A 57,671-nucleotide genomic window follows, 5' to 3' on the forward strand; every position below is an offset into this window, starting at 1 on the left:
GTGCACCGTCGCGCGGACGTCGTCGGGGCGGCCATCGCCTCGGTGCGTGCGCAGCAGCACGCGAACTGGGAGCTCGTCGTCGTCGACGACGGCTCCGGCGACGACACCGTCGACGTCATCCGTCGCGCCGCCGCCGACGAACCGCGGGTCCGGCTGATCGAGCGCGAGAACGGCGGCGCGGGCGCGGCCCGGAACACCGGGCTCGCCGCGGTCCGCGGTGACTTCGTCGCGTTCCTCGACGCCGACAACACCTGGCGCCCCGAGCACCTGTCCGCCGCCCTCGCCTCCCTCCTGGAGACCGAAGGACCCGGCGTGCACACCGGCGTGCGGATGATCGGCGCGAACAACGCCGACGACTCCACCGCACCCGTCGAGACGTACCGCGGCGAGGACGGCACGTTCGACGACCTGCTCGCCGGCAACTTCATCGACCTCAACGCCCTCGTCGTCCGTCGTGACGTCGCCGCCGGCGTCGGGCCGTTCGACGAGACCCTGCGGCGCTGGATCGACTGGGAGTGGCTGCTCCGCATCGGCCGACGGTTCGGTGTCCCCGCGTACGTGCCCGTCATCGGCGTTGACTACGACAACGTGCGCGACCCCAGACGACTGTCCTCCGCGCAGCCCGCGTCGTGGCAGGAGGTCGTCCTCGCCCGCCACCGCATCGACTGGGACGCCCTCGAGGCAGCCGCACCCACGCGTGACAGCGCACTCGTGTCGGTCGTCGTGCCGGTGTTCCGCGACTGGACGATGACCCGGCGGGCCGTCGACGCCGTCCTCGGCGCAGCGGACCACGACGGCGACCGCGTCGAGGTCGTGCTCGTCGACAACGGCTCACCGCGCCCGGTGTCCGCGATCCTCGGGGCGTGGTTCCAGGGCGAACCCCGCGTCGTCCTGCAGCGCGAGGACCGGAACCGGAACTTCGGGCTCGGCAGCGACCTCGGGCTCGCCCGCTCGACCGGCGGGGTCGTCGTCATGCTCAACAACGACACCGAGGTGACCACCGGATGGCTCCGGCCCCTCGTCGACGCCCTCTCCGACCGGTCCGTGCTCGGCGCGCAGCCACTCCTGCTCTACCCGGACGGCGTCGTCCAGACCGCCGGCACCGTCTTCGGCGGGGACAAGGTGCTGCCCTGGCACTTCCTCGGCGACCACCCCCGGCACGACGTGTCACGCGCGTTCGGGTCCGGCTCCACCGCCGCCCTCCGGTTCTCCGCGATCACCGCCGCCGCAGCAGCCTTCCGCGCGGTCGACCTGATCCGGTGGCGCGGGTTCGACCCCGTCTACGCGAACGGACTCGAGGACGTGGACCTCTGCCTCCGCGCACTGGAGTCGTCGCCCGCGGGCTCGACGTTCGTCGTCGTGCCCTCGTCCGTCGTCGTGCACCACGAGAGCCGCTCCCCCGGCCGCGACGACGCCCGCATCGACAACCGCCGGATCTTCGACGAGCGCTGGCGCGGGCGCTACCCCGCAGCCGATGCCGTCGACCGGTACGACGCCGCGGGCCTGCGGTACCTCGGCGTCGAGCCGGGGCTGCCGAAGGGGCACGCCGTGATGGTGCGGTCCTCGCGGCCGATCGTCGTCCGCGACGAAGGGGCCGAAGGGTTCCGAGTCGCGGTGAAGCACGACGGCTCGCGGGTCACCGACGTCACGGCGCTCGTCGCCGCGCTGGAGGCGGCCGGGCACATCGTGCAGGTCGACGTGCCGACGTCCTGGTACCGGGGGTCGAGCGGGTTGGACGAGGTGACGGTGCTGGTGGCTGGTGGTGGTGCTGGTGCGTCCGTGGGTTCATCGCCGTTCGTGCCGCAGCCGGGTGCGCGGAACATCGTGTGGTTGGCGGAGGGGCAATCGGTGGCTTCCGATGACTTCGCGATAGTGGTCGGGGTCGACGGGGGCGCAGAGCAGGTCGTCCGGGCGCTGTGAGCGCTTCTCAGGGCTTTGCGGCCCGTCTGGCTTTTCCCGCCCCGGAGCCGAGCGTCCGTCGTCTCTGAGGCCGATTCTTCGGGCACGTTCACCAGGTTCCGAGACAAAGGCGGCTCGCTGTTCACCTTGACGGAGCACGATTCATCCATGTCGCTCCTCTCTGATGCAATGCGGTCGACCTTCACGACCAAGTGCGCAGTGTGCGGCGCAGTCATCCGGAAGCGCGATGCGCTCGACCACGAGGGACTGGCGTTCTGCTCAGTCCTCCACGAGGCCGAGTACATCGTCGCCACGCTCGACTGACGCCACACCGTAGGATCGGGCGGTGCCCGATCGCTCCCTCGCGGTGTTCCCCGCCTACCGGGACAACCCGTACCTCAACCTGATGCTGCTGGCGCCCCGGGCCCGCGGCTGGAACGTCCTCGAGAGCCTCCGCCTCGAGCATCTCGAACAGCACCTCGATCGTCTCGGCGCCGGCGATGTGTTCCACATGCACTGGACCGCCCCGATCGTGCAGCGAGCGGACGACGACCTCGCATCTGCCCAGGAACGGCTCGATCGATTCCGGACGGCCGTCGACGCAGCACGATCCCGCGGAGCCCGGCTCGTCTGGACGATCCACAACGTCCTCCCCCACGACGCGCGCCACCTCGAACTCGAGCTCGAGCTGAACCGGTACCTGGCGTCGACCGCTGACGCCGTGCACGTGATGAACGCCGACACGCGCGCCGCCGTCGCGCCCTACTACGAACTCGACCCCACCCGGGTCGTGCACATCCCGCACCCGAGCTACCAGGGCGTCTACCCGTCGACCGTCACCCGGTCCGCCGCGCGGGAGGCACTCGGCCTGGCCCCCACGGACCGGACCGTCCTCGCGTTCGGGCAGATGCGACCGTACAAGGGGCTCGACGTCCTCGTCGACGCCGTCCGCCGCGTGCCCGTCGCCGACCGCCCGGTCCTGCTGCTCGCCGGGAGGACGCCCGACGCCGACCGCGCCACGATCGACGCGCTCCTCGGCGACGACCTCCGAGCCGTCCGCGAGCACGACCACGTCGAGGACGTCGACGTGCAGCGGTGGTTCCGGGCTGCGGACGTCGCGGTCTTCCCCTACCGTCGCGTGCTCAACTCCGGGAGCCTGCACCTCGCCGCGTCGTTCGGGGTGCCGTCCGTGCTGCCGGACGAACCGCACCTGCGTGCGGAGTTCGGGGCCGAAGGGTGGATCCGGTGGTTCGACACCGATGATGCCGTCGGGTCCCTGGCGGCGCTGCTGTCGGGGCCGGTCGGGGATGCTTCCGGCGCCGAGGAGTTCAGCCGGCGCTTGGCGCCGTTCGCGCGGTCCCGGGAGTATGCGGAGGTCCTGGACGCGGTCTGAGCTGGCCCGCCTCGGGACCCCTCCCCCTAGAATCACCGGGCCTTTCGACCGACGCTTCGCAGCACTCCTCTGATCCCTCGACGCCGCAGTGCGCGCCGATTCACGAGGAAGCGCCACCCGTCTTTCCGGTCGGCGAGCGGCTGCATCGGCAGCTCGTGGCCCACCGGCGGGAGCGGCATCCGCGCAGTGACCACAGGAAAGCTCCCCTCGACTCCGTCGAACGACACCGAGACCCAGTGCCGTCCGGGGGCGATCGCGTCTTCAGTCAATTCCGCGCGCCACCGGCTCCCGTCGGCAGCCAGCGCGAAGCTCGAAGCACCGCCCGGTCCGGTGAGTTCGACGGCACCCGACACATTGAGTCCGCGGACGTCAGCCGGACCGCCGATGACCAGTCCTTGAGTTGACGCATCGACGCGATCGATCACCAAAGGCACCACATGGCGCAAGGCGGAGACGGTCGGCACGACGGACCGGTCCGGCGACCGGAGTGCGGCGATCATGGCGTCCGGCAACAAGGTGCCCGTGCTCGCCAGCTCGACGGCATCGATCGCCGGAAGTCGGTCCGCGAACCACTCGGCCGAGATTCCCTCAGCGCCGTTCACGAAGGCCGGCACCAATCCTTCGACCGCCAGCGCTCTCGCGCCGTTCTCGTCCGACCGGTGGACGAGTGCGACCGCGTCGACCCAGGCGGCCAGTCGATCTATCTCCGAGCCGCCCGAGGTTCGGAGCACGAACGAGCGAGCCGCCGACCACTCCCCGAGGAGGGCGAGCTGCCACAGCGTCCGTCGCACCGGCGCGACGTGGTCGAGACCATCGAGCGGGATCACTGCCAGCAACGCTGCCGTTGCTCGTCCGACCGCAGCGATGTTCTCGTCGGTCGGGTTCGTGGAGAGATAGCGGTGCAGGTGTGCCCAGCCATCGGCGTCGAGGACGATCTCGCCGTGCTGCGCTCGGAGCACCGGGTGGTCGTGCACGAGGGCGGCGCAGGCTCGTTCCTGCTCGAGGTACCGAACGGTCACCGACGCATCTGCGCGCACAGACAACGACGTCGTGTCACCACGGTCTCGGTAGAGGTAGACGCAGTTCGGCACGACGTCGATCGATCGTGCCTCCACGAACGCGCGGGTCATCGGTTCGATGTCCTCCACGCTCTGCACCTCTGGGAAGCGCCGCCCAGCAGCGTCCCAGAAGGATCGACGGAACATGCGGTTCCAGCAAGGCCGCCCAGCGAGCAGCGTCGGGGCCTCGTCGGGACGGAGCCCGCTTCGCGCGGAATCGAACGGGTACCAGCGGTGGGTCGGACTCCAAGTGCGGGTCGCAGAGAACTTGAGGTGATCGCCGATCACCATGTCCGAGCCACTCGACCGGATCGAGTCGAGCATGGCTCGGTACGCTCCGTCCGGCACGATGTCGTCCGAGTCCGCGAAGACGAGGTACTCGCCGGTGGCCGACTCCACACCGACGTTCCTCGCCGAGCCGGCCGATCGAGCAGCGGACTTGATCCTCCGCACTCGGTGATCGCCAGACATGATCTCGTCGACCACTCCCGCTGTCCCGTCGGTCGAACCGTTGTCGACCACGAGCACCTCGAGGTCCCGGATCTCCTGGTTGAGGATGCTCTCGAGCGCCTCGCCAATCCACGGGCCACTGTCCCGCGCCGGAACGACGACAGAGAGGAGCGGACGGAGCGGACCGGACGAGCGCCTGGAGTTCGAATTCATGACGTCAGTGACCGTAACAGCAGGGTGTCGCCGCTATGCGCCGGAAGGCCTGCACTCGGTCGGGGGTGTTGGCTTCTCGCGGACGCGCGCATATCCTCGCCTCGTCAAAGGGGGCATCATGCATTCGACTGCACAGCTGAAGCGACGACTCACGCTCGCGACCGTGATCGCGATGTGCGCGGCACTGATCACGGGCACTGCAGCACCCGGAGCGGCCGAGGCCGCGTCGGTCCCGAATCAGGTGACGGGCGTCAAGATGACCGGGCAGACGTGGAACACACGATCGGTGACCGTCCAGTGGACGAAGGCGAGCGGCGCGACCTCGTACGCCGCGAAGTGGTCGACCCAGTCGAACTTTTCGAGTCCGACCTGGGGGTCCACGTCGGGGACGACACTGACGATCGGTTCGTTGACTCCCACTAAGACCTACTACCTCGTCGTGGCGGGAAAGAACGCGGCCGGATCGGGGCGGTACTCGACGACCCTCCAGATCAAGCTGAAGCCACAGTCCGTCGGTCAGTTCGGCGCGGTCACCGCGACGCCGATCCCGACCGGCGTGCGAGTCACCTTCGCCTCTGTTCCGAATGCCAGCGACTACCGCGTCCGATGGTCTGCCGGCCCCAACGAGAACAGGGTGCCCGACCGTTGGTCGGAGCACTACAGCTCGTGGTTCTCGGCGTTCAGCACCAAGGGCACCTGGACCTACGACGTACCGATGAGTGCCGCCGACCTCACGTCAACAGCCTTCGGCAACCCCATCTACGTCCGGCTCCAGGCGCGGAACACCTTTTACGACACGACATACATCCGGAAGTCGCCCCAGGTCCACGCCTGGCCGACGCCGGTCTCCCCTGCCGCCGGCGGCACAGAGCTGCGCGTGGCGAACTACAACGTCATGTGCGCTGGGTGCGAACCGGCCACCGGGAAGCCTTGGTCCGCACGAGTCGGAACCCTTGCGACGGTCATCGGTTCGGCCGCGCCCGACATCCTGACGGTCGAGGAGGCGAGTGGTCCATCCGGTTCGACCGCGAATCGGGAGGCCTACCAGGACCTCGACGCTCACCTGGCTAACCTGCAGCTCACCTACAGCGGTGCGGCGCCGTCCGGCTCGACCGAGGCTGGAACGAGGATCCTCTACAACCCAGCGAAGCTGGACCTGGAGGCTCAGGGGTACCTCGCTGGAGTGAAGGACTACCGGACCTACCCGCAGTCGACCGCAAAAGAGACGTCGATTCCCTGGGCTGTGTTCACGGTCCGTGGGCAGTCCGCGACGCGCTTCATGGTCGTCGCTGCGCACTACGCGTTGCCGTCCGCCTCCTACGGTGCGCAGAAGAAATCCTTGCTCGGAGCGAACTCGTCCCAGGTCATCGCGTCGTTGGGCGCGCTGACCAACTCAGACCCGAAGCTCGCGGGGCTCCCCGTACTCTTCGGGGGAGACCTGAACGACCACCGTTACCCGGAGAACGAGACGAACGGCGCACAGCCCACGCTCGTTCGGGGCGGATTCTACGATGCATCCGCGTCGCTGCGGAGGGTCGGCACGGACAGACCCACTTACAACGGATTCACCCCGCCTTCCGCGCAGGTTGCCGACCCGAATCAAGACGGGCTACGTATTGACTACATCTTGACGCGGGGCATGGCTGGCAGTCTGCAGTTCGAGAACCGATGGAACCCCGGCACCTCGATTCTGCCGTCCGATCACAACTTGATCAGCGCGACCGTCAGGGTCCCGAGCTCGAGTCAGTGATCGATCACCCGACGTCGGCCAGCCCCTCATCACCGCCGTCGTGCTGACGGACAACGTCGCTCGGTACCTCTCCGACTTCCTTGAACAGGTCTCGACTCAGACGAACTCGCTCGAGAACGCCGAGTTCTTGTTCGTCGTCGACAGCTCGCCGGGTGACAGCGGACAGATCATCGAACCGTGGTTCGAGGGTTGAGAACTGAACGCGCCGGGGATCTGCGAGCACAACCAGGGACTCGCCGAGGTAGGAACACCGTTCTGCGCGTTCGCAGCGGACTTGGGTCTCCTTCCCCGATCCTGACGACGCGTTCGATCCTGGCTACCTCGGCTTCACGAACGCGTGGAACCCCGCAACAGCGGTGCTGTCATCGGACCACGGCCTCGCTTGGACCACCCTGCGATTGCCGTCGCGCCAACGGTGATCGCGTACATCGCCCACTTCTCCGTGAACATGGACGAGTCTTGAAGTCGAAGCACGTCTCTTGCACGTGCAAACCGTGCAGGAAGCGATCCTTCTGCGTCTTCACAGTGCGTAAGCTGGGTCGGCGCCAAACGGCGCCCGCCTACCCGAGGGGATCCTGTTGTCCGACGCTGTCGACCGTCCGTACCTAATCAGCGCCGTCATCGCTGTCTACAACGTAGAGCGGTACCTGCCAGCACTATTCGAATCGTTCGATCGGCAAACGTTCGACATGTCGCAGATCCAACTCGTGTTCGTCGACGACGGATCCACGGACGACAGCCTCGCGCTACTTCGTGAGTACCAGCAGCGCCGCGGGGAGCACGTGGTCGTGTTGTCACAGGAAAACCAGTGGGTTGCTGCAGCCCGGAACACTGGACTAGCAGTCGCGACTGGGGACTGGGTGACGTTCACGGACCCCGACGATGTGCTGGCGGGCACCTACTTCGAGGAGGTCGCGAAATTCATCCGTATTCACGGCCACCGATCTTCGCTCAACGTCCTCGCAGCGCATCAGGTGCGGTTGCTCCCCTCGGGTGAGCTCAAGGACAACCACCCCCACCGGTTGAAGTTTGAACGCGGGTCCCGGATCGCAGACCTCCGAGTCGAGCCGATCTTCCAGCTGAGCGTGAACTCCGCATTCTTCCGCAGAAGCCTCCTCATGGCGCACAGCATCCAGTTTGACGGCCGAGTGCGGCCGCACTTTGAGGACGGGCACCTCATTGCTCGATACCTGATTCTCAGTGACTCGCATGAACTCGGGCTGATGGCTTCTGCGAAGTACCACTACCGAACACGAGAAGATGACTCTTCCCTTCTGGGCTCCAGCTACTTGAGCCGAGGGAAGTACACGAGCATCCTCCGCTACGGCTACCTCGATGTGCTCCGCACCGCTCAGTCGCGGGGCGAGATTCCACGGTGGCTGGAAAACACTGTGCTCTACGAACTCTTCTGGTACTTCAAGGAGCAGCTGTCCATTCACTCACTGAGCGCGTCAGCGCCCGCAGATGCCCTACCCGAGTTCCACGAACTCATGCGCGAGATCCTGCAACTCGTGTCGCACGACGCAATCCGTGGGTTCGACTTCATGCAAGTCGACTGGTCCATCCGGCTCGTGTTCCAGCACGGTTACGAGGACAGCTACGTGCCGTCCTACGTGCGTTTTGCAGACGTGGACGAAACGAAGCAACTCGTGCGGTTCGACTACTGGTTCAACGGCGAACTTCCAGCCGAGCAGATCATCGTCAACGGGCTACCGGCGGTTCCTGAGCACGAGACGATTCACGATTTTGCGTTCTACGGCCGGGTACTGATGCGTCGCCGGATCGTCTGGGTAGCCCGCGGCCGTCGTATGCACTACCTGCTCAACGGACAGCCGAAGTCGATCAACCGTGGCGAGTCTGCGCCGGGCATCGAAGGTCTTGCGGAGAAGATCATCAGCTCCATGGTGTTGAACAAGCGTCGCGGGGTGCGCGCACGCTTCAACCCCAGCGACGAAGAATTTACTCGGTACGCTGCCCGGTCCATCCGCGCGTGGTGGCAGGCTCGGAGGTGGACTCGATCAAAGGCGCACGACTGGGCTCTCGCCACGTCACTGCGCCTTCCGTGGGTTCGCCGGAAGTTCGCGCACGCTTGGGCATTGATGGACAAGAACGACCAGGCGAACGACAACGCTGAGCACCTCTACCGACACCTCGCCCAAGCGCATCCAGAGACGAATCCGTGGTTCATCTTGACGAAGTCGAGCCCCTCGTGGATGCGGCTGAAGGCCGAAGGTTTCAAACTTGTCGAGTACGGATCGTTGCCATGGAAGCAGTTGCTGCTCAGCGCCGACCACTTCGCATCTTCCCACGCTGACTACTACGTGACGCACCCACTTGATCGACGCCGCTACGGCAACCCGCGGTACAAGTTCACATTCCTGCAGCACGGAGTAACCCAGGACGACCTTTCCAGGTGGCTGAACACGAAGCCGTTCGATCTGATGATCTCGGTGACTCGACCGGAGCATGAAGCCTTCGTTGGCCCGGGGCCGTACAAGTTCACGGACAAGGAAGTCATCAAGACCGGATTCCCCCGGCACGACGAGTTGCTCCGCAAGCGATCAGCAGCTGGCACTCCGGAACTGATCGTCGTGATCCCGACGTGGCGGCAGTACCTGGTGGGCGACCGCGTGGACAACGCGAACGAGCGCAACCGTGTTTCGAACTTCCACAGCAGCGAATACGCCCAGCGGTACTCACGGCTGATCAATGATGCACGCCTGCACGAGGCAGCCCATCGTCGAGACGCCCGCGTCGTCTTCATGCCGCACCCGCACATGCGCCCGTACCTCGCGGACTTCAATTTGCCTTCTAGAGTCGAGGTCCTCGATTTCGCCGTCGACGATATCCAGGCCGTACTAGCGCGTGCAGCGATGATCGTGACGGACTACTCGTCGATCGCCTTCGAGGCGGCGTTTATCGGGGTGCCGGTTGCCTATTACCAGTTCGATCGCGCCGAGTTCTGGGGCGGTAAGAACCCGCGCCGCCGCGGCTACTTCGACTACGAACGAGACGGTTTTGGTCCTGTGCTGACGGAACACGACGAAGTCATCGACGCGGTGCAGCACGCTGCTGCCGCCGGGTTCGAGGTGGGTAGGCTTTACCAAGCACGCGCGGCCAACGCCTTCGAGACGCGGGACCAGGAATCGAGCGAACGTGTCTATCAAGCGATGCGCGCTCTCACCTCCGGTCGGGAGTAGGGCGCACGCTTCCCAAATTTCCGCGGCCCGTGCGTTGTCATGGCCATCGTCACGGCCGTCTTCCCACGCATCGAGATGGAATCCTGCACCGGTTCTGGCCCGGGCGAACCAGTCTGTTCAGCGGCTCAGGTCGACCGTCGTGCGAAGTCGGTCAAAAACCGCGGTGCGGTACTCGTGGCTGTCGTGCCGTCCCGCGACGCCGTCAATGCGTGCACTTCCGACACCGGAGTAGCGTTACGCGGTCGGCTCCGGGCGGTCGTCAGCCCTTGTTGAGGACCTCTGACAGGGCGTTCGTGTGTTGCTTGAGGTCGAATTCCCATGAAGAGTGGAACGCCTCGGTCGAGAAGCCCTTCTTACCGTGCTGGAGGTCTGCTCGGGACCAGAAGTAGTGCAGTTCCTCGGCGAGTGCCGCGCTGTAGAGGAATTCGTTTCGAGCGGTGTAAGAGTCGTGCGACAGGACTATCACTCGCTTAAGCTTCTCAGCGAACAGCATGTTGAACATGGCGGACCCAGCGAGCCCGGCGACCACTTCGGCATTGCCGAAGAGTGTTGCCTGCTCCTCAAAAGGGAGCAGTTCGGGATAGACGACTGTGAACTCCGCTTCGCGGAATAGTGCCTCAAGGTCGTCCACGTTCCGGCAGGCACGTTTGTCGGAGCTCTTATCTGAGCGAGAGACGAAAAGTCGCTTTGGAGTCGCCTTACCGATGTCAACGAGGCCGTTCCGGAGCTGCCGCCATGTCGCGGCGATCGCTGGATGAAAGTGGTAGTTCGCAAGGTTCTGCCACAGGTAGGAGCTCCAAGCGTAGCCATCGACGGTCACGTCATCGGATACGAAGACGATGTCGTCGTCTGAAATGCCGTAAGCCTTGAAGACTGCCCGCTCGAGGGCCGGTTCCCGACCGTTGACGGGAGTCCGGTACAGCACCTTCAGCCCCGGGACCGACTTCTTCGCTGCTTCCCATCCCCAGAGCTTCGCCACGGTCTCGGTGATGAAGTGGCCGAAGTGCCCGGTTAGGGTGGAGCTGAGGTCGTAGTACTGCCCGGGAAGGTGCCGAGGGGTGGTGGACGGCGCCTTCACGATTCCGAACTCCTGATTAAGGCTGCGCAGGGCATCATTCTTCACGTCGCGAGCACGCGCGTGTCGGAAGGACGACGGTAACGCGGTGTTTCCCTTCAAGGCGAGTCCGTCGGCCAGCACTTGGACTGGTCCACGGACGTAACGCACCGAAGACTTATGGTAATCCCAGCGACTCGAGGGCAGCTTCCTGCCCCCATGTTCGACGATCGCCGTCTTTGCTGCGAATGTGCCGCCGGCCATCTCTGTGATCGTGCGGAAGCTCGAGATGCCCTCTCGCTGCGGCAGGTATCGGTCGGTGTTCTCCTCTTTCAGCTTGAAGATGTGCGAGACCATTTTGGGCACGGCGACGTACCCTCCGACGAGTGCCACGGACCCAGCAGACGCGCCAAGCTCCTTCAATTGCGCGGGGCCACGGTGCTGAACGGTCGATGTCGCGGCGGCGAGCCACGCTGCAGTTACCTCTTCACCCTTGGGCGCAACATACACACCGTAGAGCGCCACATGGAAGAACAACCATTCGAACCAGGCGGAACGCTCCCCCGACGGAGTGGCTCGGACGTCGATGACTGCTAGCGGTGCACCGATCTCGCTGAGCGCGATCGACGCGTCTTCAGGCGTTGCGGCTGCCGTAGTCCGGAGGCCAGCTCGCTCGGCGGGTTCGGGAAGCAGAACCGAAAGCCGAGGGAAGGCAGACGAGAAATGTGACACGGCCGGGTGGTCCACGGAGTCGGCGAGAAGCACGATCGGGCCCGATCGGGCACCGGTTCGTTCCTTCACGAACGCGGTGAGCTTGGAAAGGGAACGGTGCGAGTCGAGGCGGGCCACTCCGTCATCGTAATCGCGTGCATGCTCGATCGGCTGCACCGACGAGGGCTACGGCGTCGCGTGCGGGCGACGTCGACAGCGCACCGGGCAAGAGATCTGCACCTTGCATGCCATAGCTCATCGCCACATCTGTGCGTCGACGATCTCTCGGGAGACTGTCGCCGCGCGGCCAAGGACATGTCGAGACGCGCGAATCGCCAACAGGGAACTTCGAACGCGGCGAGCGGTCACGGGTCGAGGTGGTCGGGCCGGTCTGCCACCGCTCCCGGTTCAGGCCGTGCCAGCCCGCTCCGAAAACGCCTAAACTAGTCAAGTTAACCGAAGGAAAGCACAGATGTCGCGCGAATCCGAGCCCGTTCTCCCCCTGATCACCGCTGTGGTGCCGACCTACAACGTTGCACGGTACCTGCCAGACTTCCTCCGCTCCATCGATGCCCAGACCAACGACCTCTCGAGTGTCGAGTTCCTGTTCGTCATCGACGGTTCACCGGATGAAAGCTCAGACATCATCGCGGCCTGGATCGCGGATCGTCAGCTGGGAGCCCGTTTGATTCATCAGGAGAATCAAGGCTTGGCAGAGGCACGCAACACAGGCCTCCGGGAGGCCCGCGGAACGTGGGTGTCGTTCCCCGACCCCGACGACATGTTTGAACCGTCGTACTTCGACGAGGTCGTCAAGTTCATCGGACTCCACGACCGGCCGACCTTGACGCTTCTTGCGGCGCACCTGATGAAGACGGACGATGACGGCGTCATCACCGACAATCATCCTTCGAGGAAGCGCTTCGAGAAGGGATCGCGAGTCGTAAACATGCGGCTCGATCCGGTGACGCAGTTCGGCGTAAACCACGCTTTCCTTCGGACCGACCTACTCCGCGAGCAGGGTCTGACCTTCGACTCCCGGATCCGCCCGACCTTCGAGGACGCGCATACTGTTGGTCGTTACCTGCTTCGGACGAAGACACACCACATCGGGCTGATGGCGTCTGCGAAGTACCTCTACCGCGTTCGATCCGACAACTCCTCTCTCGTGCAGGGCGGGTACGACCAGCCCGAGAAGTACACGAACGTCCTGCGTTACGGAGAACTGGACCTCCTCCGGGAGGCGGCGGCGATCGGCCCGGTTCCACGTTGGGTCGAGAACACCGTCTTGTACGACTTGGTCTGGTACTTCCGGAACGAGCGCTCTGCCAGATCAGCCACTGCCGCGGCACCGAAGAACATCCTCGGCGAGTTTCACCAACTTGCGGCCCAGATCCTCGAGTACCTCAGTCCGGACGCCATACGTGAGTTCTCTGCCATCGCGGTGACGGACTCCGTTCGCCAAGCGCTCTTGTTCGGCTACTCGGATGAACCTTGGCGGCCGTCCCAGGTGGAACTTGCCACCGTGGACGAACGCCATCAACTGGTGCAGATCGTCTACTGGTTCACCGGCGTCCTCCCGGAGGAACGATGGACGGTCGACGAGTCGTCCGTCCGCCCGGTTCACGAGACGATCGAAGACGTCGAGTTCTACGGCCGCGTGCTCGCGCGGCGCCGAGTGGTCTGGCTGACGCGCGGCCAGCTTACGACGGCCGCATTGGACGGTCAGCCCGTCGCGTTCTCGCGCGGCGGCGACCCCGCGCTCTCTTACTCACTGGCCAAGAGGATGCTCGACCCGCACATCGTCGCCCAGCGCGACCAGGATACGGATCAATGGGCCCTGACGAGTGGACGTCTCGATTTGGTGAAGTCCGAGGCTCGAGCGCTCCGCGATCGCTTTTTCAGCGCTCGAGCACGGCGAGTCCGACCCGTGATCTGGAGGGCTCGCTCGAAGTCAGCGCGGGAGCGGTTCCGGGACGCCTGGGTGTTCATGGACCGTGACACCGACGCGAACGACAATGCAGAGCACCAGTACCGCTGGATGAAGGAGAACCACCCGGAGGTCAACTCTTGGTTCGTGCTGTCCAAGCAGTCAAAGGACTGGGCACGGCTCGAAGCTGAGGGCTTCCGGCTCGTCGACTTCAAGTCAAAGGACTGGTACTCAATGATGTTGCACGCGAAACACCTCGCGTCGTCGCATATCGACAACTACGTCGTTCACCCGCTCCCCCGTGCAGACTTCGGTCGCGAGCGGTTCTCGTTCACGTTCCTGCAGCACGGAGTGATTCACAACGACTTGTCAAGGTGGCTGAACGAGAAGGACGTCGACGTCTTCGTGACCTCGACGCCGGACGAGAGAGCGGCGATCGCCGGGCCCGGACCCTACAAGTTCAGTGATCGCGAGGTCGTCCTGACCGGTTTGCCGCGGCACGACGCACTTTTGGCCCGCCGGTCAGCGGTCCCGCAAACCGACCGCGATCTGATCGTCGTCATGCCGACGTGGCGTCAATCTCTCGTAGGCCGTGCTGTCAAAGGCTCCAACGAACGCATGAAGCACCCTGCCTTCGCGACGAGCGAGTACTCGCAGGCGTTCCGGGCGTTGCTGACAGATCCGGCCCTGCACGAGCTTGCGGCTTCTCACCGTAAGCGGGTCGCGTTCATGCCTCACCCCAACATGAAGCCGTACCTGGGAGACTTTGGCCTGCCGGCCTCGGTTGAAGTACTTTCGTTCGCGACGGACAACGTGCAGGACGTTCTCGCCCGCTCCTGCGCTTTCATCACCGACTACACGTCGGTGGCGTTCGATGCGGCCATTTTGAATGTGCCTGTCACCTACTTCCAGTTCGACCGCGAGCAGTTCTTCAACGGTCTTCACGTCGGCAGGCCCGGATACTTTGACCACCGTGAGGACGGCTTCGGGCCTGTCGTTCAGACCGCTTCAGCAGTGATCGACGCGCTCCGGGCCGACGCTGCGGCCGGTTGGCAGCCCGCTGAGGTGTACATCGAGCGCGAGCGCCGCGCATTCGTGGCAACTGACGGGCGTAATCGAGAGCGAGTGTTCACGGCGATGTGCTCCGTCGACGGCGGCCCGCGGGTCGACGAGCCGACCTCGCCGCGCACCCACGCTCGATCGATCGCCTAGCTGCACGGCCCAGGGACGTTGGTTGATGTGCGATGGCCATCTGGCGACGCCAATTAGTCGGCACGGTCGTCCACTCGGACCGTGGAGCGCAATTCACGTCCTGACTGCTCGGCAGTCGGCTCCGCGAGGCGGAGTTCCTGGGATCGATGGGGCAAGTCGCATCCGCGTACGACAACGCGCTGATGGAGTCGTTCCTTGGCTCAATGCAGATCGAGCTCCTCGACCGCTGCGACTTGCCACCACGCGACGAGCTGGCGTCCGCGATGTTCGAGTGGATCGGAGCGTTCTACAACCCACCCGACGCCACTCCGGGCTGGCGTACTACTCGCCCATTGCATTCGAAGACCTCTACAACGCCGCCGAAACCGCGGCATTATCCATACAGAGAACGTGCTGATGAAGCCGGGACAGGTCGGCCGCGCAGGAGACACTGCTGGTCTGCTGAGCCGCGCCGACGGTGCTGCCCGTCGACCGTCAGCTGCGATCTTGGAGGCAGATGCTGCGGCCTTCAGCGCTTGCCCTAAGCCCAAGCACGCGGTCAGAAGAGGCTGGTTGTCGACCTCAGACCGTCTCGTTATAGGCCCTGACGACGTCGTTCGTCTTGCCGATCATCTTCAGCTCGCCCTCGTTGAGCCAGGCCACGTCGTCGCACATGTCCTTGACGGTGCTCATCGAGTGGGAGACGAGGATGACCGTGCGGCCCTCTTCCTTCATCTCCTTGAACTTCGTCCGGCACCGGTTCTGGAAGGTGGCGTCACCGACGGCCAGGACCTCGTCGACGACGAGGATGTCCGGAGTGACTGCGACCGCGACGGAGAAGCCGAGGCGCACGTACATGCCCGACGAGTAGTTCTTCACGGGCTGGTCGATGAAGTGGCCGACGCCGGAGAACGACACGATCTCGTCGAACTTCCGGGTCACCTCCTTGCGGCTCATGCCGAGGATCGAGCCGTTCAGGAAGACGTTCTCGCGGCCGGAGAGCTCGGGGTGGAACCCGGAGCCGACCTCGAGCAGGGACGCCTGCTTGCCGCGGGCGGTGATCGAACCCTCTTCCGGCCAGAGGATCTTGGCGAGGCACTTCAGGAGCGTCGACTTGCCCGACCCGTTCTTGCCGATCAGGCCGAACGTGGTGCCGTGCGGCACCTCGAACGAGACGTCCTTGAGGGCCCAGAAGTCCTCGTGCACGGACTTCTTCCCGCGCATGACCATGCTCTTCAGCGAGTCGTTCCGCTCCTTGTACATGCGGAAACGCTTCGACACGTGGTCGACGGTGACGGCGGCATCGGTCACAGCAGTTCTGCCAGCTTCTTCTCGTTGCGGGAGAACACGAAGTAGCCGAGTGCGAGCGAGGCGAAGCCCGCTATGGCGCACGCGACCAGGTCGCTCCAGTTCGGGAGACGGTTGTCGTACATGAGGTTCCGGAAGACCTCGGAGAACCGCTCGATGGGATTGAGCTTGTAGACGTGGATGATCCACGGGTGTCCGGCCTTGTTCGCAGCGTTCTCCACGAGCGTCAGGGGGTAGACGATCGGGGACAGGTACATCCACATCTGCAGAGCGATGCCCACCAGGTGCTGCATGTCGCGGAAGTGCACGTTGATGATCGACAGCATCAGCCCGAGTCCGGCGGCGAACATCGCGAGGAAGACCATGGTCAATGCGATCAGCGGCAGGAAGACCCAGAAGTTGGAGCCCGCGATTGCGAGCACGATGAGCAGCACACCCATCTCGACGAGCCACGTGAAGCCGAACGACCCGACGGCGGCCAGCGGCAGCGTCATGCGTGGGAAGTAGACCTTCTTGATGAGCGATCCGTTGGCGACGATCGACGTCATACCGGAGTTGATGACGTTCCGGGCGAAGATCCACGGCAGCAGGCCGCACATCAGCCAGAGCGGGTAGATGTTCAGCCCGCTCGGATCGCCGACCTCGAGCCGTGCCCGGAAGATGAACGAGTACACGACCGTGTAGATCAGCATCGTCGCGAGCGGGTTGATCAGTGACCACAGCTGCCCGAAGACCGTGCGGCGGTACTTGCCCTTGACTTCGCGTGCTGTCAGGTTCGCCAGCAGCTCTCGCGAGGTCATGAGCTCGTTCAGGTACGTCATGCTTCGGGTGCTGGCTCCTCCGGGGCGCAACGAGGCGCTCCTCACAGGGATTCGGGGACGAGACATTCTCGCACACGCGCCGCACGATCCTTGTCCGGCGCGGTGACGACTGTCCACAGGGGGTGACGACATGACGAACACTCGCCGAAACCTTTGTAGGCTGACACGGTGATCGTCAGCTTCGCCAACCACTCCACCGCGCCGGTGAACCTCGGTGGGGCTGAGCGGTCTCTCCTCCGTTTCGTGGAGGACTGGCAGGCACAGGACCCCACGATGACCCCGACCTTCATCACGAAGGCTCCACGCGGCAAGTTCATCGAGGCCCTCGACGAGCGCGGCTGGTCGTACGACGCCCTGCGCTTCCGCGGGTGGGCGCTCCCGAGTCCGCAGCCCGCTCCGGCCGCCGAACGCGCCGCCTTCGCGACCGTCGACTACGCCGCCGTGAACGCGATCATCCGGAAGTACGAGCGCGAGCGACCGGACCTCGTCGTGACGAACACGCTCGTCGCACCCTGGGCGTCGTTCGCCGCAGCGGTGCTCGGCATCCCCCAGGCCTGGTTCGTCCGTGAGTACGGCGACCTCGACCACGGTCTGCAGTTCCAAACGGGTCGTGCCGGCGTCCTCGGTGACATCGGTCTCATGTCCGGTGCGGTGATCACGAACTCCGAGGCGATGCGGGCCCACCTGGCGCAGTACATCCCCGCCGAGAAGCTCTCGGTCGCGTACCCGACGGTCGACACCGAGCGCCTCCTCGCGACGAGGGATGAATCGCCGGCCGTCGCGCCCTTCCCGCAGGCCGAGCCGGGCCTCCGCATCACCGTCGTCGGCCGTGTCGAGGAGTCCAAGGGCCAGCACCGTGTGATCGACGCCCTGGGCGCACTCCACCAGCGCGGCACCACGGCGAGCGTCTGCTTCGTGGGCAGCTGGAAGCACCCGGGTGAGGACCAGCGTCTCGCCGCCCGCGCCCGCGCCCTCGGCGTCGCGGACCACGTGGTCTTCGCCGGCGAACAGCACGCGCCCGCCCCGTTCATCGAGGCCGCCGACGTCTGCATCACCCCCTCCACCATCGAGGCGTTCGGTCGCACCACCGCCGAGTACATGACGCTCGGCAAGGCCGTCGTCGCGACACGCCAGGGCGGCAGCGCGGAACTGATCGAGCCCGGCGTCACCGGCGCGCTGGTCGACGCCGACGACACGGCGGCTCTCGCAGACGCCCTCGCCGCGTACGCGGCAGACCCGGACACGGCCAGGAGGCACGGTGCGGCTGCCCCGGAACGTCTCGCCTCCGTCACGGGTGCGGGCCACGACAACCAGGCCGCGATCGCACGGCTCGTCGCGTTGGTCGGCACGGAGGGCTACCGACTCCCCCAGGCGGCGCGCTACTGGTTCGAACTGCCCGGTGCGTACGCGTCGCTCGGCGCGACGAGCGCCCGTGCCGCGGTGGGTCTGCTGGCGAACCGCGTGCGCTCGCGCTCCGGCGCCGTCGGCCGGCTCCTCGCCCGGCCGGGTGTCGTCGTCCGGAAGCTGGCCCGCCGGTGACCCGCGACCGCCGGCCGGTCACGATCGTCGTCCCGATCTACGACGACCTGCCCGGACTCGAACGCTGCATCGAGGCGCTGCTCGAGACGGTCGACTTCTCGGTCGACCGGGTCCTGCTCGCGAACGACGTCGGTCCGCGCGTCGACGCGATCGAGGCCCGCGTGCTCGAACTCGTCGGCGACCACGAGGGGTTCGAGTACACGCGCAACCCGCGGAACCTCGGCTTCGTCGGCAACTGCAACCGTGCCGTCCTCGAGCTCGACCAGACCGGCAACGACGTGCTGCTCCTCAACAGCGACACCGTCCCGATGCCGGGCTTCCTCGACGAGATGACGGCCGTCCTCGAGTCCGACGACGTGATCGGTGTCGTCTGCGCGCGGAGCGACAACGCCACGATCGCCTCGTTCCCGTACGCCCGACGGAACCCGCGCGCCACCCTCGCGCCGCGTCGCACCCGGGAGCTCCACGGCCGGACGAAGTACCTGCTCCCCCGGCACACCGTCTCCCCCGTGGCGATGGGCTTCTGCTTCCTCATCCGCCGCGAGATGGTCGATCGGTTCGGACTCTTCGACCAGGTCTTCTCCCCCGGCTACGGCGAGGAGAACGACTTCTGCCTCCGCATCAACGAGCACGGCTTCACATCCGTGCTGGCGAACCGCGCTCTGGTCCTGCACACCGGGTCGACGAGCTTCAGCGGTGACCGGGGTCCGTCGCTCCGCCTGGAGCACGAGCGCATCCTGCTCGAGCGGTACCCCTTCTACGCCGGCGCCGTCGCCCTCTTCCTGGCGCGCTACCGCGATGCCGTCGACGTCTTCGCGGACGCGTTCCTGCCCGACGACGACGTCGTGCGCGTCGCCCTGCACGTCCCCGCCGAGCTGACGAACGAGGTGGTCGCGCGGGTCCTCAGCACCCTCGAGGCCGCCCCGGACGACGTCGTCGTGACGATCATCGTCGCGAAGTCGCAGATCCGCGTGGCACGCCAGGCGTTCCCGGGCGCTGCGATCGCCGTCGGGGGCCGTCCCCGGCAGATCTTCGACGTCGCGGTCGCCCTCGGCGCACTGACGACGTTCGCGCAGCTGTCCGCGCTGAACGCCAACGCCCCGCGCTGGATCCTCGTCGACCCCGTGTCGCACGACGTCCGCTGGTCCCAGGCGGTTGCGAACCACCGCGCCTCGGCCATCGACCGCATCCTGCGCCGCTTCGAGAACCAGAGCACCGCGTGGCATGACGGGGACGACCTGGTCCGGCTGATCCGGATGGCCGCGACGAGCGAGATCGACCCGGCTGCCCTCCGCGCTCGCTGGCACGCCGTCTCGGACATTGCCGAGGCGACCGGGCTGCTCGTGCACCGCGCGACCGTGTCGCTGCGTCGCCTCACCGCGCTCACCTTCGGCGCCCGGAACCCGCGCGTCGTCGCGCGCATCCGCGCGATCACCGGCCGCGGGGCCTGACCAGCCGTGCGGAACGGACTCGGGCGCCTGTCCGACGCACCGGCGCTGCGGCTGGGCGCCCTCGTCGTCGTGGCGGTGTGGGCGCTGTACCAGTGCTTCTGGAACCTGCTCGGGCACAACGTCCACGGCGACGAGTCCATCTACGTCCGCGCCGGCTGGTCGTACCTGCACGGTGACTTCTCCGCCAACCGGGAGCACCCACCGACCGCCAAGTACCTGTTCGGTGCGGCGCAGTTCGTCTTCGGCCAGGGCGTCCTCGGGCCACGCATCGTGGTCGGTGTCCTGGTGCTCGCCGTCGGGGTCACCCTGTTCTGGTGGTTCCGACGTGAGCTCGGGTACTGGTCCGGACTGCTGGTCGCCGCCGTGTGGCTGCTCACGCCTCGCGCCTTCCTCGGCACCCGCGTCGACCGGTACGCGCTGCTCGACCCAGTCATGATCGCGTTCGCGGTCTTCGCCCTCGCGGTGGCCTGGGCGTGGATCCGGAGCGACCGCGTGTGGCTCGCTCCCCTGTCCGGCGTGCTGTTCGCGGTGTCCGTGACCTCGAAGGTCTCGACCATCGTCCTGTTGCCGGCGTTCCTGCTCCTCCCCCTGCTCTTCCGGCAGCCGTGGCGCATCCTGGTCGGCGGATCCGCGTGGCTGATCGCCTTCGTCCTCGCCACGGTCGCGCTCTACGCACCGATGGGGATGCGCTCAGCGATCGTGTACATGGTCCAGTTCCAGTACGGCCAGAACGAGCACGGGCACCCGCTGTCCATCGCGGGGTCGGTCCACACCTTCGCGCCGTGGTGGGCGAACGCGTGGTTCCTCTGGTCCGGTGTCGGCGCGGTCACGACCACCGTGCTCGTGATCGGGCTGCTCGCGGCCCTGGTGCTGCGACCGGACCGACTGGTGGCGTACCTCGCCGTGGCCCTCGGCCTGCTCGTCGTCTTCTACACGGTGGTCGCACACATCGCGCTCGCCAACTACTACGCCGCCTGGATGCCGCTCCTCATCGCGCTGGCGGCGATCGGCATCACCCGCCTGGCGACCCGCACTCCACGCCCGATCGGCGGCGTCGTGACCGCGGTGCTCGTCGTCGCGCTCGTCGTGCCGTCGGCAGCGGAGAGCATCACGATCGCACGCACGCACCCGGACGGCATCGCACGGGTCGACGCGTGGCTCGACAGGCACGGACGGGCGACTGGTGGCGTGCTGTTCGCCGCCGCCACGCCCACGCTCACCGACCCGTACTTCGCCGGCCGCGGCTCCATGGAGCCGGACGACGGTCCGTTCGTCGCGATCGTCGTCGGCGACGACCGGCGCTTCCCCCCGAGCGGCGAAGTGTCGACCTTCCTCGACGAGCACGCCGACGAGCTCAGCCGCACGACGGTGGACGATTTCACCGTGTGGACGCCGCGGTCCGGCGTCGTCGAAGAGCGCGACGGCCGTCTGACCGTCGTCCGCTGACCCGCAGAGCGTCCCGACGGCCGTGGGGCCGGCCACGCACCGGCCTGGAGGCCCGTGGCGGCCCCGCCCCGCGCCTCCAGGCCGTCAGACCAGCGAGCCGTCAGACCAGCGCGTCGATGACGGGACGGTGACGGTCCGCCCCGTCCGCGTCCCACGCGTCCAACAGGACCAGCGTCGCGATGCGGAACGCGAGCGCGCGCACCAGCAGCTGCTCCCACTCGGCGACGCCGTCACCGAGTGCGCTCAGACGGTCGACGGGGAGGCCGTGCCAGCAGACCGCGTCCACCGCGGCGACGGCGGCGCCGAGCCCCACGGGGCGCCAGTACGGCGGCCAGTCGATGACGGCCGGCGGCTGCCCCGGGGCGAAGAGCACGTTGCCGAGCAGGTCCCCGTGCACGAGCTGGGACGGCGAGGTGACCGGGCGGAACGCGGCGGCGAGCCGGTCGAGCGACGGGTCCCGCGGCAGCGGTGCCTCGTCCCAGGCCATGCGGTCGGCGCGGCTCCAGGCGTCGTCCGCGGCGTCGAGGAACGCCGGGCGCGCGAGGTCGGCGATCGCACGGTGGAAGGCGTCCCCGGCATGGATGACCTCGGCGACGCGGGTCTCGTCGGCGGTGGCGGGAAGCCACTCCCACGCCTCCCAGCCGCCGGCGTGCCAGCCGCCGTCCCGGGTGGCGACGGGCCGAGGGGTCCGGAACGCAGCGGTGTGCTCGAGCGTCGCGAGGAGGTCGGATCGCCAGGCGGCCTCGATCGGCTCGCCGTGCGGCCGGAGGACGATCGCTCCGGCTCGCCAGGTCAGCCCGCGGCCGCCGGTCAGGCGCTCCGGGGCCGACTCCCCTGCACCGAACGCGTGCAGCACGTCCGGGGCGGGCGCTGCGTCACCGGCACCACTCACGGGGTGCGGAGCACCTTCGCCATCGGCCGGCCCTTCGCGACCTCGTCGACGAGCTTGTCGAGGTACCGGATCCGCGTCCCGGGGATGCGGTGACCGGGCATGTCCGTTCCCTTCCTAGACCAGGCAGCGCGGCCCGAGCAGGCTCTTCAGCTCACCGAAGAGGTCCGGCGTGAGGTTCACCGGGAACGGCAGCTCGAACGTGCGGGCGACGTCGTCCTTCAGCAGCCGCAGCCGCACCTCGGTCGACCCGGAGTGGCGGCCGAGCACGGCCGCCAGTTCGGTGACGATCTCGGTGGTGGCCTGCCGTTCGGGCACCGACAGCGTCAACGGGCCGGAGCCCATCGCGTCGCCGACGTTCGGCTGGAACATGCTGACGGCGTGCAGGGCCTTGCCGTCGTCGCGGACGTTCACCCGTCCGCGCAGGACGACGATCGAGTCCGCCACCAGGGACGGACCGAACTCTTGGTAGGTCTTGCCGAGGAACATGACGCCGATCTGGCCCCCGAAGTCCTCGATGTCGACGATGCCGTACGGGTTGCCGCTCGTCTTCGCCACGCGGTGCTGCACGCTGGTCAGCAGTCCGGCGACCGTGACGGTCTCACCCTCGATCGAGTCGTCGGCGCTGAGCAGGTCGGTGATCGTGATCGACTGGTGCTTCGCGAGCTCGATCTCGAGGCCGGCCAGCGGGTGGTCGGACACGTACAGCCCGAGCATGTCGCGCTCGAACGCGAGCTTGTCGCGCTTCGACCACTCCGGGCGGTCCGGCACCTGCGACACCGCGGCCGCGGTGGGCTGTTCCTCGGCGACCTCGGCGAAGAGGGAGTCGAAGTCGAACCCGACGTTGCCGTGGGCCTCGTCGCGCTTGACCTTCACCGCGCCTTCGACGGCGCCCTCGTGGATCTCCACGAGCGCCCGCCGGGTGTCGCCGAACTCGTCGAACGCGCCGGCCTTGATGAGCGACTCGACCGTGCGCTTGTTCGCCGACGAGATCGGGATCTTCCGCAGGAAGTCGTGGAACGACTCGAACGCGCCCTTCTCGGTGCGGGCCTTCACGATGTCGTCGACCACGTTGAAGCCGACGTTGCGGATCGCGCCCATACCGAAGCGGATGTCGTCGCTGACGGCCGCGAAGAACCCGATCGATTCGTTCACGTCCGGCGGCATGACCTTGATGCCCATGCGGCGGCACTCGTTGAGGTAAAGGGCCAGCTTGTCGCGGGCATCACCGACGGAGGTCAGCAGCGCGGCCATGTACTCGGCCGGGTAGTGCGCCTTGAGGTACGCGGTCCAGAACGAGACCACGCCGTACGCCGCCGAGTGCGCCTTGTTGAACGCGTAGTCGGAGAACGGCAGCAGGATGTCCCACAGGGTCTTGATCGCAGCGGCCGAGTAGCCGTTGTCCTGCATGCCCTTCTCGAAGCCGGCGTACTGCTTGTCCAGCTCGGACTTCTTCTTCTTGCCCATCGCGCGGCGGAGGATGTCCGCCTGGCCGAGGGAGAACCCGGCGACCTTCTGCGCGATGGCCATGACCTGCTCCTGGTAGATGATCAGGCCGTAGGTCGTGCCGATGATGTCCTTGAGGGGCTCTTCGAGCTCCGGGTGGATCGGCGTGATCGGCTGCTCGCCGTTCTTGCGCAGCGCGTAGTTCGTGTGCGAGTTCGCACCCATGGGCCCCGGACGGTACAGGGCGATGAGCGCGGAGATGTCCTCGAAGTTGTCCGGCTTCATCAGCCGGAGCAGGCCGCGCATCGGGCCGCCGTCGAGCTGGAACACGCCCAGGGTGTCGCCACGCTGCAGGAGCGCGTACGCCTCGGGGTCCTCGAGCCCCATGGTCTCGAGGTCGAGGTCGATCCCCCGGTTCGTCTTGATGTTGTCGAGGGCGTCACTGATGATCGTGAGGTTCCGGAGCCCCAGGAAGTCCATCTTGATCAGGCCGAGCGACTCCGCTGCCGGGTAGTCGAACTGCGTGACGATCTGGCCGTCCTGCTCCCGCTTCATGATCGGGATGATGTCGATCAGCGGGTCGCTCGACATGATGACACCTGCGGCGTGCACGCCCCACTGGCGCTTCAGCCCCTCGAGGCCGAGCGCGGTGTCGAACACCGTCTTCGCCTCGGGGTCGGTCTCGACGACGGTACGGACGTCGACGGCTTCCTTGAAGCGGGGGTGGTCCTTGTCGAAGATCCCGGTGAGCGGGATGTCCTTGCCCATCACGGGCGGCGGCATCGCCTTGGTGAGCTTCTCGCCCATGCCGAACGGGAAGCCGAGGACGCGCGACGAGTCCTTCAGCGCCTGCTTCGCCTTGATCGTGCCGTACGTGACGATCTGCGCCACGCGCTCCGACCCGTACTTCTCGGTGACGTACTTGATCGCCTCACCGCGGCGCCGGTCGTCGAAGTCGACGTCGAAGTCGGGCATCGAGACGCGGTCCGGGTTGAGGAACCGCTCGAAGATCAGCCCGTGCCGGATCGGGTCGAGGTCGGTGATGCGCATCGCGTACGCCACCATCGAACCGGCACCGGAACCACGACCCGGGCCGACGCGGATGCCGTTGTTCTTCGACCAGTTGATGAAGTCGGCGACCACCAGGAAGTAGCCCGGGAAGCCCATCTGGTTGATGATCCGGGTCTCGTAGTCGGCGCGCTCCTGCACCTCCGGCGTGATGCCGTCGGGGTAGCGGTACTCGAGCCCCTTCGCGATCTCCTTCTCGAACCACGACTGCTCGGTCTCGCCGGCGGGCACCGGGAACTTCGGCATGTAGTTGGCCGTGGTGTCGAACTCGACGTTGCACCGCTCGGCGATGAGCAGCGTGTTGTCGCAGGCCTCGGGGTTGTCGCGGAAGAGGTGCCGCATCTGCGCCGGCGTCTTGAGGTAGAACTCGTCGGCGTCGAACTTGAACCGGTTCGGGTCGTTCAGCGTCGAGCCGGACTGCACGCAGAGGAGCGCCGCGTGCGACTTGGCGTCGTGGGCGTGCGTGTAGTGGAGGTCGTTCGTGCCGACCAGCGGGATGTCGAGGTCCTTCGCCAGGCGGATCAGGTCGCCCATGATCCGGCGCTCGATCTCGAGCCCGTGGTCCATCACCTCGGCGAAGTAGTTGTCCTTGCCGAAGATGTCGCGGTAGTCCGCCGCTGCCTTGAGGGCCTCGTCGTACTGGCCGAGGCGCAGGCGCGTCTGGATCTCGCCCGAGGGGCAGCCCGTCGTCGCGATGATGCCCTCGTGGTGTTCCTGCAGGAGCTCGATGTCCATGCGGGGCTTGAAGTAGTACCCCTCGAGCGATGCCTTCGACGACAGCCGGAACAGGTTGTGCATGCCCGTCGTGTTCTCGGCGAACATCGTCATGTGCGTGTACGAACCCGCACCGGACACGTCGTCCCCGCCACCGTCGCCCCAGCGCACACGGGTCTTGTCCGAGCGGTGGGTGCGGGGCGTGATGTACGCCTCGGTGCCGATGATCGGCTTGACGCCGCCGGCCTTGGCGGCCTTCCAGAACTCGAACGCGCCGAACATGTTGCCGTGGTCGGTCACCGCCACGGCGGGCATGCCCTGGGCGGCGGTCTCCGCCACGAGGTCGCCGAGTCGTGCGGCACCGTCGAGCATCGAGTACTCGCTGTGCACGTGCAGGTGGACGAAGGAGTCGGAATCCGACACGGAACCTCCGGTTCGAGGAGCTGCTGCGGGGCGTGAACAGCCTAACCGCGACCGCCCACATTCCCGGGCGCGTCGAGCGCGTTCCCGATGCGGTGGGCGCGCCGCGGGTCGGGCGCGGTCCGGCCGAGGATGCGCTCGCCGGCTGCCCGAACGGGCGCCTTCGGCCGGGTGTGCGCGCGGCCGAGGGTGCACGACACGCCGCGCGCCGATCGCCGAGCGGGCAGAAGGCGTCGCATCCCAGCGCCGAACGGGCCACATCGTGCCCGTTCGCCCCACGCAGCCACTCCGACGCGCAGCAGCTCGACGGGCCGTTCGGCACCACGCGGCGCCAGTGGCACCGCCGACCCCGCAGTCGGTCGGTGCCGGTGCCCCGGCGGCATCGGGTCGCGCTGTCGGGTGACCAGGGACCGTCGGACCACGCGCGGCGGCCAGACGGTCCGGCTCAGCCGATCCGTCGGCTCGACCCCGGACGGACTGGAGGCGCGTGGCGGCGCCGACCCATGCCTCCAGTCCGGAGGTACCAGGCCCGCGCACGGTGACGGACGAGAGCAGACGGCACGCAGCCCGCCGAGCGGGCAGGACACGCCGCGCGTCGCCCGTCGAGCGGGCGGAAAACGCCGCGCCGCGGCCGCGAGCGTGACGGATGTTGCCCGCTCGGCGAAGCCGGCCACCGGCCTCGCCTCCGCGGGGCCGTCGAACGGCCGCCGCGTCGAGCGGGCAGGACACGCCGCGCGTCGCCCGTCGAGCGGGCGGAAAACGCCGCGCCGCGGCGGCGAGCGTGACGGATGTTGCCCGCTCGGCGAAGCCAGCCCCGACCCCGACCCCGCCGGCCCCGACCCCGACCCCGGCCGGCCGCGCCTACGCGGCGCGGATGCGCTCGAGCGCCCGCTGCAGGTCGTCGGGGTAGGACGCCTCGTACTGCACCCACTGCCCGGTGCGCGGGTGCTCGAAGCCGAGTCGCACCGCGTCGAGCCACTGCCGCGTCAGCCCGAGCTCCTCGGCGAGCACCGGGTCGGCGCCGTACATCGTGTCGCCGACGAGCGGGTGCCGTGTCGCCGCCATGTGCACCCGGATCTGGTGGGTGCGCCCGGTCTCGAGGTGCACCTCGAGCAGGGTCGCGGAGCGGAACGCCTCGAGCGTCGCGTAGTGCGTGACGCTTGGCTTGCCGTCGGCCGTGACCGCGAACTTCCAGTCGCTCGAGGGGTGTCGGCCGATCGGCGCGTCGATCGTGCCGGACGTCGGGTCCGGGTGCCCCTGCGCGAGCGCGTGGTAGACCTTGTCGACCGTCCGCTCCTTGAAGGCACGCTTGAGGTGCGTGTACGCGAGCTCGGTCTTCGCGACGACCATCAGGCCGGAGGTCCCGACGTCGAGCCGGTGCACGATACCCGCGCGCTCGGCGGCACCGGAGGTCGCGATGGTGAACCCGGCCGCGGCGAGTCCGCCGGGGACGGTCGGGCCGTCCCAGCCCGGTGACGGGTGCGCGGCCACGCCGATCGGCTTGTCGACGACGACGATGTCCTCGTCGTCGTGCACGACCGTCATGCCGGGGACCTCGACCGGGATGATCCGCGGCGCTTCCTTCGGGGTCCACTCGACCTCGAGCCACGAGTCGGCGTGCAGCCGGTCGGACTTGTCGACGACGACGCCATCGACGCGCACACCACCGGCCGCCACCACGTCGGCCGCGAACGAGCGGCTGAACCCGAGGAGCTTCGCGATGGCGGCGTCGACGCGCTCACCGGCGAGCCCGTCGGGGACGGGCAGGGAACGGCTCTCGCTCACGTCGCGTCGTGCCCGAGCGAGTCGGAGCCGAGGGCGTCACGTCCGTCACGCGGTGCGCGCTGGTCGTCGGCCACCGTCCGGGAGGCGCCGTGGTCGTCCGTCGTGGAGGCCGCGGTACCGTCGCGGGTCGCCGCAGCGTCCGCAGCGCGCTGCCGCTTCGCCGACAGGGCACGGGAGCCGTCGAGGTTCACGCCGAAGATGACGAGCAGGACGAAGATCACCATGCTGACGCAGATGAACGAGTCGGCGATGTTGTAGATCGCCGGCATCATCCACGGCGTCGAGATGAAGTCGACCACGTGCCCGCGGCCGAAGCCGGGCTCACGGAAGAGCCGGTCGAGCAGGTTGCCGAGCGCCCCGCCGAGGAGCATGCCGAGCACGAGTGCCCACCACATCGAGCGGATGCGTCGGGCGAACACGATGATCGCCACGACCACCGCGGTCGAGACGATCGAGAAGATCCACGTCATGTTGACCGCGAACGAGAACGCCGCCCCGGGGTTCCGCACGTAGAGGAACTGCAGGGCGTTCCCGAGGACGGGGACGACGGTGCCGTACGGCAGGTTGGCGACGACGAGCGCCTTCACGCCCTGGTCGAGCGCCACCACGACGACAGCGGCGAAGGCCAGTGCCGCGATTGCGCGGACACTGACCTTCGCTCGTGATGCTGGTCGCGACAACGTCAGTTGCCGAAGCCCTGCGCCGATGCCGGCGCCGGGGTGAGACCGGACTGCTCGGTGCCCGAGCCGTCCAGCTCAGCGAGCTGCCCCTGGATGTAGCTCTTGAGCTGCGCACGGTAGTCGCGCTCGAAGGTGCGGAGCTCGTCGATCTTGCCCTCGAGCTGACGCTGCTCCTGCTCGAGCACCGCGACACGCTGACGGTTCGTGTTCTCGGTGTCGGCGATGATCTGGCGCTGCTTGGCCTCGGCCTCGGAGACGAGGCGGGCGGCCTGGGCGGTGCCTTCGGCGATGAGCGCGTCGCGCTTCTCGACACCCTCGCGCACGTGCTCCTCGTGGAGACGGCGGGCGAGCGTGAGGAGGTTCGTCGTGCCCTCGGTGTCCTCGTCGGCCGGGACCGTGCTGGCCGGCGCTGCGGCTGCGACCGGAGCGGGCTCCGGGGCGGCGGCCACGGGGGCGGGCTCCGGCTCGGGCTCGGGGGTCGGAGCGGGCTGCTCGTCCTGCGCCGGTTTGGGCGCCGACTCGGCTGCCTGCAGGCGCTGACGGAGCTCGTCGTTCTCGGCCGTCAGGCGGCGCAGCTCGACCACGACCTCGTCGAGGAAGTCGTCGACCTCGTCCTGGTCGTAGCCCTCGCGGAACTTCGTCGGCTGGAACCGCTTGTTGACTACGTCTTCCGGCGTCAAAGCCATTGCCGTCACCTCAATAGAACTGCTGAACGTGTGGAACCGTCTCGGTGCGACCGAATGTACCAGTCGCGCCGTGCGGTGCGGATGCTGCGCCGGAGCGAGCATCGATCCCGACCACCGTACACCGACGGTGCCCGTGAACCGTGACCATGCCGTGGGCGTGGCGCGTGTCGCGGAGGGAATCGAGTCAGAAGGAACGCGCGAGCGCGTTGACGATCACCCGGAGGATGATCACCACGAGCATGACGATCGTCCACCCGAAGTCGAGCGCCACCGGCCCCATCCGCATCGGCGGGAGGAGCCGGCGGACGAAGCGGATGGGCGGGTCGGTGACGGTGTAGACGATGTCAGCGACGACGAGCATCGCGCCGCGAGGACGCCACGAGCGGTTGTACGCCTGCACGATGTCGAACACGAACCGCCCCCACATCACGAAGAAGTAGAGGAGGAGTGCGAAGGACAGGATCCCGAGGATCAGTGACACTGTGGGGGCTCGCTCGACTCGGGCGTGGGCGTCCGGGGACGCTCACACAGGGCGGGTGAACCGGGGGCCGGCTCAGGACTGGGCGAAGAAGGACGCCTCGATGTCGGACTCTACCTCAGGCGCCTCACCGCTCACCGCGACGTGGGCGGGCGAGAGCAGGAAGACCTTGTTCGTGACGCGCTCGATCTTGCCGTAGAGGCCGAGCGACAACCCGGAGGCGAAGTCGATCATGCGGCGGGCGTCGGCCTCGGTCATCTGCGAGAGGTTGATGATGACGGGGATGCCGTCGCGGAAGCTCTCGGCGATGGACTGGGCGTCCTTGTACTCGCGCGGGTGGACGGTGAGGATCTCGTTCATTTCCTGGACCGGTGCTGCCTTCTGTGCGGTCGTGTGCGAGCGGCGGAGCGGGGTGACCTGGGCGCCGCGCTGGTGGGTGTGCGTCTTGGGCTCGGGAGCCACGGGCGCGACCGGGGCCGCGGCCGGAGCCGGGGCTTCCTGGACGACCGGAGCGGGAGCGGCAGCTGCCGGAGCGGCCTGCTGTCGGGAGGACTGCTGGCGCGCGGGTTCCTGCGGCTGCTCGTCCTCGTACTCGAGTTCCTCGTCGGCGAGGCCGAGGTAGACCATCGTCTTCTTCAGCGGGTTGGCCATGGTTCCTCCGGGGTTCGTGCTCGTGGATGCCCTGGTAACGAGGCTAGGGCGCGACCGGGCGTTTTCCCGTGATTGCGGTCCCGATCCGGAGGTGTGTCGCGCCCTCGAGCACGGCGTCGGCGTAGTCGCCGCTCATGCCCGCCGAGATGTCCGTCGCGGCCGGCTCGATCGACCGGACCCGCTCCGAGATCCCCCGGAGTCGGGCGAACGCGGGACGCGGCTCCTCGTCGAGGGGCGCCACCGCCATCACGCCGCGCAGCCGGATCGTGCCGGTCGCCAGGACCCGCTCGACCATGGCGTCGACGTCGTCCGGCTGCACTCCGCCGCGGCCGGGGTCGTCGGTGAGGTTGACCTGCACGAAGCCGTCGATCACCGGCGGCTCCGGTTCGGACTCGGTCGGCGCGAAGGCGTCCACCACGGAGTCGCGGTCGAGCGACTGGACGACGTGCGCGTAGCGGCGCACTTGCCGGGCCTTCTTCGACTGGAGCTGCCCGACGAAGTGCCAGGTGAGCGCCAGGTCGGCGAGCTCGGCGGCCTTCGCCTGCGCCTCCTGGTGGCGGTTCTCCCCCACGTCCGTGACGCCGAGCGCAGCGAGTTCCCGCACCAGCGACGCCGGGTGGAACTTCGTGACGACCACCAGTGTCAGCTCGTCGGCCGAGCGCCCTGCGGCTCGCGCCGCGTCGGAGATGCCGGACCTGACGGACGCGAGACGCGCCTCCAGTCCGCCGTCTGGTGACGGGTCTGACTGGAGGCGCGGATCGCTTGCCACGGCCGACTTACTTCAGGAAGTCGGGGACGTCGAGCTCGTCGTCATCGTCGTCGAAGGCGGGGTCGGCGGCGCGCTGCGCCGGAGCGGCGTGCTCCTGCGACGCCCACGACGGAGTCGACGACGTCGAGTCCTCGATCGCACCGGTGCCGCCGGCGGACGCCACCGGGACGGTCGCGCCGGCCTCGGGGTCGACGTAGCTCGAGCGGCGTTCCTTCTGCTGCTGCTGCGGCTCGCCACCGTCGAAGCCCGCGGCGATGACGGTCACGCGGACCTCGTCGCCGAGGGTGTCGTCGATGACCGCACCGAAGATGATGTTCGCCTCGGGGTGGACGGCCTCCTGCACCAGGCGGGCGGCGTCGTTGATCTCGAAGATGCCGAGGTTCGAGCCACCCTGGATCGAGAGCAGCACGCCGTGCGCACCGTCGATCGAGGCCTCGAGGAGCGGCGACGCGACGGCCAACTCGGCCGCCTTGATCGCGCGGTCGGCCCCGCGGGAGGACCCGATGCCCATGAGCGCCGAGCCGGCACCCTGCATGACGCTCTTCACGTCGGCGAAGTCGAGGTTGATGAGACCCGGGGTGGTGATGAGGTCGGTGATGCCCTGGACACCGGCGAGGAGCACCTGGTCGGCGGTCGCGAAGGCCTCGACCATCGAGATGCCGCGGTCGCTGATCTCGAGGAGACGGTCGTTCGGCACGACGATGAGCGTGTCGACCTCGTCCTTGAGCCCGGCGACACCGTTCTCGGCCTGGGACTGGCGACGCTTGCCCTCGAAGCTGAACGGCTTCGTGACGACGCCGATGGTGAGCGCACCGATCGACTTCGCGATGCGGGCGACGACGGGTGCACCACCCGTACCGGTCCCACCGCCTTCACCGGCGGTGACGAAGACCATGTCGGCGCCGGCGAGGGCTTCCTCGATCTCCTCGGCGTGGTCCTCGGCGGCACGACGGCCGACCTCGGGGTCGGCACCGGCACCGAGGCCGCGGGTGATCTCGCGGCCCACGTCGAGCTTGACGTCGGCGTCGCTCAGCAGCAGCGCCTGTGCGTCGGTGTTGATGGCGATGAACTCGACGCCGCGGAGGCCGAGCTCGATCATGCGGTTCACGGCGTTCACGCCGCCGCCGCCGACACCGACGACCTTGATGACGGCGAGGTAGTTGTGGTTCGTGGTCACGTCAGTCGGGCCTCCGGTCGAACCCTCAACCTCTACTTGAAGTTCAGGGGCAATGCTGGTAGATGTGGTGCTCGTAGGCGACGCTACGGGTGCCGTCCGCACGCTGTCGCCCCGCCACGCCGCGTGTCGTGGATCGCGTCCGGCAATTCGGTGCGAGCGCTACTTCGTCGGGCGGACGATGCCGTTGTCGGGCGCGCTGACGTCGTACTCGACGACGACGCCGGGGTTCCGGGCCGTGTGGTCCTTCACGAGGGCCGCGAGCAGAGCCGCCTTCGCGTCGGAGTCGTCCGGGTTCCCCCAGACCACCGTCGACTTGTCCTTGAGGGTCAGCGTCACGTCGTCCGCCGTCGACGCCTTCACGCTCGTCACCTGCGCGCGCACGGTCGACGGCAGCGCCAGGACCACCTCGGTCATCGTCCGGAACACCGGGGACCCGAGCTTCGCGCTGCCGATGTCGGCGACGGGCATGTTCGCGGGCTGCTTCGGCGACGACTGCACGACGATGCCCGCGGGGTCCACCAGGTCGAACGACTTCCCGGACTGCACGGCGACGACCGGGGTGCGCTCGGTGACCGTCACCACGAGGGTGTGCGGCGGCGCCTCTTCGGTGACGTAGCTCTCGATGAGCGGGAAGCCCGCGATGTCCCGCTTGATGGCGTCGAAGTCGAGCCGGGCCAGCGGTGTGCCGAGCTGGTCGGAGAGCGCCTGGCGGAGCTGGGTCTCGTCGACGCGGTTCGTGCCCTTGATCTCGATCGTCTGCAGGGCCATCAGCGGCGAGAACACCGCGACGAGGATCGAGATGCCGAACACCAGGAAGATGCTCGCGCCGGTGATCCACGCGGCGCGGCGGTGCCGGCTGCGACGGGTGAACCGGCGGACCTCGGCACGCTCGAGCAGGCGGCGACGGCGCTTGGCCACCCGGGCCTCACGCGCGGTCTCGGCAGCGCGGACCCCGGCGCCGATCGGGGTCTCGTGGCCGTCCCCGCCGGCCGGGTGCAGGTCGGTGAGGGCGGCGAGACGCTCGGCATCACGGCGCTCGGTCGCGAGGCGTTCGGCCTCGCGGGCACCGCGGGCCTCGGCTTCGGGGTCACGGTGGTCCTCGTCCGGTGCGTACTCGCGGATCCGGTCCTTCACGGTCGAGAACCCGGCGCCGAGCCGTCGACCGGCAGCACCGGCGAAGGCGCCCGCGCGGTCGCGAGCCGACGAACCGGACGGGTCGTCCGCGGTGGACCCCGCGGTCTCGTCGACCGGGTCCGGCGTGGCGGGCTCGACCCGTGCCTCCAGGCCGTCGCCCTCCGCGCCACGCGACGGACGCCGCGGGATCAGCGGGGCACGGCGCTGCCGGGGCGCCGGGGCGTCCTCGGCGGACGCGGCCGGCTGCGCCGGACGCTCGTCGAACCCCTCGGGACGCTTCACCGGGACAGCGCCCCGTCGTCGACCGCAGCGTCGTCGTGCAGGGCACTGAGGACCTGCGGGATGATCCGGTACACGTCGCCGCAGCTGAGCGTCATGATGATGTCGCCGTCGCGGGCGACCCCGGCAGCGCGTGCTGCGGCCTCGTCCCAGTCGGGCAGGAACTCGACGCGGGACTGGTCGGCGAAGCGCTCCTGCACGAGGGCGCCGGTGACGCCGGGCTCCGGGTCCTCGCGGGCGCCGTAGACGTCGAGGACGACGGTGTGGTCGGCGAGCTCCTCGTAGACCTTCGCGAAGTCCCCCGCCATCATCCGGGTGCGGGAGTACAGGTGCGGCTGGTGGATCGCGATGATCCGGCCGTCACCGACGACGTTCCGGGCGGCCTTCAGCGCGGCCGCGACCTCAGTCGGGTGGTGCGCGTAGTCGTCGTACACCGACACCCCGCGCTCCACGCCGTGCAGTTCGAACCGGCGCTGGGTGCCGCCGAAGGCCTCGATGCCGCGGATCGCGTCGGCCGGGGCGACGCCCAGCCCGGTGAGCACCGCGAAGGCGCCGACCGCGTTGATCGCGTTGTGCCGGCCGGGCACGCGGAGGGTCAGGTGGTACGCCTCGCCACCGGCACGGAAGTCGACCTCGACACCGGCGGACTCGATGACGCCCTCGATCCGGACGTCGGCGTCCACGGCCTCGCCGAAGGTGACGACCTCGGGAGCGTCCTGGCGCGCCCGGATCCCCGCCGTGACGGTCTTCGCACCGGCGTCGTCGCTCGAGATGACGACCCGCTCGGAGGCCTTCGCGGCGAACTCGACGAAGGCCTCGGTGAAGGCCTCCTCGCTGCCGTAGTGGTCCAGGTGGTCGGCGTCGACGTTCGTGATGAGCGCGACCGCCACGTCGTAGAGCAGGAACGAGCCGTCGGACTCGTCCGCCTCGACCACGAACAGGTCCGACCCGCCGGGGGCCGAGCTCGTGCCGAGGGACTGGATGACGCCGCCGTTGACGAAGCTCGGGTCGAGGCCGAGCTCCACCATCGCGGTGACGATCATGCCGGTCGAGGTGGTCTTGCCGTGGGCACCCGCGACCGCGACGAGGCGGTGCTCGGCGATCAGGGCGGCGAGGGCCTGGGAGCGGTGCAGCACCGGCAGACCACGCCGCTGCGCCTCGAGGAGTTCCGGGTTGTCCGGCCAGAGTGCACTGGTGACGACGATCGTGTCCGCGTCGCCGACGTTCGCCGCGTCGTGACCGATGTGCACGTCCGCGCCGAGCTCGCGCATCGTGCCGGTGGTGGCGGTCTCGCGGGAGTCGCTCCCGGTGACGCGGTGGCCGGCGGCGAGGAACATCCGGGCGATGCCGCTCATGCCGGAGCCGCCGATGCCGACGAAGTGCACGGTGCCGAGGTCGTCCGGGATCGGCTGCGTCAGGTCCGGCTTGATGGTCATGGTTCCTCCGTGGTGCTGGCGGCGTCGAGGACGAGGTCGGTCATCCGGTCGGCGCCGTCGCGGTGTCCGACGCTGCCGGCCCGGACCGCCATGTCGGCGATGCGGGCGCGGTCCTGCAGCATGCTCAGCAGCTGGAACGTCACCCAGTCCTGGTCGAATTCCTCGTCCGCGACGAGGAGTGCTCCCCCGGCCCCGACGACGTCCTTCGCGTTGTGCCGCTGCTCGCCGTTGCCGACAGGGTACGGCACCAGGACGCTCGGCAGCCCGACGGCGGTGAGCTCGCAGACCATGCCGGCGCCGGCGCGCGAGACCACGAAGTCGGACGCCGCGTACGCCAGGTCCATCCGGTCGCAGTACTGCAGCACGTGGTACCCGTCGAGGTCGCTCGGGCCGATGTCCGAGTTGCCGCCGACGACGTGCAGGACCTGCCACCCGGCGCCGACGATCGCGGCAGCCGAGCGGTTCACCGTGCGGTTGATGCTCCGCGCGCCGGACGATCCGCCGGTCACCAGCAGCACCGGGCGCGACGGGTCGAGGCCGAACTCGGCGAGGCCCTCGGCACGGCTCGCGCGGCGGTCGAGCGACTCGATCTCACGACGGAGCGGCATGCCGACCACCCGGCCGTGGCGGAGACGCGTGTTCGAGAACGTCACACCGACGTGGTTCGTGAGGAACGCGGCCAGGCGGTTCGCCAGCCCGGGCTTCGCGTTCTGCTCGTGCACGACGATCGGCGTGCCGGTGCGCCGGGCCGCGATGTACGCCGGGGCGGCCGCGTACCCGCCGACGCCGAGGACGACCTCGATCTCGTGCTCGCGGATGAGCTGCTCGGTGCGCTTGACCGCGCCGGCGAAGCGCCGTGGGAACCGCAGTGCCGCGGCGTTGGGCTTCCGCGGGAACGGCAGCCGCGGGATCGTCAGGAGCTCGTAGCCGCGCATCGGGACGAGGCGGGACTCGAGGCCCTCGGCGGTGCCCAGGACGAGCACCTCGGCGTCGGGCTCGCGCTCGGTCAGCCGGTCGGCGACCGCGAGCAGCGGGTTGACGTGACCGGCGGTGCCGCCGCCGGCGAAGAGGTACTTGCTCACCGCAGTGTTCCGTTCATGGTGGGGCTGGGGAGGCGGCCGGTGCCGGCACCGGTGCCGGTGCCGGTGCCGCCGGTGGTGGTGCCGGTGGTGCCGTTCTTGCCGGGCAGGTCGCGGGCGAAGGAGAGCACGACGCCGATCGCGACGAGGGTCATGATGAGCGCGGAGCCACCGGCCGAGATGAGTGGGAGCGGGACGCCGAGGACCGGCAGCAGGCCGAGCACCACCGCGATGTTCACGAGCGCCTGGCCGATGATCCACACCATGACGCCACCGGTGACGGTCTTGACGAAGGGGTCGTTCGACTGGCGGATGATCTTCACCATGCCGATCGCGAGCACCACGAAGAGCGCCAGCACGACGACGGCGCCGATGAGACCGAGCTCCTCGCCGATGATCGCGAAGATGTAGTCGTTGTCGGCCTCGGGCAGCCAGGACCACTTCGCCTTCGAGTTGCCGAGCCCGACCCCGAACACACCGCCGGACGCCAGCGCCCACATGCCGTGGACGGGCTGCCAGCAGAGGTCCTGGTACTGGTTCGAGTCGCTGCAGCCGGAGAGCCACGCGCTGATGCGGACCGATCGGGAACTCGACGCCATCGTGACGAACGGCAGCACGACCGCGATCGTGCCGAGGACGACGAGCAGGTGCTTCGCCCGGGCACCGCCGACGTAGAGGCCGCCGAGCACCAGCAGCACCATGATCATCGCGGTGCCCTGGTCACCGCCGAGGAGGACGAGCCCGAGCGACACGAGGGCGGCGATCCCGATCGGGATGAAGACCTCTTTCCAGTCGTCGAGCTTGTCCCGCTTGACGTACATGATCGCGCCGACCCCGAGGGCGAGCGCGAGCTTCAGCACCTCGGACGGCTGCGCGGTGAACGACCCGAGCCCGATCCAGTTCCGGTTGCCCTGCACGTCGATGCCGAGCGGCGTGAACACGAGCAGCTGGAAGACCAGGCCGATGCCGAGGATGCGCATCGCCCACTTCCGCCACATCCGCGCCGGCACCCGGCTGGCGACGAGCATGAGCGGGACACCGAGGATGGCGTAGAGGCCCTGCCGGGACGCGGCGCCGAAGAAGTCGTGCGTGGCGGCGTACTGCTCGACGCTCGACGACGACAGCACCATGACGACGCCGAACACGACGAGGAACAGGGTGACGCCGAGGATCGTGTAGAAGGTGCTCGACTCGGCGATGAAGACGTTCTTGACCGCGACGACGGCGCCGTTGGTGCGGCGGGCCGGCGGCTGCATGCCCGCGGTCCGCGGCTCGGCGGTCGCACCGGCGCCGCGCCCGGCGGCACCGCGCCCGTCGGCGCTGCGCCCCTCGCCGCGTCCGTCCCCGCTACGGCCGCTCGCCCGGAAGTCCGTCGGTGTCGCCATCGGCGTTGCCTCCCAGGTGCTCGTTGACCGCCGCCGCGAATCGACGCCCCCGGTCCGCGTAGGAGCCGAACTGGTCGAACGACGCTGCAGCCGGGGCGAGGAGGACCGTGTCGCCCGGCCTCGCGACCGATGCGGCATGCCGGACCGCCTCGGGCATGACCTGATCAGTGTCCGCTGCTTCGACCTGCAGGACGGGCACCCCGGGCGCGTGTCGCGCGAATGCCTCGAGCACGGGGCCGCGATCGGTCCCGATCACCACGACACCGCGGACGTCGGGCCCGAAGCGCTCGACGAGTCCGTCGATGTCGACGCCCTTGAACAGCCCGCCGACGATCCACACGACCTTGTCGAACGCGGACAGCGACGCGGTCGCCGCGTGCGGGTTGGTGGCCTTGGAGTCGTCGACCCAGGTGATGCCGTCGGCGGTCGCGACGAGCTCGGTGCGGTGGTGGTCCGCCCGGAACCCGACCACGGCGGCACGGATCGCGCTCGGCTGCACGGCGGCCGCCCGGGCGAGAGCCGCGGCGGCGAGCACGTTCATCGTCATGTGCGGGCTGGCGAGACCCGCTGTCTCGAGGTCGGCGACGGTCGCGAGCTCGAGCGCGCTGTTCTGCCGGTTCTCGGTGAAGGCACGGTCGCAGAGGACGTCCTCGACGACCCCGACGTCGCCGGGTGCCGGGATGCCGGGCGTGAACCCGACGGCACGACAGCCCTCGACGACGTCGGCTTCTTCGACCATGTGCCGGGTGACCTCGTCGGTGGCGTTGTAGACGCACGCCATCACGGTGCGCTCGTAGACCTTGGCCTTCGCCGCCCGGTACGCCTCGGCGGAGCCGTGCCACTCGAGGTGGTCGTCGGCGATGTTGAGGCAGGCGCTCGCGAGCGGCACCACGGCCCCGTCGCCGGTGGTCGGCATGTAGTGCAGCTGGTGGCTGGAGAGCTCGACGACCAGGACGTCGAAGCCGTCCGGGTCGCGGACGACGTCGAGCACGGGCACGCCGATGTTGCCGCAGGCCACGGCGCGCAGGCCGCCGGCCTCGAACATGGCGGTCGTGAGCTGCGTCGTGGTGGTCTTGCCGTTCGTGCCGGTGATCGTCACCCACGGGGCGGCGACCGGGCCGCGCACGACCTTGTCCCGCACCCGCCAGGCGAGCTCGATGTCACCCCAGACGACACTGTTCGCGACGGACCACTCGACGGTCGCGTTGTGCGGCGGCAGGCCCGGCGAGACGATCACGACGTCCGGCGCTTGCGTCTCGAGCGCGGCGGGGACCGTGTCGAGCGGGGTGCGTTCGAACCGCGCTCCGATGACGTCCAGCAGCTCGATCGTGTCGGCCGGCCCGTCGGGCGCGTACACCGTCACGGCGCTGCCGAGCTCCACCAGGGTGTCGGCGACCGAGAAGCCGGTCGAACCCAGGCCGAGCACGGCGACGTTCAGGCCCCGCCAGCCCTCGGAGTACCAGCTGTCGAGACCCTGCAGACGGACGTCATCCAACGCGTGCGATCCATTCGAGGTAGAAGAGCCCGACACCGGCCGCGACGCAGAGCCCCGCGATGATCCAGAACCGGACGACGACGGTCACCTCGGCCCACCCCTTCAGCTCGAAGTGGTGGTGCAGCGGACTCATCCGGAAGATCCGCTTGCCGTGGGTGATCTTGAAGTACGCCCGCTGCAGGATGACCGAGCCGGTGACGATGAAGAACAGGCCGCCGATGAGGACGAGCAGGAGTTCGGTGCGGCTGAGGATGGCGAGGCCGGCCAGGGCGCCGCCGAGGCCGAGCGAGCCGGTGTCGCCGAGGAAGATCTGCGCCGGCGAGGTGTTGTACCAGAGGAAGCCGATCAGGCCACCGCACACCGCCGCCGCGACGACCGCCAGGTCGAGCGGGTTCGTCACGGTGTAGCAGGCGTGCTCGGTGCTCGCGTCGAGCCGGGCGCTGCCGCACAGCTGGTTCGACTGCCAGAAGCCGATGATCACGTACGAGCCGATCGCCAGGATGCTCGACCCGGTGGCGAGCCCGTCGAGGCCGTCCGCCACGTTCACGCCGTTCGACGTCGACACCGTCAGCAGGACGATCCACGCCAGGAACAGGATCGTGCCGATCACGGTCCCGAGGGCCATGAAGTCGAGCCACGGGATGTCCCGGATCGCCGAGACCATGGTCGACGCCGGCGGCTTGCCGTTCGCCGTCGGGACGACGAGGGCGATGGTGGCGAAGATCACGCCGACGATGACCTGCCCGAGGACCTTCGCCCAGCCGCCGAGCCCCAGACTGCGCTGCCGGCGGACCTTCAGGAAGTCGTCGATGAAGCCGACGAACCCGAGACCCACCATGAGGAACAGCACGAGCAGGCCCGAGAGCGTGATCGAGTCGCGGCCGACCAGGTGGCCGACGAAGTAGCCGAGCACCGCGCCGATGATGAGGACGATGCCGCCCATCGTCGCCGTGCCACGCTTCGTGTGGTGCGACTGCGGACCGTCGTCGCGGATGAACTGTCCCCACCCGAGACGGTGGAACAGCTTGATGAACAGCGGCGTGAGCAGCAGTGTGAACACCAGCGACACGGCGCCGGCGATCAGGAGCGCGATCATTCGGGGACACCTCCGAGGCGGTCGCCGAGGAATCGCAGTTCGGCGGACTTCGAGGACTTGACGAGGACGACGTCGCCGGGGCGGAGCATGTCCTGCAGTTGGTGGACGGCGTCGTCGACGTCCTCGATGAACACGGACTCGCCGTCCCACGATCCCTCGAGGGTGGCGGCCTGGTGGATCGGCATCGCGCCGCGGCCGACGACCACGAGCTGCCCGATGCCGAGACGGACGACGAGCCGACCGATGCGGTCGTGCTCCTCCGTCGAGTACTCGCCGAGCTCGGCCATCTCGCCGAGCACGGCCACGGTCCGCTCCCCCGGACGCACGATCTGCGCCAGGGTGCGGAGAGCCGCCGCGGTGGAGTCCGGTGACGCGTTGTACGCGTCGTTGATGACGGTCACGCCCTCCGGGCCGCCCTGGAGGAGCTCCATCCGCCAGCGCTCGGCGCGCGTCATCGACGCGAGCGCCTCGGCGCCGGTGGCGAGGGGGACGCCCCACAGGTGGGCCACCGTGAGCGCCGCGGACGCGTTCATCGCGTGGTGCTCACCCAGGATCACGAGGCGGACGTCGACGCTCTCGGGGAGGTGATCCGTGCCTCCAGGCATGGTGGGGTCGGCAGACCGGCTGCGGTCTGCGGACTCGTCGCCCGCATGCCGGACGGGAGGCGCGGTGAGCGTGAAGCGGGTGCCGCTGCGGTCCGTCTCGATGCCGGTGATGCGGTAGTCGGCGTCCGCCGACGTGCCGAAGCCGACCACGTGCGCGGCCGTGAGGTCGCGCATCGACGCGACACGGTCGTCGTCGACGTTGAGGAGGGCCGTCGCGGTGGCCGGGAGGTCGGTGACCATCTCGGACTTCGCGCGCTGCGTCGCCTCGATGCCGCCGAACTCGCCGGCGTGCGCCAGACCCACCTTGAGGACGACGCCCACGTCGGGCTCGGCGATCGAGACGAGCTTCGCGATGTGCCCGACGCCGCTCGCGCCCATCTCGACGACGAGGTAGCGGGTGTCGTGCGTGATGCGGAGCATCGAGATCGGTGCGCCGACGTGGTTGTTGAACGAGCCCTGCGGCGCGACGGTCGCACCGTGCTGCTCGAGGATCGTGCGGAGCATGTTCTTCGTGCTCGTCTTGCCGTTCGAGCCGGTGATGCCGACGACCTTGAGCTGCGCGGGGCGCCCCTCGGCGTCGACGCGGTCGGCGCTCGACGCGCGGACGCGGGCGACGACCTCGTGCGCGAGGGCGGCCAGGGCGGCGTAGCCGTCGGCGACGACGATCTGGGCCGTCGGTGCGTCGGCGGTCTGCGCCGCGTCGGCGGTCTGCGCGGCGTCGGCCGGCAGCGTCGCGTTGGTCGGCAGCTCGGTCGCACGCTCGGTGATGACGAGCGCCGCACCGGCCTCGACCGCGTTCGGCACGAAGCGGTGGCCGTCGGTCTCCTCGCCGAGGAGCGCGAAGAACACACTTCCGGGGCCGACGAGGCGCGAGTCGGTTTCGACGCTGCCGTCGACGACACGCTCCGGCGCACCGCTGACGAGCTCGCCGCCGACCGCGGACGCGATCTCGGCGAGGGTCAGGGCGATCATCGGATCTCCTCCGCCGGACCGGAGTTCGGCTCCCAGCCGGCCTCGCGGAGGGCCTGTCGGGCCTCGTCGCGTGCCGAGTACGGGGTGCGGACGCCCGCGATGTCGCGGTAGTCCTGGTGCCCGGGACCGGCCCAGAGGATCGAGTCGCCCTCGCCGAGCAGGCTCACGGCCGTGCGGATGGCTGCCTCGGGCGGGCTGACCTCGTAGAGCTCGTGGTCCGGGTAGGCCGCGCGCGCAGCGTCGACCAGCGTCTTCCGGATCGACGCGGCGTCCTCGAAGCGGGGGTGGTGGTCGGTGACCACGAGGATGTCCGAGCCGGCGGCGGCGATGCGGGCCATGTCGGCGCGCTTCGTCTTGTCGCGGTCACCGTCGGCGCCGAACAGCATGAGGACCTTGCCGGGGGTGAACTGGCGCACCGCTGCGAGGGTGTTCTCGAACGCGTCGGGGCTGTGGCCGAAGTCGACGTAGACGCTCGGGCCGGTGTCGCCGGAGACCCGCTCGGTGCGACCCGGGAGGTAGCACTCGATGGCGGAGACCGGGCGGTGTTCGCCGTGCTCGCTGCTCTCGTCCGCGTAGCGGCGGTGGTTGCTCTCCAGCGCGTGCGCGATGGCACCGAGCTCGAAGCCGCCCTCGACGAGCATGACGATGGCGAGTGCCGCGTTGGCGGCCATGTGCCAGCCGATGAGCGGCACACGGGTGGTGAGCTCGCGCCCCTCGGGGCCGGTCAGCCGGAACTCGGTGTACGCGGCGTGGGCCGCGACGATGTCGACGTGCCACTCGGCCTCGACGTCGGGGTGCACCGTGATGGTCGTCACCGGGATCCGGGAGTCCTGCACCACGCGGTGGCCCCAGTCCGTGTCGAGGGAGACGACGCCGCGGCGGGCGTGCTCCGGCTCGAACAGCGGGAGCTTCGCGTGGTAGTACTCCTCCATGTCGGCGTAGTCGTCGAGGTGGTCGTGCGACAGGTTCGTGAAGGCCGCGACGTCGAAGACGATGCCGTCGACGCGGTGCCGGCTGAGGGCCTGGGCACTCACCTCGACGGCGACCGCGCGGACCTCGCTCTCGCGCATCCGGGCGAGCAGGGCGTGCATCTCGCTGGCCTCAGGCGTGGTCAGGCGGCTCGTGACGCTGAGCGTGCCGATGTGGCGCTCCGCCGTCGAGCTCAGGCCGGTGACCAGGCCGAGCTGCTTGAGGATCCCCTCGAGGATGTACGACGTGCTCGTCTTGCCGTTCGTGCCGGTGACGGCGAACAGCTGCGGCAGGTCGGTGGCCTCGTCGGGGTGCGTGCGGTAGACCCACGCGGAGACGTCGCCGAGCGCCGCACGGGGGTCGTCGACCACGAGCACCGGCAGCCCCGAGGGCTCGGCCAGGGCGACGCCGTCGGCATCGGTCAGCACCGCGACGGCACCGCGCTCGGCAGCCTCGGCGGCGAACTGCGCACCGTGCCGGTTCGCTCCGTGCACACCGACGAAGAGGTCACCCGGCTGCACCTCGGTGGCGCTCAGCGTCACGCCGGTCGTCTCGACGGCGTCGAGCGAACCGACGACACGCAGACCGAACGCGTTCGCGAGTTCGGCCACGGCCCTCGGGGTCGGGTGTTCGGGTCGGAGGACCGGGGGGATCCGTGCGGACAACTGCTCCTTCTTCCTCACCACGTGGACGGGACGGCCTACCAGGTTGAGGGGTAGGTCCGTGCCTGCGTCGTGGAGGGGGCTACTCGGTACTTCTCGAGCACCTGGGACATGAGAGTGCGGAACGCCGGAGCCGCTCCACTGGACCACTTGTTGGCCTGCGGCTTCGTGAACGTCACCGTGACAACATACTGGGGGTCCTCGGCGGGTGCCATTCCGGCCACCGACGTGATGCGCTGCGAGCCGTAGCCCTTGGAGCCCTCGGCCACCTCGGCCGTTCCGGTCTTCGCGGCGATGTTGTAGCCGGAGATGGGCTTCATCCCCACCAGGGTGCCGCCTGTGACCACGCTCTGCAGCATGTCGGTCACCTGCGTGGCGGCGTTCGCGGACACGACACGCGTCCCCTGCACGTCGGGCGCGTCGATCGTCTTGCCGTCGGCCGTCTCGCAGCCCTTCACGAAGTGCAGCGGGATCCGGACACCGTCGTTCGCCAGGGTCTGGAAGATGCTCGCGACCTGGACGGCGGTCGTCGAGATGCCCTGGCCGAACATCGAGTTGATGTTCGTCTGCTGGTCCCAGTTCGGGCTCGTGCCGTAGTCCATCGACGGCTGGCCCGGGTAGTCGATCGCCGACTCCGGCTCGAACAGCCCGAACTTCTGCATGTACTCGTACCGCTGCTGCGCGGTCAGCCGGGAGCCCAGCTCCGTGATGCCGACGTTCGACGAGTCGCGGAGGATGCCGGTCAGCGTGAGGTTCTCGGTGGGGTGGAACTCGGAGTCGTGGATCGTGCCGCCCCAGGGGAACGAGCGCGAGTACGGCACGACGGCCTGGTCGGTCGGGCTCGACTTGCCCCGGTCGATGAGCGCAGCGGCGATGGCGGCCTTGATCGTGGAGCCGGGCTCGTACGTCGCCGTCAACGCCCGCGAGCTGTAGGCGCCCTTGTCGGTGGTCGCGTCGACGTCGTTCGGGTCCACCGTCGGGTAGTCCGCCACCGCGAGGAGCTCGCCCGTCTTCACGCTCGTGACCGTCGCGGTCGCCGACTCGGCCTGCAGCTCCTTGGCCGCCGACGCGATCGTCTGCTGCGCCATGTACTGCAGGTCGCTGTCGATCGTCGTCTCGAGCGTCCCGCCGTCCTTGGCCTTCTTCGTGGTCACCGTGCTGCCGGGGAGCTGCACGCCGTCCTCGCCGCGTTCGTAGGTCTCGGAGCCGTTCGAACCCGCCAGGCACTTGTCGTAGGCGTACTCCAGGCCGGCCTGGGCACCGTCCGTGCCCATGAAGCCGGTGAGGTTGCCGGTGGTCGCGGCCGTCGGGTAGACGCGGGACGCCTGCTGCTCCTTGTAGATCCACGGGATCCCGAGCGCCATCACCGCCTCGTAGTGCTTCACGTCGAGCCCCTTGACCAGGTACGCGAAGTCCGACCTCGGGTTCGCGGCGATGTTCTTCTGCATGGTCCCGACGTCGCCACCGGACGCCTTCGCCAGCGCGGCGAGGGCGGTGTCGACCGTGACCTCCTTCACCCGGGTGCCGCCGAGCTTGCCCGTGAACTTCTTCACGAGTCGGGGGGCGGTCGTGATGTTGTAGCGGGTGACGCTGTCGGCGAGTTCGGTGCCGTTCCGGTCGACGATCGAGCCCCGGGTGCCGTAGATCGTCACCGGGATGCTGCGCTTCGCCTTCGACTGCTCGTTGAGGTCGGCGGCCTGCACGACCTGGATGTCCACGAGTCGGATCACGAAGACCGCCACGAGGGCGATCACGGCGATGATCACGACGCTGTAGCGCAGTCGTCGGTTGCGGATCGTCTTCGTCACGCGGTGCGGTCCTTCCCGGGGTGGTGCGGTGGCGCCGGGTGCGGTGGCGCGGAGGTGCTGCGGTGCCCTCGGTCAGGGCTCCACGAGCCCGCAGGTCACCGGGTGGAGGGGGCCTGGAGCTGGTTCGGGTCGGACTCTACGTCGGCGGTGGAGGAAGCCCCGGTCGACGCGCTGGCGGCGGCGGTCTTCTCAGCGTCGGACGTCGACGTCGCCTTCGCGTCGCTGCCCGTCGTGGACCCGCTCTCCTTGCTGCTCGACGTGTCGCCCTGCTTCGCGGCGAGGGGCACGTCGGCCAGCAGCGAGTTCGGCACCTGGTTCTCGGTGCTCGCCGTCGCCTGGTCCGCGACCGCCGGGGTCGGCGTGCCGTACACGCGGCCGGTCTTCGGGTCGAGGTACACCGGCGTCGCGTTCGCGATCATCCCGAGGGCCTGGGCGTTGCGGGCCAGGTTCTGCGGCGAGTCGAGGACGCGCAGTTCCTCGGACAGCGACTGCTGCGTCCGGGCGAGGTTCGTCTGCTCGGTGCCCAGCGAGTTGAGCGTGTAGGCGCCCTGGCTGAGCACCATGCTGATGCCGAGCTGCGCGAGCAGCAGGATGCCGAGCGCAGCGACCGCGACGACGGCGTACGCGATCCGCGGGCGTGCGCGGCGCTGGGCCCTGGTCGGGGTGACCTCGACGAGTTCCGGACGCTCGCGTCGGCTCGGGCGAGGAGCCCGCGACGGTGCGACGGCGGGGTCGATGAGTGCGAGGTTCGTGCTCATGTCACTTCCGGATCCGCTCGGCCGCGCGCAGGCGCACGGGGGTTGCTCGGGGGTTGGCGGCGCGTTCGGCCTCGTCGGCCAGCTCGGCGCCCTTGACGACCAGGGAGAACGTGGGGGCGTGCTCGGGGAGCTCCACCGGCAGGTCCGCCGGGGCGCTCGACTTCGTCCTGGCGGTGAGTGCCCGCTTGACGATCCGGTCCTCGAGCGACTGGTACGACTCGACGACGATCCGGCCACCGACGGCGATCGCGTCGAGCGCTGCCGGGATCGCCCGCTCGAGGACGCTCAGTTCGGCGTTGACCTCGATGCGGAGCGCCTGGAACACCCGCTTGGCGGGGTGTCCCTGGCGCTGGATCGCCACCGGGGTCGCGTCGTGGAGGACCTGGACCAGGTCGCCGGACATCTCGAACGGTGCCGTCGCCCGTCGCTCGACGATCGCCCGGGCGTAGCGGCCGGCGAGCTTCTCCTCGCCGTAGCGCTGGAAGATCCGGCGCAGCTCACCCTCGTCGTAGGTCGCGAGGACGTCGGCTGCGGTCTGCCCCTCGGTCCGGTCCATCCGCATGTCGAGCGGCGCGTCCTGGCTGTACGCGAAGCCGCGCTCGGCCCGGTCGAGCTGCAGTGAACTGACGCCGAGGTCGAACAGGACGCCGTCGACCTCGGTCAAGCCCTCGCCCTCGATCGCCTCGACGATGCCGTCGTACACGGTGTGCACCAGGCGGACGCGGTCACCGAAGCGGGCGAGGCGGTCCCCCGCGATGCCCAGGGCGTCGGTGTCGCGGTCGAGGCCGATCAGGGTCAGCTCCGGGAACCGCTCGAGCAGCCCCTCGGAGTGGCCGCCCATGCCGAGCGTGGCATCGACGACGACCTTGCCGGGGCCCTCGAGGGTCGGCGTGAAGAGGTCGACGATGCGCTCGAGCATCACCGGGGTGTGCGGGAACTTCGGAGTCTCGTTCTCGGCCATGTGCAGCCCCTCGTCTCCTGGGCCGCGGGTCCGGATCCCCATCCATGCGACCTGACACCGGGGAAGGTGTGTCAGGGCGGACGGCTGGGAGTCCCGATCCACGGATCAGAAGATCCCCGGGATCACCTCCTCGTCGTTGTCGGCGAAGCCCTCTTCGACCTCTGCGTAGTAGGCCTCCCACGCGGGGGTCGACCAGATCTCGGCACGGTCACCGCTGCCGATGACCGTCAGGTCCCGCTCGAGCCCCGCGTACTCGCGGAGGTTCTGCGGGATGGTGACGCGGTTCTGCTTGTCGGGCTGTTCCGCGCTCGCTCCGGAGAGGAACAGGCGCATGTAGTCCCGGGTGCGCTTCGAGGTCATCGGAGCAGTGCGGATCCGCTCGTGCAGTTGCTCGAACGTGTCCGCGCTGTAGACGACGACGCAGCGCTCCTGCCCGCGGGTCATCACGAGTCCCCCGGACAGTTCGTCCCGGAACTTGGCGGGGAGGATCACGCGACCCTTCTCGTCGAGCTTCGGGGCATGGGTACCGAGCAGCACGTCGGGCCTCCCCTCCGCTCCACCGGACCGTTGTGTGCACCACTTTACTCCACTCCCCTCCCCAGGCCCAGGAAATCGCTCCCCGAATCGCCATCGTGCCCCGTACTGGGGGCGAGCGAGCCTCTAGAACCTCGGACGATGGCCCGGACTTCCGCGGATCCGCGGGCAGGTGGAGCAGCGTGGAGGAAGTGGAGCGAAGTGGAGGACTTTCGCAGCCTCCGGAGCCCGCGGACGGCGCGGCGGCGCTCCGCACGGTGCGCACCCCGTCACTCGGTGCGGGGTTCCGCGCCCCGTGCGGTGCCACACCCCCGCACCGACCGACGCAGGACGCACCGGGTGGCGAACGTCGCGCCGTGCGTCCGACGTCGCGTCACCACCCGGCACCGCTGCGAGCGACACGTCTCGCGACCTCGGCACAGCCCCCGGCGCCCGCCCGCCCGCGCCCGCGGCGCTCCGCACGGTGCGCGCTCCGTCACTCGGTGCGGGGTTCCGCGGCCCGTGCGGTGCCACAACTCCGCACGGACCGACGCAGGACGCACCGGGTGGCGAACGTCGCGCCGTGCGTCCGACGTCGCGTCACCACCCGACACCGCTGCGAGCGACACGTCTCGCGACCTCGGCACAGCCCCCGGCGCCCGCTCGCCCACGCCCGCGGCGCTCCGCACGGTGCGCGCTCCGTCACTCGGTACGGGGTTCCACGCCCCGTGCGGTGCCACAACCCCGCACGGACCGACGCACGACGCACCGGTTCGCGAACGTCGCACCGTGCGTCCGACGCCGCGTCACCACCCGCCGGCCGGGAGGCCCCTTGCGGCCCCGCCCCGCACCTCCCGTCCGTCCCGCCAGGTGTCCAGGGCACGCGCCCCCGAAACACAGAACGGGGCCGGTCCCGAAGGACCGACCCCGTGGAGGAGTGTGGAGAGCGGGTTAGCTCTGGTCGTTCCGCTTGTCCCAGCGGTCGTTCATCCGGTCCATGAAGGACCCGGACCCGCCGGTGCTCGGACGCGACGGCCCGCCGGACGAGGACCCGCTGGCCCGAGGCGTCTTCGCCTTGGCCTTGGGAGCGCGCATGCCGGGCCGCAGTGCGAACAGCACCCCGGCGAGCATCACGACGAACCCGAGGATCCCGATGAGCGGCTGGCGGAGGACCAACCCGACGATGACGATCGCCACGCCCGCGAGTGCTCCGAGCACGCCGAGCGTGATCGACGTGTAGGACGGTCGTCCCTGGCGGCGTGTGACGCGCGCCACGAAGTCGGAGTCATTCTGGTAGAGGCTCCGCTCCATCTCTTCGAGGAGTCGCTGCTCTTGCTCCGAGAGTGGCATCTGTGTTCCCTCTGTTCCTGGGATCGACGCGTGGTTGAGGTGGGTCGAGTCTACGACTCGACCACTCCACTAGGGTAGGCACTGTGGCTGAGAGTACGCGATTAGTGGACCTCGTCTCGGCGCGGATCGATCGAGCACTGGACGAGCAGCGCGAACGCCTCGCTGCGATCAGTCCCGACCTCGCGCCGTTCGACGAGTACGCACGGGATCTGCTGTCCGGCGGGAAGCGCTTCCGGGCGCTGTTCTGCTACTGGGGATGGCAGTCCGTGGCCGGACGTTCGGGCTCGTTCGACCCGCTGGCGGAGGGCTCCCGGCAGACCACCGCCGAGGCGATCGTCACGGTGGCAGCGGCGCTCGAGGTCTTCCACGCGGCGGCCCTCGTCCACGACGACATCATGGACCGGTCGGACACCCGTCGTGGGCGTCCGGCAGCGCACCGTCGCTTCGAGTCGCTGCACGAGCAGTCCGGCTGGGTCGGTGACCGCGGCCTCTACGGCACGAACTCGGCCCTGCTCCTCGGCGACCTCCTGCTCTCGCTGAGCGACGCGGTCTTCGACGAGGGCCTCGCGCTCCTCGACCCCGCCCGGGCCCGGATCGTCCGCCAGGAGTTCCACACGATGCGCCTCGACGTCACGGCCGGGCAGTACCTCGACGTGCACGAGGAGACCGCGTGGCCGTCCATCGACGAGGCCGAGCACCTCGTCCGGGCGCAGCGCGTCATCGTCTTCAAGTCGGCGAAGTACTCGGTCGAGGCCCCGCTCGTCATCGGCGCGCTGGTGGCCGGGGCGACGGATGCGCAGCTCGAGGGACTCCGGGCCTTCGGCCTCCCCCTCGGCGTGGCCTACCAGCTCCGCGACGACATGCTCGGCGTGTTCGGTGACCCGTCGGTCACCGGCAAGCCCGCCGGCGACGACCTCCGCGAGGGCAAGCGCACCGTCCTCATCGCATCTGCCCGCAAGACGCTGGCGAGCGGCCCCCGGCAGCTCCTCGACGAGCTCCTCGGTGATCCGGACCTCGACGAGGCGCAGGTGCAGATGCTCCGCGCGACCCTCACCGAGTCCGGTGCCGTGGCAGCGGTGGAGCGGTCGATCGACCGGCACGTGCAGCGCGCGAAGGCCGCGATCGAGGCGGCTCCGCTGACCCCGTCGGCGCGCGAGCAACTGGTGTCGCTGGCCGACACGGTCAGCCGCCGGGTCGCGTAGACGCGGCAGACGCCCGAGACCTGACCGACGACGGCCTGGAGGCGCGGTACCGGTTGGCACCGCGCCTCCAGGCCGTCGGTGGGTCCGGTCTCCGGAAGATCCGTGGGTCTGGTCGAGCGCTGGTTCTGGTCGAGCGCTGCGGTCGCGCTACAGGAGCGACTGGGCCACGCGACGGACCTCGGCCTTGCGGCCGGCGCGCAGCGCGGCGATCGGCGAGGTGCCGAGCGCGTCCTCGACGGAGAGCATCCAGCGGACTGCCTCGTCGTCGGAGAAGCCGTTGTCGGCGAGGACCATGAGGGTCCCGCGCACCTCCGGCAGCGGCTCGGCGTCGTCGAGGAACTCGACCGGCACACGGAGGACGCCGTCGACACGGGCGGGCAGCAGCGTCTTCTGCTCGAACAGGCGGTGGATGCGGCCGGGGCTCACCCCGAGGAGGTCCACCAGGTCGGGGACGGTCAGCCACCGCTCGGAAAGGGTCGTGTCATCGATGGGTGCGGCACTCACCTGCCCCATGTTGCCAGAGTGCCGGGGAGCCGGACACCGCCTCGTTCGTCACATTCGTCACACACACAACATCTGACTCTCTGGTTGACTTGGGAATCAGCCCATGCCAGCGTTGCAGCACCTGTGAGTGCGCACGCACGCGCACGGCTCACCGCAAGGACAGGAGACACCCGTGGACAACGCTGCAGACGAAGACGCCCGGCGCGCACGATCCGCCCGGTTCGCCACCATGCCCATCGTCCTCGCCGGGACGATCGCGGTGACCGCGGGACTCACCGGTCCGGTGGCTCACGCCGAGCCCCACCACGAGGACGACAGCAACCACAAGCGGCACGTCGACGACCGCGCCGTCTCGGACCGCAACGTCGGTGACCGTCCCGTCTTCAGCGCCGCGGTCGCCCGCCCGGCCGAGACGACCGTCACCACGGTCGCCGCGACATCGAGGCCCGCCGCCGCCGCGCCCGTCACGTACGTCGTACGCCAGGGCGACACCGTGTCGGGCATCGCCGCCCGCTACGGTCTCTCCGCGCAGGAGGTCCTCGTCCGCAACGGCCTCGGCTGGAACACGATCATCCACCCCGGGCAGACGCTGCACCTGGCGTCGACGCCCGCCGTGCGCACCGCCTCCACGTCGTCGGCGTCCGCCACGGGCAGCTACCACGTGAAGTCGGGCGACACCGTGTCGGGCATCGCGTCCCGCGTCGGCGTGTCGACCTCGGCGCTCCTCAGCGCGAACCGGCTGTCGCAGCGTTCGGTGATCTACCCCGGACAGACGCTCCGGGTGCCGACGGCCGGGTCGAGCGCGCCGGTCGCAGCGTCGTCGGGTTCGTCGTCCGCATCGTCGGCCGCCGCGTCCTCGTCACGCGCCGGCAGCGTGAAGATCGGCACCGGCGACACCATCGCGTCGATCGCCGCCGCGCACGGCGTCTCGGTCTCGTCGCTCCTGTCGGCGAACGGCCTCACCTACACGAGCACGATCTACGCCGGCAAGACGCTCGTGCTCCCGGCGTCGGGCCCGTCGCTCTCCGCCGAACAGCGGGGCAACGCGGCCACGATCATCTCGGTCGGCCGTTCCCTCGGGGTCTCCGACCACGGCATCGTCGTCGCCCTGGCCGCCGCGATGCAGGAGTCAAGCCTCCGCAACCTGTCGCACGGCGACCGCGACTCGGTCGGCCTGTTCCAGCAGCGGCCGAGCCAGGGCTGGGGCTCCGCTGCAGCCCTGCAGGACCCGGCGACCGCAGCGAAGCTGTTCTTCACGGGGAACCCCGGAAAGACCCGCGGCCTGCTCGATGTCGCCGGCTGGTCGTCGATGAACGTGACCACGGCGGCGCAGGCCGTGCAGGTCTCGGCGTACCCGAAGGCGTACGCGCAGTGGGAGAAGACCGCGCAGAGTCTGCTGCGGTCGCTCTGAACCAGGGGGCACGCGCGGCCGCGCTCGCTCCGGCACGCCTGGCCGCGCCCGCGCGCCTGTCCGCCCGGCGGCCCCGCCTCATCCGCAAGATCGAGATTCGGTCACGGCCGGTGCGTCAGTGCGGTTCCGTGCAGTCCCGATTCGTAGAATGCCGCCGATGACCACCAACGCCGCCACGGACCCGATGATCGGTCGCATGATCGATCACCGGTACCGCGTACGCTCCCGCATCGCACGCGGGGGCATGGCGACGGTGTACCTCGCGACCGACGTCCGCCTCGAGCGACGCGTCGCGATCAAGATCATGCACGGGCACCTGGCGGACGACCAGGCCTTCCGGGAGCGCTTCATCCAGGAGGCCCGCTCCGCCGCCCGGCTGTCCCACCCCAACCTCGTCGGCGTGTACGACCAGGGTGCCGAGGACGACACCGCGTACATCGTGATGGAGTACATCCCCGGCATCACGCTCCGGGATCTCCTGCAGGAGCACCACGCCCTCACGCCCGAGCAGGCGACCGACATCCTCCGCGCCGTCCTCGCCGGTCTGGCCTCGGCCCACCGCGCGGGCATCGTGCACCGCGACCTGAAGCCCGAGAACGTCCTGCTCGCCGACGACGGCCGGATCAAGCTCGGCGACTTCGGTCTCGCCCGCGCCTCGACGCAGAACACCGCCACCGGCGCCGCACTCCTCGGCACGATCGCGTACCTCTCCCCCGAGCTCGTCACCCGCGGCGCCGCCGACTCCCGGAGCGACATCTACGCGCTCGGGATCATGCTCTACGAGATGCTCACCGGCGAGCAGCCCTACAAGGGCGAGCAGCCGATGCAGATCGCGTACCAGCACGCGAACGACACCGTGCCCGCGCCGAGCGCCGCCGTGCCGGGTGTCCCGCCGGAGCTCGACGACCTCGTCGCCTGGTCGACCGCGCGGAACCCCGACGACCGGCCGCGCGACGCCCGCGAGATGCTCGACCACATGGCGGGCAACCAGCAGCGCGCCACCGGGCAGTACCGCACCGCCGTGCTGCGCCCCGAGAACGCGACGGCGATCCTCCCGGCCGGCGCGGGGACCCCGGCGTCCGCCGACTCCGGTGACGCGACCACCATCCTCGAGCCCGCTGCGGCGCAGCAGCCGGCCGCACGCCCCGGACGGAACACGCCCGGGCCCCGGCGCACCGGTTCGCAGCCCGGAGCGCTCTCCCCCGCCGGGCAGCGTCTCGCCGACAAGTCAGCGAAGCGCCGGAAGCGCGGCTGGATCGTCCTGGCGATCGTGGTCTTCCTCGCGATCGTCGGCGGCACCATCGGCTGGGCGCTCGGCCCGGGTCCGTGGGGCAACGTCCGGATCCCCGAGGTCGCCGGCAAGTCGATCTCCCAGGCACGCCAGCTGCTCGAGGCACAGGGCCTGCACACCGCGAAGGCGACGAGCACGCGGTTCGACGCGGTCGTCGCGAAGGGGCAGGTCTCGACCACGAAGCCCGCCGCGAAGCGCGAGGTCCGGAAGGGCACCTCGGTGCAGATCGTCGTGTCGAACGGCCCGAAGATGATCGCCTTGCCCGCCATCGTCGGGCAGCCGATCTCCACCGTCACCGCGGCACTCGACGACGACTTCCAGCTGCAGGACGACCAGTACCAGTTCTCCGCCGACGCCCCGAAGGACACCGTCGTCGCCGCGACGGGCCTCGGCACCGACGGCACGACCGTCGACCTGTCGAAGGTCGAGACCTACGGTGAACGCGGCCCGGTCACCCTGACGGTGTCGCTCGGTCCGGTGCCCGACGTCGTCGGGAAGAACGTCGACCAGGCGACCGCAGCCCTCGATGCCGTCGACCTCACGCTGGGGTCCCAGGACGCCCGGTTCGACGACGACGTCCCGGAGGGACAGATCATCTCCGCGAAGGCCCAGGACGACCCAGCGGTCAAGGGCACCGCGATCGACGTCGTCGTGTCGAAGGGCCCGACGCCGATCACCCTGCCGGACGTGCACGGCAAGACCATCAACGAGGCCACCTCGACGCTCGACAACCTCGGGCTGAAGGTCGTCGTCCCCGACTGCACGAACATCCTCTGCGGCTTCTACGACTGGAAGTCGTCGCTGCCGGTGTCCTCGACGGACCCGGTCGCGGGCACCACCGTGCACCGCGGCGACACCATCACGCTCGCCTACGAGCAGTAGGCGGCCAGCCGCGCGCCGCCGGCCGCGGGCCGCGCGCCAGCCGCGCGCCGAGTCTCGGCCTGAGCGACAGTTCTCGTGCCGTCAGGCGCGAGGAGTGTCGCCTACCCCGAGTCTCGCGGCCCGGCCCGCGGGACCCGTGACGGGCACGAGACGCGCGCCCACGACGGACTGGAGGCACGGTGCCAGCTGGCACCGTGCCTCCAGTCCGTCAGTGCGGAGCCGAGTCTCGGGCTGGGCGACAGGTCTCGTGGACCGGCCCGCGAAACCTGTCGCTGGCCCCGAGTCTCGGCGCGGAGCCCCTACGCGCGCACGTACGGGTGCGCGCCGAGCTCCTCGGCCACGAGGAACGCGAGCTCGAGTGACTGCATGTGGTTGAGGCGCGGGTCGCACAGGGACTCGTAGCGGGTCGCGAGGGTCGCCTCGTCGATCTGCTCCGAGCCGCCCAGGCACTCCGTCACGTCGTCGCCTGTGAGCTCGACGTGCATGCCGCCCGGGTACGTGCCGACCTCGCGGTGGGCCTCGAAGAAGCCGAGGACCTCGTCCACGACGTCGTCGAAGCGGCGCGTCTTGTAGCCCGTCGGCGTCGTGAGCCCGTTGCCGTGCATCGGGTCCGTGACCCACAGCGGGTTGGCGTCCATGCCCTTGATCGCCTCGAGCAGCTTGGGCAGCTCGCCGCGGATCTTGCCGGCCCCCATGCGGGTGATGAACGTCAGTCGGCCGGGCTCGCGGTTCGGGTCGAGCTTGTCGACCAGGGCCTTCATGTCGTCCACCGTGGTCGTCGGGCCGAGCTTCACGCCGATCGGGTTCCGGACGCGCGACAGGAAGTCCACGTGGGCGCCGTCGAGGTCGCGGGTGCGCTCACCGATCCAGATGAAGTGCCCGGAGGTGTCGTACGCCTGGCCGGACCGGGAGTCGATCCGGGTCATCGGCCGCTCGTAGTCCATGAGCAGCCCCTCGTGCGAGGCGTAGAACTCGACGTGCTTCAGCTCGTCGAAGTCCGCACCGCAGGCGTCCATGAAGCGGATGGCGCGGTCGATCTCCTGCGCGAGGTGCTCGTAGCGGGCGTTCGCCGGGTTCGACGCGAAGCCCTTGTTCCACGAGTGCACCTGCCGGAGGTCGGCGAAGCCGCCCTGGGTGAAGGCACGGACGAGGTTCAGGGTCGACGCGGCCGTGTGGTAGCCCTGCACGAGGCGACGGGGGTCGGCCTGGCGCGACTCCGGCGTGAAGTCGTAGCCGTTCACGATGTCGCCGCGGTACGCCGGCAGCGTGACGTCGCCGCGGGTCTCGAAGTCGCTGGAGCGCGGCTTGGCGAACTGCCCCGCCATGCGGCCCATCTTGATGACGGGCGTTGACGCGCCGTACGTCAGCACGACGGCCATCTGCAGGATCGTCTTCACCCGGTCGCGGATCGAGTCGGCGGTGGCACCGGCGAAGGTCTCCGCACAGTCACCGCCCTGCAGCAGGAAGGCACGGCCCTGCGCGGCGGCGGCGAGCCGTTCGCGGAGCTTGTCGACCTCGCCCGCGAAGACGAGCGGCGGCAGCGCGGCGATCTCCGCCGAGGCCGCATCGGCAGCGGCGGGGTCCGGCCAGGTCGGCTGCTGCTTGATCGGGAGCGTCCGCCAATAGTCGAGGCCCTCGGTCACGTCCGGATCCTGCAGGGCGACGAAGTCGGGCGACTCGAACAAGGGCGTTACCTCGGTGTTCTGGTGGAGAGGGCCGCGTGGACGGGTCCACCGCGGCCGTGCCGGCGGTTGCCGGGACCTTCGAATCCTAACGTGCGGACGTGCCGCGCCCATTCCTCGTGACCTTGCCCCGCAGGACCTGCTCCCGCGCCGTGCTCGCGCGCTCCTTGACGCTCGTCGCGTACACGTCGACGTACTCCTGGCGGCTCAGCCCGGCGAGGGCGTGCATGACCTCGTCGGTGACGCTCCGGAGGATGAAGCGGTCGGTCTCGAAACCCTCGAAGCGGGAGAAGTCCAACGGCTTCCCGAACACGACGCCGACGCGCTTGAACTTCGGGATGCGCTGCCCGATCTGCTGTACCTCTCGGGTGCCGACCATGGCGACGGGGATGACGGTGACCCGGCCCTCGAGGATCATCCGGGCGATGCCGGTGCGACCGCGGTAGAGGTTGCCGTCCGGGCTGCGCGTGCCCTCGGGGTAGATGCCGAGCTGCTCGCCGCGGGCCAGCACCTGCAGGCCGGCGCGGAGCGACGCCTCGGACGCCTTGCCACCGGAGCGGTCGATCGGCAACTGTCCGATCGCGTTGAAGAACGTCTTGGTCGCCCAGCCCTTCAGCCCACGACCGGTGAAGTAGTCGCTCTTCGCCAGGAACGACACCCGCCGGTCGAGCACGGCGGGGAGGATCACCGAGTCGATGAACGAGATGTGGTTCGACGCGAAGATCACCGGCCCCTTGGCGGGGACGTACTCGCGCCCGACGACCCACGGCCGGAACAGGGTGAGGATGAGCGGACCGAGCAGGAAGTTCTTCAGCAGCCAGTAGGTCATCGTCGACTCCTCAAACGCTTCGGGGGCAGACCCTACGCCGTGCGGGCGTGGATCCGTGCGAGGTCGGCCGCGCCGACGACGCCGGCGTCGTTGACGAGCTCCGCGATGACGAAGTCGGGCTCCGGGTGGTAGCCGCGGGCCGGCAGGTTGCTGAGGTACGCCTGCTTGATCGGGTCGAGCAGCCGGTCCCCCGCACTCGCGACGCCGCCGCCGAAGACGAACAGCTGCGGGTCGAGCACGGCGGAGAGCGACGCGCAGGCTTCGCCGAGGTGGCGGCCGAGGCGGCGCAGCGCTGCGAGGGCACCCGGGTCGTCGGCCAGGATGAGGTCGCCGACGATGCGGCCGTCGAGCTCGCCACCGTTCTCCTCGCGCGCGGTGGCCAGCGCCAGGCCGATGCCGCCCGCGTCCGCGACGTCGTTCGCCATCCGCTGCAGGGCACGCCCCGAGCCGTACTGCTCGATGCACCCGCGGGCGCCGCAGCCACAGGGCAGGCCGTTCGGCACGATGCGGAGGTGCCCGATCTCGCCGCCGGTACCGAAGCCACCGCGGAACAGGCGGTCCTCGGTGACGATCGCGCCACCGACGCCGGTGCCGATCGTGAGCATGGTCATGTCGGACACGAGCCGACCGGCGCCGAAGCGGAACTCCGCCCAGCCCGCCGCGTTCGCGTCGTTGTCGACCGTGATGTGGATGTCGCCGATGCGCTGCTGCAGCTTCTGCCGCAGCGGCTCGTTCCGCCACCGGATGTTCGGCGTGTAGTAGACGATCGACTGCGAGGCGTCGATGAACCCCGGGGCGGCGACGCCGACGGCGCTCACCTCGTTCGCGGCGCGCAGTCGCGAGACCATCGCGACCACGTCGTCGAGCATGGCGTCCGGGTCCGCAGCGTTGGTGGCCACCCGGTCCTCGGCGAGGATCTCGCCCAGTTCCGTGACGACCGCACCCGCGATCTTGGTGCCCCCGATGTCGATTCCGATGGCGTGCACGAGGATCGAGCCTACCGGTTCCGCGCCTGCTCACGGAACGGGCGTCGCTCGCGTGCGTCGCCACCGCACACGGAACCCTCGGCGTTCCGCCCTATGCTGGCGGTGTGGCCTCGACGATGAGGCACACTCGAATCGAACCGGCCGACAAGGGAGTCACCGTGAACGATCAGCGGCACCCAAGCCCCATCACCGCACCTGACCACGG

The 57,671-nt window shown here is 69.1% G+C and carries 46 protein-coding genes (2 of these 46 running past the window's edge); 14 read left to right on the plus strand and 32 right to left on the minus strand.

The window, feature by feature from the left end:
• From BLT36_RS17290 to BLT36_RS17295, 3 genes are all read left to right on the plus strand, one after another.
• A protein-coding gene (locus BLT36_RS17290) for a glycosyltransferase family 2 protein (protein WP_092097011.1) crosses the window boundary here: on the plus strand, nucleotides 1-1,920 show its 3' portion. The gene continues 672 nt to the left of window position 1, outside the view; only the last 1,920 of its 2,592 coding nucleotides appear in the window; the start codon falls outside the window, past its left edge; the stop codon is at nucleotides 1,918-1,920.
• A 147-nt stretch (nucleotides 1,921-2,067) separates the two neighbouring features.
• Nucleotides 2,068-2,223 (plus strand): hypothetical protein, encoded by a 156-nt coding sequence (locus BLT36_RS18855; protein WP_175529707.1) that lies wholly within the window; start codon nucleotides 2,068-2,070, stop codon nucleotides 2,221-2,223.
• 22 nt (nucleotides 2,224-2,245) lie between these two features.
• A complete protein-coding gene (locus BLT36_RS17295) occupies nucleotides 2,246-3,292 on the plus strand; it encodes a glycosyltransferase (protein WP_092097013.1) in 1,047 nt (348 codons plus the stop codon).
• A 32-nt stretch (nucleotides 3,293-3,324) separates the two neighbouring features.
• Here the strand turns inward: BLT36_RS17295 and BLT36_RS17300 are convergent, their stop codons facing one another.
• Nucleotides 3,325-5,013 (minus strand): glycosyltransferase family 2 protein, encoded by a 1,689-nt coding sequence (locus BLT36_RS17300; protein WP_092097015.1) that lies wholly within the window; start codon nucleotides 5,011-5,013, stop codon nucleotides 3,325-3,327.
• Nucleotides 5,014-5,250: 237 nt separating this feature from the next.
• Nucleotides 5,251-5,433, minus strand: coding sequence for a hypothetical protein (locus BLT36_RS17305; protein WP_092097017.1), 183 nt, complete (start codon nucleotides 5,431-5,433; stop codon nucleotides 5,251-5,253).
• Between BLT36_RS17305 and BLT36_RS17310 the strand changes: the two genes are divergently transcribed.
• The 3 genes from BLT36_RS17310 to BLT36_RS17315 all read left to right on the plus strand — a co-directional run bounded on the left by BLT36_RS17310 (nucleotide 5,423) and on the right by BLT36_RS17315 (nucleotide 9,963).
• On the plus strand, nucleotides 5,423-6,763 hold the full coding sequence (locus BLT36_RS17310) for an endonuclease/exonuclease/phosphatase family protein (RefSeq protein WP_139166511.1): 1,341 nt from the start codon (nucleotides 5,423-5,425) through the stop codon (nucleotides 6,761-6,763). The genes BLT36_RS17305 and BLT36_RS17310 overlap by 11 nt on opposite strands.
• A 40-nt stretch (nucleotides 6,764-6,803) precedes the next feature.
• Nucleotides 6,804-6,956 carry a hypothetical protein gene (locus BLT36_RS18860; RefSeq protein ID WP_175529708.1) on the plus strand — a complete coding sequence of 51 codons (153 nt, stop codon included), beginning with the start codon at nucleotides 6,804-6,806 and terminating at the stop codon, nucleotides 6,954-6,956.
• A 385-nt stretch (nucleotides 6,957-7,341) separates the two neighbouring features.
• Complete coding sequence (locus BLT36_RS17315) at nucleotides 7,342-9,963, plus strand: bifunctional glycosyltransferase/CDP-glycerol:glycerophosphate glycerophosphotransferase (protein ID WP_092097021.1); 2,622 nt, start codon at nucleotides 7,342-7,344, stop codon at nucleotides 9,961-9,963.
• Between the two features lie 259 nt (nucleotides 9,964-10,222).
• On the opposite strand, the gene BLT36_RS17320 is transcribed toward BLT36_RS17315, so the two are convergent.
• Entirely contained in the window at nucleotides 10,223-11,866 is a 1,644-nt protein-coding gene (locus BLT36_RS17320; protein ID WP_139166512.1) for a glycosyltransferase family 61 protein, read from the minus strand.
• Nucleotides 11,867-12,200: 334 nt separating this feature from the next.
• On the opposite strand from BLT36_RS17320, the gene BLT36_RS17325 reads away from it, so the two are divergent.
• A complete protein-coding gene (locus tag BLT36_RS17325; RefSeq protein ID WP_092097025.1) occupies nucleotides 12,201-14,870 on the plus strand; it encodes a bifunctional glycosyltransferase/CDP-glycerol:glycerophosphate glycerophosphotransferase in 2,670 nt (889 codons plus the stop codon).
• A gap of 561 nt (nucleotides 14,871-15,431) precedes the next feature.
• On the opposite strand, the gene BLT36_RS17330 is transcribed toward BLT36_RS17325, so the two are convergent.
• Nucleotides 15,432-16,160, minus strand: a complete 729-nt coding sequence (locus BLT36_RS17330) for an ABC transporter ATP-binding protein (RefSeq protein WP_217638330.1) — start codon at nucleotides 16,158-16,160, stop codon at nucleotides 15,432-15,434.
• The gene (locus BLT36_RS17335; RefSeq protein ID WP_092097027.1) at nucleotides 16,157-16,978 is read right to left on the minus strand and encodes an ABC transporter permease; all 822 of its coding nucleotides are present in this window, start codon (nucleotides 16,976-16,978) and stop codon (nucleotides 16,157-16,159) included. Before BLT36_RS17335 ends, BLT36_RS17330 begins: the two co-directional genes overlap by 4 nt.
• A 168-nt stretch (nucleotides 16,979-17,146) precedes the next feature.
• On the opposite strand from BLT36_RS17335, the gene BLT36_RS17340 reads away from it, so the two are divergent.
• From BLT36_RS17340 to BLT36_RS17350, 3 genes are read left to right on the plus strand one after another with little or no spacing between them, the layout of a single operon-like run.
• Nucleotides 17,147-18,517, plus strand: coding sequence for a glycosyltransferase family 4 protein (locus BLT36_RS17340; RefSeq protein WP_092097029.1), 1,371 nt, complete (start codon nucleotides 17,147-17,149; stop codon nucleotides 18,515-18,517).
• Nucleotides 18,514-19,968, plus strand: coding sequence for a glycosyltransferase family 2 protein (locus BLT36_RS17345; protein ID WP_092097031.1), 1,455 nt, complete (start codon nucleotides 18,514-18,516; stop codon nucleotides 19,966-19,968). The genes BLT36_RS17340 and BLT36_RS17345 overlap by 4 nt, the downstream gene beginning before the upstream one ends.
• Nucleotides 19,969-19,974: 6 nt before the next feature.
• Nucleotides 19,975-21,414: a glycosyltransferase family 39 protein gene (locus tag BLT36_RS17350; protein ID WP_092097033.1), complete on the plus strand. Its 1,440-nt coding sequence runs from the start codon at nucleotides 19,975-19,977 to the stop codon at nucleotides 21,412-21,414.
• Nucleotides 21,415-21,514: 100 nt separating this feature from the next.
• On the opposite strand, the gene BLT36_RS17355 is transcribed toward BLT36_RS17350, so the two are convergent.
• The 23 genes from BLT36_RS17355 to BLT36_RS17465 form a co-directional block, all read right to left on the minus strand.
• Nucleotides 21,515-22,306, minus strand: coding sequence for a hypothetical protein (locus tag BLT36_RS17355; protein ID WP_092097035.1), 792 nt, complete (start codon nucleotides 22,304-22,306; stop codon nucleotides 21,515-21,517).
• Nucleotides 22,303-22,407 (minus strand): DUF2200 family protein, encoded by a 105-nt coding sequence (locus BLT36_RS17360; protein WP_092097037.1) that lies wholly within the window; start codon nucleotides 22,405-22,407, stop codon nucleotides 22,303-22,305. Before BLT36_RS17360 ends, BLT36_RS17355 begins: the two co-directional genes overlap by 4 nt.
• 13 nt (nucleotides 22,408-22,420) lie before the next feature.
• Complete coding sequence (gene dnaE / locus BLT36_RS17365; protein ID WP_092097039.1) at nucleotides 22,421-25,954, minus strand: DNA polymerase III subunit alpha; 3,534 nt, start codon at nucleotides 25,952-25,954, stop codon at nucleotides 22,421-22,423.
• An 858-nt stretch (nucleotides 25,955-26,812) separates the two neighbouring features.
• The gene (locus BLT36_RS17370; protein WP_092097040.1) at nucleotides 26,813-27,736 is read right to left on the minus strand and encodes an RluA family pseudouridine synthase; all 924 of its coding nucleotides are present in this window, start codon (nucleotides 27,734-27,736) and stop codon (nucleotides 26,813-26,815) included.
• Nucleotides 27,733-28,416 (minus strand): signal peptidase II, encoded by a 684-nt coding sequence (gene lspA, locus BLT36_RS17375; RefSeq protein ID WP_254787719.1) that lies wholly within the window; start codon nucleotides 28,414-28,416, stop codon nucleotides 27,733-27,735. The genes BLT36_RS17370 and lspA overlap by 4 nt, the downstream gene beginning before the upstream one ends.
• A 2-nt stretch (nucleotides 28,417-28,418) precedes the next feature.
• Entirely contained in the window at nucleotides 28,419-29,102 is a 684-nt protein-coding gene (locus tag BLT36_RS17380) for a DivIVA domain-containing protein (RefSeq protein WP_175529709.1), read from the minus strand.
• Nucleotides 29,103-29,286: 184 nt separating this feature from the next.
• The gene (locus tag BLT36_RS17385; protein ID WP_092097044.1) at nucleotides 29,287-29,583 is read right to left on the minus strand and encodes a YggT family protein; all 297 of its coding nucleotides are present in this window, start codon (nucleotides 29,581-29,583) and stop codon (nucleotides 29,287-29,289) included.
• Nucleotides 29,584-29,655: 72 nt separating this feature from the next.
• Entirely contained in the window at nucleotides 29,656-30,231 is a 576-nt protein-coding gene (locus tag BLT36_RS17390; protein WP_092097046.1) for a cell division protein SepF, read from the minus strand.
• Between the two features lie 43 nt (nucleotides 30,232-30,274).
• Complete coding sequence (locus tag BLT36_RS17395) at nucleotides 30,275-31,000, minus strand: YggS family pyridoxal phosphate-dependent enzyme (RefSeq protein ID WP_092097048.1); 726 nt, start codon at nucleotides 30,998-31,000, stop codon at nucleotides 30,275-30,277.
• Between the two features lie 7 nt (nucleotides 31,001-31,007).
• Nucleotides 31,008-32,177, minus strand: a complete 1,170-nt coding sequence (ftsZ, locus tag BLT36_RS17400) for a cell division protein FtsZ (RefSeq protein ID WP_092097050.1) — start codon at nucleotides 32,175-32,177, stop codon at nucleotides 31,008-31,010.
• A gap of 159 nt (nucleotides 32,178-32,336) precedes the next feature.
• Nucleotides 32,337-33,593, minus strand: a complete 1,257-nt coding sequence (locus BLT36_RS17405; RefSeq protein ID WP_092097052.1) for a cell division protein FtsQ/DivIB — start codon at nucleotides 33,591-33,593, stop codon at nucleotides 32,337-32,339.
• Nucleotides 33,590-35,026 (minus strand): UDP-N-acetylmuramate--L-alanine ligase, encoded by a 1,437-nt coding sequence (murC, locus tag BLT36_RS17410; RefSeq protein ID WP_092097054.1) that lies wholly within the window; start codon nucleotides 35,024-35,026, stop codon nucleotides 33,590-33,592. Before murC ends, BLT36_RS17405 begins: the two co-directional genes overlap by 4 nt.
• Nucleotides 35,023-36,108 carry an undecaprenyldiphospho-muramoylpentapeptide beta-N-acetylglucosaminyltransferase gene (gene murG / locus BLT36_RS17415; RefSeq protein WP_092097055.1) on the minus strand — a complete coding sequence of 362 codons (1,086 nt, stop codon included), beginning with the start codon at nucleotides 36,106-36,108 and terminating at the stop codon, nucleotides 35,023-35,025. Before murG ends, murC begins: the two co-directional genes overlap by 4 nt.
• Nucleotides 36,105-37,490, minus strand: a complete 1,386-nt coding sequence (ftsW, locus tag BLT36_RS17420) for a putative lipid II flippase FtsW (RefSeq protein WP_254787720.1) — start codon at nucleotides 37,488-37,490, stop codon at nucleotides 36,105-36,107. Before ftsW ends, murG begins: the two co-directional genes overlap by 4 nt.
• Nucleotides 37,453-38,985 carry a UDP-N-acetylmuramoyl-L-alanine--D-glutamate ligase gene (gene murD, locus BLT36_RS17425; RefSeq protein ID WP_092097057.1) on the minus strand — a complete coding sequence of 511 codons (1,533 nt, stop codon included), beginning with the start codon at nucleotides 38,983-38,985 and terminating at the stop codon, nucleotides 37,453-37,455. The genes ftsW and murD overlap by 38 nt, the downstream gene beginning before the upstream one ends.
• Nucleotides 38,978-40,081, minus strand: coding sequence for a phospho-N-acetylmuramoyl-pentapeptide-transferase (gene mraY / locus BLT36_RS17430; protein WP_092097058.1), 1,104 nt, complete (start codon nucleotides 40,079-40,081; stop codon nucleotides 38,978-38,980). The genes murD and mraY overlap by 8 nt, the downstream gene beginning before the upstream one ends.
• Nucleotides 40,078-41,658: a UDP-N-acetylmuramoyl-tripeptide--D-alanyl-D-alanine ligase gene (gene murF / locus BLT36_RS17435; RefSeq protein ID WP_092097060.1), complete on the minus strand. Its 1,581-nt coding sequence runs from the start codon at nucleotides 41,656-41,658 to the stop codon at nucleotides 40,078-40,080. Before murF ends, mraY begins: the two co-directional genes overlap by 4 nt.
• Nucleotides 41,655-43,292, minus strand: a complete 1,638-nt coding sequence (locus tag BLT36_RS17440) for a Mur ligase family protein (protein WP_092097320.1) — start codon at nucleotides 43,290-43,292, stop codon at nucleotides 41,655-41,657. The genes murF and BLT36_RS17440 overlap by 4 nt, the downstream gene beginning before the upstream one ends.
• 35 nt (nucleotides 43,293-43,327) lie before the next feature.
• Nucleotides 43,328-45,097, minus strand: coding sequence for a peptidoglycan D,D-transpeptidase FtsI family protein (locus tag BLT36_RS17445; protein WP_092097061.1), 1,770 nt, complete (start codon nucleotides 45,095-45,097; stop codon nucleotides 43,328-43,330).
• A gap of 95 nt (nucleotides 45,098-45,192) precedes the next feature.
• Nucleotides 45,193-45,855, minus strand: a complete 663-nt coding sequence (locus BLT36_RS17450; protein ID WP_092097063.1) for a cell division protein FtsL — start codon at nucleotides 45,853-45,855, stop codon at nucleotides 45,193-45,195.
• A gap of 1 nt (nucleotide 45,856) precedes the next feature.
• The gene (gene rsmH, locus BLT36_RS17455) at nucleotides 45,857-46,816 is read right to left on the minus strand and encodes a 16S rRNA (cytosine(1402)-N(4))-methyltransferase RsmH (protein ID WP_092097064.1); all 960 of its coding nucleotides are present in this window, start codon (nucleotides 46,814-46,816) and stop codon (nucleotides 45,857-45,859) included.
• 105 nt (nucleotides 46,817-46,921) lie between these two features.
• Nucleotides 46,922-47,353 (minus strand): division/cell wall cluster transcriptional repressor MraZ, encoded by a 432-nt coding sequence (mraZ, locus tag BLT36_RS17460; RefSeq protein ID WP_092097065.1) that lies wholly within the window; start codon nucleotides 47,351-47,353, stop codon nucleotides 46,922-46,924.
• Between the two features lie 927 nt (nucleotides 47,354-48,280).
• The gene (locus BLT36_RS17465; RefSeq protein ID WP_092097067.1) at nucleotides 48,281-48,679 is read right to left on the minus strand and encodes a DUF3040 domain-containing protein; all 399 of its coding nucleotides are present in this window, start codon (nucleotides 48,677-48,679) and stop codon (nucleotides 48,281-48,283) included.
• A gap of 83 nt (nucleotides 48,680-48,762) precedes the next feature.
• On the opposite strand from BLT36_RS17465, the gene BLT36_RS17470 reads away from it, so the two are divergent.
• Nucleotides 48,763-49,881, plus strand: coding sequence for a polyprenyl synthetase family protein (locus tag BLT36_RS17470; protein WP_092097068.1), 1,119 nt, complete (start codon nucleotides 48,763-48,765; stop codon nucleotides 49,879-49,881).
• Nucleotides 49,882-50,028: 147 nt separating this feature from the next.
• Here BLT36_RS17470 and BLT36_RS17475 read toward each other — a convergent pair whose 3' ends face one another.
• Complete coding sequence (locus tag BLT36_RS17475) at nucleotides 50,029-50,394, minus strand: Rv2175c family DNA-binding protein (protein ID WP_092097070.1); 366 nt, start codon at nucleotides 50,392-50,394, stop codon at nucleotides 50,029-50,031.
• Between the two features lie 163 nt (nucleotides 50,395-50,557).
• On the opposite strand from BLT36_RS17475, the gene BLT36_RS17480 reads away from it, so the two are divergent.
• Both BLT36_RS17480 and pknB read left to right on the plus strand, forming a co-directional pair.
• Nucleotides 50,558-51,796, plus strand: coding sequence for a LysM peptidoglycan-binding domain-containing protein (locus BLT36_RS17480; protein WP_254787721.1), 1,239 nt, complete (start codon nucleotides 50,558-50,560; stop codon nucleotides 51,794-51,796).
• 157 nt (nucleotides 51,797-51,953) lie between these two features.
• The gene (gene pknB, locus BLT36_RS17485) at nucleotides 51,954-53,969 is read left to right on the plus strand and encodes a Stk1 family PASTA domain-containing Ser/Thr kinase (protein WP_254787722.1); all 2,016 of its coding nucleotides are present in this window, start codon (nucleotides 51,954-51,956) and stop codon (nucleotides 53,967-53,969) included.
• Between the two features lie 299 nt (nucleotides 53,970-54,268).
• Here the strand turns inward: pknB and BLT36_RS17490 are convergent, their stop codons facing one another.
• The 3 genes from BLT36_RS17490 to BLT36_RS17500 all read right to left on the minus strand — a co-directional run bounded on the left by BLT36_RS17490 (nucleotide 54,269) and on the right by BLT36_RS17500 (nucleotide 57,466).
• Nucleotides 54,269-55,612, minus strand: coding sequence for a class II 3-deoxy-7-phosphoheptulonate synthase (locus BLT36_RS17490; protein ID WP_092097324.1), 1,344 nt, complete (start codon nucleotides 55,610-55,612; stop codon nucleotides 54,269-54,271).
• A gap of 127 nt (nucleotides 55,613-55,739) precedes the next feature.
• Nucleotides 55,740-56,480 (minus strand): lysophospholipid acyltransferase family protein, encoded by a 741-nt coding sequence (locus BLT36_RS17495; RefSeq protein WP_092097071.1) that lies wholly within the window; start codon nucleotides 56,478-56,480, stop codon nucleotides 55,740-55,742.
• A 32-nt stretch (nucleotides 56,481-56,512) separates the two neighbouring features.
• Nucleotides 56,513-57,466 carry an ROK family glucokinase gene (locus BLT36_RS17500; RefSeq protein WP_092097073.1) on the minus strand — a complete coding sequence of 318 codons (954 nt, stop codon included), beginning with the start codon at nucleotides 57,464-57,466 and terminating at the stop codon, nucleotides 56,513-56,515.
• 158 nt (nucleotides 57,467-57,624) lie between these two features.
• Between BLT36_RS17500 and BLT36_RS17505 the strand changes: the two genes are divergently transcribed.
• On the plus strand, nucleotides 57,625-57,671 hold the start of the coding sequence (locus tag BLT36_RS17505) for an AMP-dependent synthetase/ligase (protein WP_092097326.1). It continues 1,801 nt past the right edge of the window; only the first 47 of its 1,848 coding nucleotides appear in the window; it begins with the start codon at nucleotides 57,625-57,627; its stop codon lies off the right edge, out of view.

It is taken from the genome of Curtobacterium sp. UNCCL20 (assembly GCF_900101675.1).
Classification (GTDB): domain Bacteria; phylum Actinomycetota; class Actinomycetes; order Actinomycetales; family Microbacteriaceae; genus Curtobacterium.

Bases quoted from the DNA above. Each gene is read 5' to 3' on its own strand.
- BLT36_RS18855 (WP_175529707.1), top strand. From the start codon at position 2,068: ATGTCGCTCCTCTCTGATGCAATGCGGTCGACCTTCACGACCAAGTGC.
- BLT36_RS17300 (WP_092097015.1), bottom strand. From the start codon at position 5,013: ATGAATTCGAACTCCAGGCGCTCGTCCGGTCCGCTCCGTCCGCTCCTC.
- BLT36_RS17325 (WP_092097025.1), top strand. From the start codon at position 12,201: ATGTCGCGCGAATCCGAGCCCGTTCTCCCCCTGATCACCGCTGTGGTG.
- BLT36_RS17335 (WP_092097027.1), bottom strand. From the start codon at position 16,978: ATGACGTACCTGAACGAGCTCATGACCTCGCGAGAGCTGCTGGCGAAC.
- BLT36_RS17360 (WP_092097037.1), bottom strand. From the start codon at position 22,407: ATGCCCGGTCACCGCATCCCCGGGACGCGGATCCGGTACCTCGACAAG.
- BLT36_RS17380 (WP_175529709.1), bottom strand. From the start codon at position 29,102: ATGGCTTTGACGCCGGAAGACGTAGTCAACAAGCGGTTCCAGCCGACG.
- BLT36_RS17390 (WP_092097046.1), bottom strand. From the start codon at position 30,231: ATGGCCAACCCGCTGAAGAAGACGATGGTCTACCTCGGCCTCGCCGAC.
- murC (WP_092097054.1), bottom strand. From the start codon at position 35,026: ATGACCATCAAGCCGGACCTGACGCAGCCGATCCCGGACGACCTCGGC.
- ftsW (WP_254787720.1), bottom strand. From the start codon at position 37,490: ATGGCGACACCGACGGACTTCCGGGCGAGCGGCCGTAGCGGGGACGGA.
- mraY (WP_092097058.1), bottom strand. From the start codon at position 40,081: ATGATCGCGCTCCTGATCGCCGGCGCCGTGTCGCTGGTGTTCACACTG.
- murF (WP_092097060.1), bottom strand. From the start codon at position 41,658: ATGATCGCCCTGACCCTCGCCGAGATCGCGTCCGCGGTCGGCGGCGAG.
- BLT36_RS17450 (WP_092097063.1), bottom strand. From the start codon at position 45,855: ATGAGCACGAACCTCGCACTCATCGACCCCGCCGTCGCACCGTCGCGG.
- rsmH (WP_092097064.1), bottom strand. From the start codon at position 46,816: ATGGCCGAGAACGAGACTCCGAAGTTCCCGCACACCCCGGTGATGCTC.
- BLT36_RS17465 (WP_092097067.1), bottom strand. From the start codon at position 48,679: ATGCCACTCTCGGAGCAAGAGCAGCGACTCCTCGAAGAGATGGAGCGG.
- BLT36_RS17475 (WP_092097070.1), bottom strand. From the start codon at position 50,394: ATGGGGCAGGTGAGTGCCGCACCCATCGATGACACGACCCTTTCCGAG.
- pknB (WP_254787722.1), top strand. From the start codon at position 51,954: ATGACCACCAACGCCGCCACGGACCCGATGATCGGTCGCATGATCGAT.
- BLT36_RS17495 (WP_092097071.1), bottom strand. From the start codon at position 56,480: ATGACCTACTGGCTGCTGAAGAACTTCCTGCTCGGTCCGCTCATCCTC.